Annotated in this window: 63 protein-coding genes and 1 pseudogene (1 of these 64 cut by a window edge); 62 read left to right on the top strand and 2 right to left on the bottom strand. The window is 43.3% G+C overall.

The window, feature by feature from the left end; translation table 11 throughout:
* Nucleotides 1–181 precede the first annotated feature (181 nt).
* From JOC33_RS08410 to JOC33_RS08370, 9 genes are all read left to right on the top strand, one after another.
* Complete coding sequence (locus JOC33_RS08410; RefSeq protein ID WP_205092046.1) at nt 182–1006, top strand: M55 family metallopeptidase; 825 nt, start codon at nt 182–184, stop codon at nt 1004–1006.
* Nucleotides 1007–1018: 12 nt separating this feature from the next.
* Entirely contained in the window at nt 1019–1951 is a 933-nt protein-coding gene (locus JOC33_RS08405; RefSeq protein ID WP_205092045.1) for an ABC transporter permease, read from the top strand.
* 2 nt (nt 1952–1953) lie between these two features.
* Nucleotides 1954–2919, top strand: coding sequence for an ABC transporter permease (locus tag JOC33_RS08400; RefSeq protein ID WP_205092044.1), 966 nt, complete (start codon nt 1954–1956; stop codon nt 2917–2919).
* A gap of 6 nt (nt 2920–2925) precedes the next feature.
* Entirely contained in the window at nt 2926–3918 is a 993-nt protein-coding gene (locus JOC33_RS08395; RefSeq protein ID WP_205092043.1) for an ABC transporter ATP-binding protein, read from the top strand.
* Between the two features lie 44 nt (nt 3919–3962).
* Complete coding sequence (locus tag JOC33_RS08390) at nt 3963–5564, top strand: peptide ABC transporter substrate-binding protein (RefSeq protein WP_205092042.1); 1602 nt, start codon at nt 3963–3965, stop codon at nt 5562–5564.
* Between the two features lie 110 nt (nt 5565–5674).
* Nucleotides 5675–6595 (top strand): S66 peptidase family protein, encoded by a 921-nt coding sequence (locus JOC33_RS08385; protein WP_205092041.1) that lies wholly within the window; start codon nt 5675–5677, stop codon nt 6593–6595.
* Between the two features lie 34 nt (nt 6596–6629).
* Entirely contained in the window at nt 6630–7733 is a 1104-nt protein-coding gene (locus JOC33_RS08380) for a dipeptide epimerase (protein WP_205092470.1), read from the top strand.
* Between the two features lie 23 nt (nt 7734–7756).
* The gene (locus JOC33_RS08375; protein WP_205092040.1) at nt 7757–8686 is read left to right on the top strand and encodes a C40 family peptidase; all 930 of its coding nucleotides are present in this window, start codon (nt 7757–7759) and stop codon (nt 8684–8686) included.
* Nucleotides 8683–9696, top strand: coding sequence for an ABC transporter ATP-binding protein (locus JOC33_RS08370; RefSeq protein ID WP_205092039.1), 1014 nt, complete (start codon nt 8683–8685; stop codon nt 9694–9696). Before JOC33_RS08375 ends, JOC33_RS08370 begins: the two co-directional genes overlap by 4 nt.
* Before the next feature lie 232 nt (nt 9697–9928).
* Here JOC33_RS08370 and JOC33_RS20760 read toward each other — a convergent pair.
* Nucleotides 9929–10096 (bottom strand): annotated as a pseudogene (locus JOC33_RS20760) (IS5/IS1182 family transposase); the annotation flags it as partial.
* A gap of 538 nt (nt 10097–10634) precedes the next feature.
* Between JOC33_RS20760 and fapR the strand changes: the two are divergent.
* The 6 genes from fapR (at nt 10635) to rnc (ending at nt 15020) form a co-directional block, all read left to right on the top strand.
* Nucleotides 10635–11213, top strand: coding sequence for a transcription factor FapR (fapR, locus tag JOC33_RS08360; RefSeq protein ID WP_205092037.1), 579 nt, complete (start codon nt 10635–10637; stop codon nt 11211–11213).
* A complete protein-coding gene (plsX, locus tag JOC33_RS08355) occupies nt 11213–12220 on the top strand; it encodes a phosphate acyltransferase PlsX (protein WP_205092036.1) in 1008 nt (335 codons plus the stop codon). The genes fapR and plsX overlap by 1 nt, the downstream gene beginning before the upstream one ends.
* On the top strand, nt 12217–13158 hold the full coding sequence (fabD, locus tag JOC33_RS08350) for an ACP S-malonyltransferase (RefSeq protein ID WP_205092035.1): 942 nt from the start codon (nt 12217–12219) through the stop codon (nt 13156–13158). Before plsX ends, fabD begins: the two co-directional genes overlap by 4 nt.
* Complete coding sequence (fabG, locus tag JOC33_RS08345) at nt 13158–13898, top strand: 3-oxoacyl-[acyl-carrier-protein] reductase (protein ID WP_205092034.1); 741 nt, start codon at nt 13158–13160, stop codon at nt 13896–13898. The genes fabD and fabG overlap by 1 nt, the downstream gene beginning before the upstream one ends.
* A gap of 117 nt (nt 13899–14015) precedes the next feature.
* Complete coding sequence (acpP, locus tag JOC33_RS08340; protein WP_062445806.1) at nt 14016–14249, top strand: acyl carrier protein; 234 nt, start codon at nt 14016–14018, stop codon at nt 14247–14249.
* 78 nt (nt 14250–14327) lie between these two features.
* Entirely contained in the window at nt 14328–15020 is a 693-nt protein-coding gene (gene rnc / locus JOC33_RS08335; RefSeq protein ID WP_205092469.1) for a ribonuclease III, read from the top strand.
* Nucleotides 15021–15367: 347 nt separating this feature from the next.
* Here rnc and JOC33_RS08330 read toward each other — a convergent pair whose 3' ends face one another.
* The gene (locus JOC33_RS08330; RefSeq protein ID WP_205092033.1) at nt 15368–15589 is read right to left on the bottom strand and encodes a DUF1128 domain-containing protein; all 222 of its coding nucleotides are present in this window, start codon (nt 15587–15589) and stop codon (nt 15368–15370) included.
* A 150-nt stretch (nt 15590–15739) separates the two neighbouring features.
* Between JOC33_RS08330 and smc the strand changes: the two genes are divergently transcribed.
* The 47 genes from smc to flhB form a co-directional block, all read left to right on the top strand.
* Entirely contained in the window at nt 15740–19309 is a 3570-nt protein-coding gene (gene smc / locus JOC33_RS08325) for a chromosome segregation protein SMC (protein ID WP_205092032.1), read from the top strand.
* Between the two features lie 45 nt (nt 19310–19354).
* On the top strand, nt 19355–20611 hold the full coding sequence (ftsY, locus tag JOC33_RS08320; protein ID WP_205092031.1) for a signal recognition particle-docking protein FtsY: 1257 nt from the start codon (nt 19355–19357) through the stop codon (nt 20609–20611).
* 76 nt (nt 20612–20687) lie between these two features.
* Entirely contained in the window at nt 20688–21008 is a 321-nt protein-coding gene (locus JOC33_RS08315) for a putative DNA-binding protein (protein ID WP_205092030.1), read from the top strand.
* A gap of 13 nt (nt 21009–21021) precedes the next feature.
* On the top strand, nt 21022–22365 hold the full coding sequence (ffh, locus tag JOC33_RS08310; protein WP_205092029.1) for a signal recognition particle protein: 1344 nt from the start codon (nt 21022–21024) through the stop codon (nt 22363–22365).
* Nucleotides 22366–22447: 82 nt separating this feature from the next.
* Nucleotides 22448–22720: a 30S ribosomal protein S16 gene (rpsP, locus tag JOC33_RS08305; RefSeq protein WP_205092028.1), complete on the top strand. Its 273-nt coding sequence runs from the start codon at nt 22448–22450 to the stop codon at nt 22718–22720.
* Between the two features lie 15 nt (nt 22721–22735).
* Entirely contained in the window at nt 22736–22963 is a 228-nt protein-coding gene (locus JOC33_RS08300) for a KH domain-containing protein (RefSeq protein WP_205092027.1), read from the top strand.
* A 186-nt stretch (nt 22964–23149) separates the two neighbouring features.
* Nucleotides 23150–23536, top strand: coding sequence for a YlqD family protein (locus tag JOC33_RS08295; protein WP_205092026.1), 387 nt, complete (start codon nt 23150–23152; stop codon nt 23534–23536).
* 9 nt (nt 23537–23545) lie between these two features.
* On the top strand, nt 23546–24061 hold the full coding sequence (rimM, locus tag JOC33_RS08290; RefSeq protein WP_205092025.1) for a ribosome maturation factor RimM: 516 nt from the start codon (nt 23546–23548) through the stop codon (nt 24059–24061).
* Nucleotides 24061–24792, top strand: coding sequence for a tRNA (guanosine(37)-N1)-methyltransferase TrmD (trmD, locus tag JOC33_RS08285; RefSeq protein WP_205092468.1), 732 nt, complete (start codon nt 24061–24063; stop codon nt 24790–24792). Before rimM ends, trmD begins: the two co-directional genes overlap by 1 nt.
* Before the next feature lie 128 nt (nt 24793–24920).
* On the top strand, nt 24921–25265 hold the full coding sequence (gene rplS, locus JOC33_RS08280; RefSeq protein ID WP_205092024.1) for a 50S ribosomal protein L19: 345 nt from the start codon (nt 24921–24923) through the stop codon (nt 25263–25265).
* 83 nt (nt 25266–25348) lie between these two features.
* Nucleotides 25349–25903, top strand: coding sequence for a signal peptidase I (gene lepB, locus JOC33_RS08275; protein ID WP_420825705.1), 555 nt, complete (start codon nt 25349–25351; stop codon nt 25901–25903).
* 9 nt (nt 25904–25912) lie between these two features.
* Entirely contained in the window at nt 25913–26761 is an 849-nt protein-coding gene (gene ylqF / locus JOC33_RS08270; protein ID WP_205092022.1) for a ribosome biogenesis GTPase YlqF, read from the top strand.
* 310 nt (nt 26762–27071) lie between these two features.
* Nucleotides 27072–27848, top strand: a complete 777-nt coding sequence (locus JOC33_RS08265; RefSeq protein ID WP_205092021.1) for a ribonuclease HII — start codon at nt 27072–27074, stop codon at nt 27846–27848.
* A 14-nt stretch (nt 27849–27862) separates the two neighbouring features.
* Nucleotides 27863–29797, top strand: coding sequence for a hypothetical protein (locus JOC33_RS08260; RefSeq protein ID WP_205092020.1), 1935 nt, complete (start codon nt 27863–27865; stop codon nt 29795–29797).
* Entirely contained in the window at nt 29794–30066 is a 273-nt protein-coding gene (locus JOC33_RS08255; RefSeq protein WP_205092019.1) for an EscU/YscU/HrcU family type III secretion system export apparatus switch protein, read from the top strand. Before JOC33_RS08260 ends, JOC33_RS08255 begins: the two co-directional genes overlap by 4 nt.
* A gap of 156 nt (nt 30067–30222) precedes the next feature.
* On the top strand, nt 30223–31383 hold the full coding sequence (gene sucC / locus JOC33_RS08250; RefSeq protein WP_205092018.1) for an ADP-forming succinate--CoA ligase subunit beta: 1161 nt from the start codon (nt 30223–30225) through the stop codon (nt 31381–31383).
* A 17-nt stretch (nt 31384–31400) separates the two neighbouring features.
* The gene (gene sucD, locus JOC33_RS08245) at nt 31401–32303 is read left to right on the top strand and encodes a succinate--CoA ligase subunit alpha (protein WP_205092017.1); all 903 of its coding nucleotides are present in this window, start codon (nt 31401–31403) and stop codon (nt 32301–32303) included.
* 233 nt (nt 32304–32536) lie between these two features.
* Nucleotides 32537–33406 (top strand): DNA-processing protein DprA, encoded by an 870-nt coding sequence (dprA, locus tag JOC33_RS08240; RefSeq protein ID WP_205092016.1) that lies wholly within the window; start codon nt 32537–32539, stop codon nt 33404–33406.
* A 165-nt stretch (nt 33407–33571) separates the two neighbouring features.
* Nucleotides 33572–35647 (top strand): type I DNA topoisomerase, encoded by a 2076-nt coding sequence (gene topA, locus JOC33_RS08235; protein WP_205092015.1) that lies wholly within the window; start codon nt 33572–33574, stop codon nt 35645–35647.
* 163 nt (nt 35648–35810) lie between these two features.
* Nucleotides 35811–37115, top strand: a complete 1305-nt coding sequence (gene trmFO / locus JOC33_RS08230; RefSeq protein WP_205092014.1) for an FADH(2)-oxidizing methylenetetrahydrofolate--tRNA-(uracil(54)-C(5))-methyltransferase TrmFO — start codon at nt 35811–35813, stop codon at nt 37113–37115.
* Nucleotides 37116–37179: 64 nt separating this feature from the next.
* On the top strand, nt 37180–38088 hold the full coding sequence (xerC, locus tag JOC33_RS08225) for a tyrosine recombinase XerC (RefSeq protein ID WP_205092013.1): 909 nt from the start codon (nt 37180–37182) through the stop codon (nt 38086–38088).
* Between the two features lie 12 nt (nt 38089–38100).
* Nucleotides 38101–38646, top strand: coding sequence for an ATP-dependent protease subunit HslV (hslV, locus tag JOC33_RS08220; RefSeq protein WP_205092012.1), 546 nt, complete (start codon nt 38101–38103; stop codon nt 38644–38646).
* 15 nt (nt 38647–38661) lie between these two features.
* Nucleotides 38662–40056 carry an HslU--HslV peptidase ATPase subunit gene (gene hslU / locus JOC33_RS08215; protein ID WP_205092011.1) on the top strand — a complete coding sequence of 465 codons (1395 nt, stop codon included), beginning with the start codon at nt 38662–38664 and terminating at the stop codon, nt 40054–40056.
* Between the two features lie 25 nt (nt 40057–40081).
* The gene (codY, locus tag JOC33_RS08210) at nt 40082–40861 is read left to right on the top strand and encodes a GTP-sensing pleiotropic transcriptional regulator CodY (RefSeq protein WP_205092010.1); all 780 of its coding nucleotides are present in this window, start codon (nt 40082–40084) and stop codon (nt 40859–40861) included.
* A gap of 625 nt (nt 40862–41486) precedes the next feature.
* On the top strand, nt 41487–41882 hold the full coding sequence (gene flgB / locus JOC33_RS08205) for a flagellar basal body rod protein FlgB (RefSeq protein WP_205092009.1): 396 nt from the start codon (nt 41487–41489) through the stop codon (nt 41880–41882).
* Between the two features lies 1 nt (nt 41883).
* A complete protein-coding gene (flgC, locus tag JOC33_RS08200) occupies nt 41884–42339 on the top strand; it encodes a flagellar basal body rod protein FlgC (RefSeq protein WP_205092008.1) in 456 nt (151 codons plus the stop codon).
* Nucleotides 42340–42357: 18 nt separating this feature from the next.
* Nucleotides 42358–42663: a flagellar hook-basal body complex protein FliE gene (gene fliE / locus JOC33_RS08195; RefSeq protein ID WP_205092007.1), complete on the top strand. Its 306-nt coding sequence runs from the start codon at nt 42358–42360 to the stop codon at nt 42661–42663.
* Between the two features lie 67 nt (nt 42664–42730).
* Nucleotides 42731–44332 carry a flagellar basal-body MS-ring/collar protein FliF gene (gene fliF, locus JOC33_RS08190; RefSeq protein ID WP_205092006.1) on the top strand — a complete coding sequence of 534 codons (1602 nt, stop codon included), beginning with the start codon at nt 42731–42733 and terminating at the stop codon, nt 44330–44332.
* Nucleotides 44333–44344: 12 nt separating this feature from the next.
* Nucleotides 44345–45355: a flagellar motor switch protein FliG gene (gene fliG, locus JOC33_RS08185; protein ID WP_205092005.1), complete on the top strand. Its 1011-nt coding sequence runs from the start codon at nt 44345–44347 to the stop codon at nt 45353–45355.
* Nucleotides 45327–46115 (top strand): flagellar assembly protein FliH, encoded by a 789-nt coding sequence (gene fliH, locus JOC33_RS08180; RefSeq protein WP_338054502.1) that lies wholly within the window; start codon nt 45327–45329, stop codon nt 46113–46115. Before fliG ends, fliH begins: the two co-directional genes overlap by 29 nt.
* Complete coding sequence (gene fliI / locus JOC33_RS08175; RefSeq protein WP_205092003.1) at nt 46108–47427, top strand: flagellar protein export ATPase FliI; 1320 nt, start codon at nt 46108–46110, stop codon at nt 47425–47427. The genes fliH and fliI overlap by 8 nt, the downstream gene beginning before the upstream one ends.
* Nucleotides 47427–47876 (top strand): flagellar export protein FliJ, encoded by a 450-nt coding sequence (gene fliJ / locus JOC33_RS08170; RefSeq protein WP_205092002.1) that lies wholly within the window; start codon nt 47427–47429, stop codon nt 47874–47876. Before fliI ends, fliJ begins: the two co-directional genes overlap by 1 nt.
* Nucleotides 47877–47880: 4 nt before the next feature.
* Nucleotides 47881–48459, top strand: a complete 579-nt coding sequence (locus tag JOC33_RS08165; RefSeq protein WP_205092001.1) for a MotE family protein — start codon at nt 47881–47883, stop codon at nt 48457–48459.
* A 29-nt stretch (nt 48460–48488) separates the two neighbouring features.
* Nucleotides 48489–49841 carry a flagellar hook-length control protein FliK gene (locus JOC33_RS08160; protein ID WP_205092000.1) on the top strand — a complete coding sequence of 451 codons (1353 nt, stop codon included), beginning with the start codon at nt 48489–48491 and terminating at the stop codon, nt 49839–49841.
* A 9-nt stretch (nt 49842–49850) separates the two neighbouring features.
* The gene (flgD, locus tag JOC33_RS08155) at nt 49851–50288 is read left to right on the top strand and encodes a flagellar hook assembly protein FlgD (protein WP_205091999.1); all 438 of its coding nucleotides are present in this window, start codon (nt 49851–49853) and stop codon (nt 50286–50288) included.
* A gap of 27 nt (nt 50289–50315) precedes the next feature.
* A complete protein-coding gene (locus tag JOC33_RS08150; RefSeq protein ID WP_205091998.1) occupies nt 50316–50684 on the top strand; it encodes a TIGR02530 family flagellar biosynthesis protein in 369 nt (122 codons plus the stop codon).
* An 87-nt stretch (nt 50685–50771) separates the two neighbouring features.
* Nucleotides 50772–51614, top strand: a complete 843-nt coding sequence (gene flgG, locus JOC33_RS08145) for a flagellar basal body rod protein FlgG (protein WP_205091997.1) — start codon at nt 50772–50774, stop codon at nt 51612–51614.
* Nucleotides 51615–51698: 84 nt separating this feature from the next.
* A complete protein-coding gene (locus tag JOC33_RS08140) occupies nt 51699–51914 on the top strand; it encodes a flagellar FlbD family protein (protein WP_205091996.1) in 216 nt (71 codons plus the stop codon).
* A complete protein-coding gene (gene fliL / locus JOC33_RS08135; protein WP_205091995.1) occupies nt 51911–52333 on the top strand; it encodes a flagellar basal body-associated protein FliL in 423 nt (140 codons plus the stop codon). The genes JOC33_RS08140 and fliL overlap by 4 nt, the downstream gene beginning before the upstream one ends.
* Nucleotides 52334–52376: 43 nt before the next feature.
* Nucleotides 52377–53375: a flagellar motor switch protein FliM gene (gene fliM / locus JOC33_RS08130; protein ID WP_205091994.1), complete on the top strand. Its 999-nt coding sequence runs from the start codon at nt 52377–52379 to the stop codon at nt 53373–53375.
* Entirely contained in the window at nt 53372–54589 is a 1218-nt protein-coding gene (gene fliY / locus JOC33_RS08125; RefSeq protein ID WP_205091993.1) for a flagellar motor switch phosphatase FliY, read from the top strand. Before fliM ends, fliY begins: the two co-directional genes overlap by 4 nt.
* A 25-nt stretch (nt 54590–54614) precedes the next feature.
* Nucleotides 54615–54977 carry a response regulator gene (locus JOC33_RS08120; RefSeq protein WP_205091992.1) on the top strand — a complete coding sequence of 121 codons (363 nt, stop codon included), beginning with the start codon at nt 54615–54617 and terminating at the stop codon, nt 54975–54977.
* A gap of 16 nt (nt 54978–54993) precedes the next feature.
* Nucleotides 54994–55638, top strand: a complete 645-nt coding sequence (locus tag JOC33_RS08115) for a flagellar biosynthetic protein FliO (protein WP_205091991.1) — start codon at nt 54994–54996, stop codon at nt 55636–55638.
* On the top strand, nt 55631–56299 hold the full coding sequence (gene fliP / locus JOC33_RS08110) for a flagellar type III secretion system pore protein FliP (RefSeq protein ID WP_205091990.1): 669 nt from the start codon (nt 55631–55633) through the stop codon (nt 56297–56299). Before JOC33_RS08115 ends, fliP begins: the two co-directional genes overlap by 8 nt.
* A gap of 18 nt (nt 56300–56317) precedes the next feature.
* A complete protein-coding gene (fliQ, locus tag JOC33_RS08105) occupies nt 56318–56587 on the top strand; it encodes a flagellar biosynthesis protein FliQ (RefSeq protein WP_205091989.1) in 270 nt (89 codons plus the stop codon).
* Nucleotides 56588–56590: 3 nt separating this feature from the next.
* On the top strand, nt 56591–57370 hold the full coding sequence (gene fliR / locus JOC33_RS08100; protein ID WP_205091988.1) for a flagellar biosynthetic protein FliR: 780 nt from the start codon (nt 56591–56593) through the stop codon (nt 57368–57370).
* Between the two features lies 1 nt (nt 57371).
* Nucleotides 57372–57671, top strand: partial view of a flagellar biosynthesis protein FlhB gene (flhB, locus tag JOC33_RS08095; RefSeq protein WP_205091987.1) — the beginning only. The gene runs 789 nt beyond the window's last position; the window shows 300 of its 1089 coding nt (coding positions 1–300); the start codon lies at nt 57372–57374; the stop codon falls past the right edge of the window.

Raw genomic sequence — 57671 nt, 5'->3', positions numbered from 1 at the left:
GTAAAGAGAGATCATTTACTCAAGGGGAAGTAATACTTCACATATCAAAATCTTAATAAAAAAAGGATAGATAGCCCGGGATAATAGTCATTATTGCTAATTAAGGGAAAATTTGATAGAATTTTATGAAAATTCATGAAAATAATACCATATATTACAAATAGAAAGGGCGTTCAGCCAAATGAAGCTATTTATTTCGGTGGATATGGAAGGTATTACAGGCTTGCCAGATCATACATATGTAGAATCGTCCAAGCATAATTATGAGCGTGCGAGAAGAATAATGACGGAGGAAACCAACCATGTCATTGAAGCCGCCCTTGAGAATGGCTGCACGGAAGTACTCGTAAATGATAGTCATTCGAAAATGAATAACATATTGATTGACTGCCTTCATCCTGATGCTGTTTTGATTACTGGAGGAGTTAAGCCGATGTCAATGGTCCAGCATCTGGATGGAAGCTATGCGGGAGCAGTTTTCCTCGGCTATCATGCCAGGGCAGGTCAGCCAGGTGTGATGTCCCATTCGATGTCATTTGGGGTAAGAAATTTTTTCATAAACGACAAGCCGGTAGGAGAGCTTGGTTTTAATGCCTATGTGGCAGGTTATTACCGTGTGCCGGTCCTGATGGTTGCAGGAGATGATTGTGCTGCAAGGGAAGCGGAACAATTGCTCCCAAGTGTGACGACTGCAGCTGTAAAAGAAACAATTTCCAGATCCTCTGTGAAAAGTCTTACCCCGGCAGCATCCGGAAGACTGCTTCGGAATAAAGTCAGAGAGGCAATGTCCCGGGCGGGAAGTGCAGAACCGCTAATACCGCCGGAAAGGCCAGTGCTCCGCATCGAATTTACTAATTTTGGACAGGCAGAGTGGGCAAACCTCATACCAGGAACCGAATTGGAAGAGGGAACGACGATAGTGACATATAAAGCGAAAAATATCATAGACGCTTACCGGGCAATGATTGTGATGACTGAACTCGCATCACGGACGTCTTTTTGTTAAGGGGTGACGGAAATGGCCAGTTACATCATTAAAAGGTTTTTAATTATGATTATGACCGTCCTGGTGATAGCTACATTGACTTTTTTCTTGATGCACGCTATTCCCGGATCACCGTTTAATGAAGAGAGAGGAACAAATGATGTTGTCCAGGCTAATCTTGAAGCACATTACCATTTGAATGAACCGATTTATATTCAATATTTCATTTATTTGAAATCGATCGCAACTCTCGACTTTGGCCCTTCGATCAAACATCCGACAGAGTCTGTCAATGAATTGCTTGGAAGAGGATTCCCGATTTCTTTTGAATTAGGGATGGTCACTATAATCGTGGCAGTATTATCCGGGATTGTGTTAGGAGTGCTTGCTGCACTTAAACACAATGGATTTATTGATTACTTGGCCATGGCATGCGCCGTACTGGGAATTTCTATTCCCAACTTTGTCCTCGCTACATTGTTAATTCAAAAGATGGCTGTCGATTGGGAATTGCTCCCGCCAGCGACATGGTCGAGCCCGATGCATATGATTCTGCCGACGATGGCGTTAGCTACAGGTCCGATGGCGATAATCGCGAGACTCACAAGGTCAAGCATGCTGGAAGTATTGACACAGGACTATATCAAAACAGCGAAAGCAAAAGGGCTCAAGCCTTATAAAATCGTCATCAAACATGCATTGAAAAACGCGTTGATGCCGGTTGTTACGATTCTGGGAACATTGCTAGCCGGAATTTTGACAGGGACTTTCGTAATCGAGAAAATTTTCGCGATTCCCGGTATGGGCAGGTATTTTATTGAAGCGATCAATCAGCGTGATTATCCATTGATAATGGGGACGACCGTGTTTTACAGCTTTTTTCTCGTATTTATGCTTTTCCTTGTCGATATTGCTTATGGTGTCCTCGACCCTCGTATCAAATTACATAAAAAGGAGAGTGATTGACGATGGAACACTTGCAAGAGAAAACAAAAACAGATCATTCTCCAGATACCAGGAATATTCCAGACGAGTGGTTCAGGCCAAAGGCAAAGGATATAAAATCTGCTGAGCAGGTTGTCAGGCCATCCCTCTCTTATTGGCAGGATGCGTGGCAGCGATTGTCTAAGAACAAACTTGCAATGGGAGGACTGCTTTTCCTGATTTTTCTTAGTATTATGGCGATATTTGGTCCAGTATTGTCCCCGTATACAGTACAGGATGGACCTCTTGCGACTCAAAACCAGCCCCCTTCCCTCAACCACTGGTTTGGTACGGACCATCTTGGACGAGACGTATTCACACGAACATGGTACGGGGCAAGAATTTCTTTATTTGTCGGGTTGATGGCTGCGCTTATCGATTTCTTCATTGGTGTCATTTATGGTGGTATCGCAGGTTATCGTGGCGGCAAAGTAGACAATGTTATGATGCGGGTCATCGAAATTCTATATGGACTTCCTTATCTTTTGGTAGTCATCCTGCTGTTAGTTGTGATGGGACCGAGTCTTTTGACGATTATCATTGCCCTCACAGTCACCGGTTGGGTTGGTATGGCTAGGATAGTGAGAGGCCAGGTCCTCCAGATCAAAAATTATGAATTTGTCCTGGCCTCGAAATCATTTGGCACGAAACCATTCCGGATCATTCGAAAGAACCTTTTACCCAATACGATGGGACCGATTATCGTCCAAATGACATTGACTGTTCCTACTGCAATTTTTGCCGAAGCATTCCTGAGTTTTCTCGGACTGGGTATCCAGTCCCCTTATGCCAGCTGGGGAGTTATGGCTGATGAGTCACTTGGAACTATTTTATCCGGTCATTGGTGGAGGCTGTTTTTCCCGGCATTTTTTATTTCGGCTACGATGTTTGCGTTCAATGTGTTAGGAGACGGGCTGCAGGATGCCCTGGATCCGAAGCTGAGGAGGTGATTGACTTTGGAAAAATTATTACAAGTGAAAGACCTGCACGTTTCTTTTGTGACGTATGGAGGGGAAGTACAAGCGGTAAGAGGAGTGAGCTTCGATTTACATAAAGGAGAAACGCTTGCCATCGTCGGAGAGTCTGGCTGTGGAAAAAGTGTCACCGCAAACAGCATTATGAAGCTTATTCCGTCACCGCCAGGAAAAATCACCGCAGGTAAGATTATCTATAATGGACAGGAACTGGTGACAAAGGAAGAAAAGGAAATGCGTCATATCCGGGGCGTTGATATTTCGATGATTTTCCAGGATCCCATGACCGCTTTAAATCCTACGCTAACCATCGGAGAACAATTGACAGAAGGTCTTAGACAGCATCAGCAGATATCAAGGCAGGCAGCAAACCAACAGGCTATGGATATTTTGGACCTAGTAGGAATTCCGAACCCGAAAGAACGCCTGCGCCAATATCCTCATCAATTCAGTGGAGGTATGCGCCAAAGAATCGTAATCGCCATGGCATTGATTTGCGAGCCGGAACTATTGATTGCTGATGAACCAACTACAGCTCTGGATGTAACTATTCAGGCCCAAATACTGGAATTATTTGAAAAAATACAGAAGGAAACTGGCATAGCTATCATTTTAATCACTCATGACCTTGGTGTTGTTGCAAAAATAGCTGACCGGATTGCTGTCATGTACGCTGGGAAGATCATTGAAGTTGGCGATAAAAGGGAAATTTTTTATCACGCCAGCCATCCATATACTAAAGGTCTCTTGCTGTCAGTTCCCCGGCTTGATCGGCCTGAAGAGAAGCTTATTCCGATCGATGGTACACCTCCTGATTTGTTTTCACCTCCTGTCGGGTGCCCGTTTACTGCAAGGTGCCCACAGGCGATGGAAGTATGCGAAAAAGTCTATCCATACCAAACCGCTTTAAGTGACACACATCAGGTGGAGTGCTGGCTCCAAGATGAAAAGGCACGTAAACCAGCTGTATTGTAGTTAAGTTATTAATTAAATACATATATATGGAAGGAGCAAACGAAATGAAAAAGTGGTTGCCTGTATTTGCAGCTGTCTGTATGGTCATCGTACTTACTGCCTGTACCACTAGCGGAAATACAACACAGGGGGAAAGCGAAGAGAAAGTTCTGAAGCTGAATAATGGCAGTGAACCTACTTCTTTGGACCCTCCGATCGGATTTGATTCCTACTCCTGGAATATTCTAAACAACCTGATGGAAGGGCTGACTCGCCTCGATCAGTCTCATGAACCTAAGGCCGCTGCAGCGGAAAAATGGGAGATTTCAGATAATGGAAAAGTTTATACTTTCCATCTCCGCGACGATGCTAAATGGTCGAATGGCGATCCGGTAACAGCTGGTGACTTTGAATTTGCCTGGAAAAGGTTACTGGATCCGGAAACTGCCTCACCGGCCGCATTTCTTGGTTATTTCATTGAAGGAGGAGAAGCTTTTAACACAGGTAAAGGCTCTGCAGATGATGTGATGGTAGAGGCGGTCGACGACAAAACGTTGAAAGTGACATTGAAAGCTCCGACAGGATACTTTCTTAATATCATTTCCAACCCTGCATTCTTCCCTGTCAACAAAGAGGTTGCGAAAGAAAATCCTGAGTGGTTTGCAGATGCAGAAACATTTGTCGGTAATGGACCGTTCCAATTGGCAGAATGGAAGCATGACAGCAAGCTTGTCATGGAGAAGAATGATCAGTACTGGGATGCTGAAACAGTGAGCCTGGACCGGGTCGAATGGTCGATGGTCAATGATACCAATACAGAGTATCAGATGTTTCAAAGTGGTGATTTAGACACTTCCGGAATCCCGAGTGAAATGGCTGAAGAGTTGATGGATAATGAAAACGTGGTGATTGAAGCTCAGGCAGGAACCTATTTCTATCGCTTTAATGTCAATGAAGAACCTTTCCAGAATGAAAAAATCCGCAAAGCCTTTTCCATGGCAGTCAATCAGGAAGATATTGTTGAATATGTCACTAAAAATGGAGAAAAAGCGGCACACGGATTTGTCTCCTACGGGTTCACAGACCCCTCCGGTAATGATTTCCGTGAAAAAAATGGAGCATTGGTTGAGTTTAATCCTGATAAAGCAAAGCAGCTTCTGGAAGAAGGTATGAAAGAAGAGGGATACGATAAACTTCCCCCAGTAACGTTGACTTATAATACGAGTGACGACCATAAGGCTATCGCAGAAACGATTCAGAGAATGTATAAGGAAAATCTGGGCGTTGAAATTGAGTTGGAAAATACAGAATGGAACGTATTCCTGCAAGATCAGAAGGATTTGAAACATCAATTATCCCGCAGTTCATTCCTGGCCGATTACGCTGATCCGATCAACTTCCTGGAAAGCTTCACTACTGGCTCATCTATGAACCGTACTGGCTGGTCCAATGGAAAGTACGATGATCTGATTAAAAAAGCAAAAAATGAATCGGATGAAAAGAAACGCTGGGAGTATATGTATCAAGCTGAAAAAGTATTATTTGAGGAGATGCCGATATTCCCTGTTCACTTCTATAACCAGGTGGTACTGCAGCAGGAGGACGTCAAAAACATTGTTCGGCACCCAGTCGGTTATCTTGAGTTGAAATGGGCGGATAAAAAATAAACAGACAATCTTTGAGGTGCAGTGGGTATAGATACAGGGATAGGCGGTGGAAACCCGCCTTCTGTCCCCATCGCCCGCTGTAGCTTTTTTATTGTCAGAAGGGGAAAAAGATGGTTATACCGAATAGGTTATTACCGGGTGATACCGTTGGGGTTATCGCTCCGGCTAGTCCACCTGACCTTAAAAACCTGCAACAGGCAATTATTTTCCTTGAAGAATTAGGGTTACGGGTGAAAGTCGGGGAAAGTGTTGATTTGGTTCACGGCTATCTAGCTGGAAAAGATACGGATAGGTTAGACGATATCCATCAGATGTTTTCCGATCAGGACATCAAAGCAGTCATCTGTGCAGGAGGAGGATATGGGACAGCGAGAATTGCTGGGTTGATAGATTATGAGGTGATCCGGAAAAATCCGAAAATCTTTTGGGGATATAGCGATATCACTTATTTACATACTGCAATCAGGCAGGAGACAGGGCTTGTGACCTTCCATGGGCCGATGCTTAGCTCTGATATCGGAAAGGAAAGCTGTCATGCCCTATCTAAACAGTCTTTTCTACAGTTATTCTATCCCAAAGATCTACACTATTCGTCAAGGTTATCTGAATTGGCAGTCATCTCGGAAGGGGTCGCTTCCGGTGAACTTGTCGGCGGTAACCTTTCCTTACTGATCAGTTCCCTGGGCACACCTTTTGAATTAAAAACGAAAGGAAAACTGCTTCTCTTGGAAGACATTGATGAAGCACCTTACCGCATCGATTCCATGCTCAATCAGCTGAAAGCCGCCGGGAAGCTTGAGGAGGCCGCGGGGGTGGTGGTTGGTGATTTCCATAATGCTGTCCCTGCAAATAACAAGCCTTCCCTGGAATTGTCTGAGGTGCTGGATCATTATTTAAAGGGAGTGAATAAGCCTGTCATAAAAGGATTTAAAATTGGCCACTGTCAGCCGCATTTCGCTGTTCCTCTTGGTGTGCATGCGAAGCTTTCGACAACTGCAATGGCCCTGACGATTCAGTCTGGTGTGAATTGATATCACCTAAAATGCAGGATGGAAGGTGACTATATTGAACATAACCGATATAAAAACTTATCTTGTGGAAGTACCTTTGCATACACCTTTCAAGACAGCATTACGGACTGTCACTACCGCAACTTCCATTTTTGTTGAAATCCATTGCGGAAAAGATATTAGAGGATGGGGAGAAGCACCGCCGACCCACGTCATCACCGGGGAAACGTTAGAAAGCATATCTTATTCTATTGAGAAAGTAATCAAACCACTGCTTCTTGGTCAATCTTTATACGATCGGAATGCTTTGTTCGAGATGGTAGAAAAGGCGTTAGTAAGAAATACAAGTGCTAAGGCAGCGGTTGATATGGCTATCCATGACTGTCTTGCTCAATATTGCAGCATGCCGCTTTTTCAATTTCTTGGAGGATACCGACACGTAATGGAAACCGATTATACGGTTGGTGTCAATTCTCCTGAAGAAATGGCAGCGGATGCAATCAGATATAAGGACGCAGGTTTTGATACTTTAAAGATAAAAGTTGGTAACGCTGATATCCAAACTGATTTCAAGCGTGTGCAGGCTGTAAGGACAGCCGTTGGGGACAAAATTCTGCTGCGGCTTGATGCTAATCAGGGTTGGAAACCAAAAGAAGCGGTTTCCGTCATCAGAAGAATGGAAGAATCGGATTTTAATATAGAACTGGTCGAACAACCAGTTGCAGCGCACGATCTCTCAGGTCTCAAATTTGTCACGGAACATGTGGATACACTGATTATGGCAGATGAAAGTGTTTTTTCTGTACATGATGCGAGAAAAGTTTTGGAAACGAACAGTGCAGATCTGATTAATATTAAACTCATGAAAACAGGCGGTATCCACCATGCCAGGAAATTGTGCCATCTTGCTGAAAGCTATGGGGTCGAATGCATGGTCGGAAGTATGATCGAAACCAAGCTTGGACTGACAGCAGCCGCCCATTTTGCTGCCAGTGAAAAAAATGTGACCCGCATCGATTTTGATGCACCACTGATGCTTCAGGAAGATGTCCTTACAGGCGGAATTCATTATCAGGGTAAAAAGATCACTTTTTCAGATGCGCCAGGACTTGGTATAAATAAAGTGAAGGAGAAATTCTTCGCCAGAACAGCCAGGTAGACAGTAGGGGGGAAGGAAATTATATGCCGAAAGAATATATCGTCAATGTCAGTGTAGCCACCGTTTGGACATCGCCAGGACCAAAGAGGGTATTGGACGAACCAAGCCTTAAAAACCCGGTGAATATAGAAAAATGGCTCAAAGGAATGACCACCTCGGAGCGCAGTTCCTTATGTGATGACAATTTAATACAGACACAAGTCCTTTATGGGGAAAGAGTAGTGGTAATAAATACATCCGGAGAGTGGGCAGAGGTTGTGATACCCTCTCAGCCATCAAGTAAAAACAAAGAGGGTTATCCAGGTTGGATTCCATCCTGTCAGCTTCAGCAGATTGACACAGAAATGTGGAACAAAGACAAAACAGCCGTGGTAACCAGCAAAATCACACATCTGTTGAATGAAAAAGGAACGAAAATAACTGATTTAAGTTATTTGACTGAACTGCCTGTTCAGGGTAAGGACGACACGCATATCCATGTGTTATCACCTCACGGGACTGCGTATCTCCCATGGGAGGATGCAGACGTACATCCCGTTTCTCTTGGCAGACCGAAGGAAAATGGAGAAAATATCATCAAAATCGGAAAAGGGTTTGTGGGACTTCCCTATCTTTGGGGAGGATTGAGTGCCTTCGGGTATGACTGTTCGGGTTTCAGCTATAGCATGCATAAAGCTGCAGGTTACCAGATTCCCCGTGATGCAGGCGATCAGGCTAAACAGGGACAGGAGATACCTTTCGACCTCCTTATGCCTGGGGATCTGCTTTTCTTTGCTTATGAAGAAGGAAAAGGAAAACTACACCATGTTGGTATCTATTACGGCCAAGGAAAAATGCTGCACTCTCCTCATACTGGGAAAAACATAGAAATTCTTACTCTGGACGGTACGGTATATGAAAAAGAATTATGTAATGCCAGGAGGTATTGGCATGATACGGAGGAGCCAGCATGAGCGAACGAGTCTTGTTGCAAATCAAAGATCTGAAAAAACATTTCGACCTTGGAAAAAATAAAAGTCTAAAAGCAGTTAATGGTGTTACCTTTACCATTTTTAAGGGAGAGACATTTGGACTGGTCGGAGAATCCGGCTGCGGTAAATCCACCATCGGAAGAACAATTATGGGGTTGTATAACCGGACGGATGGTAAAGTCATTTATCAAGGAAAGGATGTCCATAAACTTGATGAAAAGGGCAGGTTTTCTCTGTACAGTCAAATCCAGATGATTTTTCAGGATCCTTACGCTTCCCTCAATCCGAGGTCGACGGTTAGTGAAATCATTTCTGAGCCCATGATTGTCCATGGGTTATATAAAAATAAACGAGAACGGCTGGAAAAAGTCTACCACCTTCTTGAGGAAGTTGGCCTGAACAGAGACCATGCCAACAGGTATCCACACGAATTCAGCGGTGGACAGCGGCAGAGGATTGGTATTGCAAGAGCGCTTGCTCTTGATCCGGAGTTTATCATTGCGGATGAGCCGATTTCTGCGCTTGATGTGTCTGTTCAGGCACAGGTAGTGAATTTACTGGATATGCTTCAGGAGGAGAAGGGACTGACTTATTTATTCATTGCACACGACTTATCGATGGTGCAGCATATCTCAGACCGGATCGGTGTGATGTATTTGGGACACATGGTCGAGTTGACCAGCAGTCCAGAGTTGTACAGCAACCCGAAGCATCCATATACCAAAGCGTTGCTATCTGCGATCCCAATTCCTGACCCAGATATAGAGGAGAAACGTGAACGAACAATCCTCACAGGTGAGCTTCCAAGTCCAATAAATCCGCCAAGCGGCTGTGTATTTCGGACCAGGTGTCCAGCTGCAATGGACGTCTGTGCAGAGAAAACGCCAGCCTGGCAGGAAATTGAAGAGAATCATTATGTAGCTTGTCATCTGTTTGAGGAAAAGCGGCAAGATAGCCCATCCTTAAAAATTAAAGAAAAACAGCATTATTAATTATTACACGCGGAAGAATGATTCTTCCGCAGCTTGTGGAGAAGCCCTTGTTCTTTCCGCAAGTTTTTTTCTTAACGCCAGGAGCGAAGGACCCTTCCCTTTCCGCGGACGAGCGCCCGAGCTTCCTCGCGAAACCCACGCTCGGCGATCTCGCCTCCCTCGTTCTTCCGCAGGAGTGGAAGGGTCCTCGCTCCTTGAATTTTCTTTAAAACAGAAAAAGACTCCCCTTCACCTAACTCACCCTAGCTAGATGGAGGGCAATCTTTTTCATGTACTGGCAGACAGCCGTCATCAGCGCCTGTTCCTTCACTTTCTCTTTTCTCATGCGGTAGATCCACTTTCCTTCATTGAAAAGCCGGCTCAAGCGAACCTGTTCTTTGTCGTCCTCCCAGACATGGCGCTTGATGGTTTTTTAATGCTTTTGATTTTGCGTGCACGGAGCGAGCAGAAGACATTCCATACACCAGGCGGGATATGATGTGTAATGACGGTACCCCTCACGACCCGAGGTGACATACAGCCCTTTCCTTGATTGAAACAAACAAATCACCGCTTCTATAGGTTTTCTGTCTCAGGAATAACAAACAAAGACACAGGGATTTGGGGAAAACACCCAAAAAAATCAGGTTGTCGAGACTTTCTCGACAACCTGTTCCGTTTTTTTGTTTGTATGGAAACGGCGAGGCTTGTCTTAAGCTTGTCGGGGGTGAACAAGACGCTTCCGCTTTTGTCTCATCCAGCTGCAGCGCCTACCCCCTCGAGGTCTTAAGACAATCCTCTCTGTGACAAAGCCCGTCACGGCGAGGCTTGTCTTAAGCTTGTCGGGGGTGAACAAGGCGCTTCCGCTTTTGTCTCATCCCAGCTGTTGCTTGCATTGACCATAGTGGTATTATATATTACTATTAGTACCTAGTCATAATTCGGACGGTGGAATAGATATGAAGCGGAATAAAGTGACCAGACAAAAAGAATTGAAGGAAACGATCGAAGCTGCACCTTTTATTACTGATGAAGAACTGGCGAAACGTTTTGGTGTCAGTATACAGACCATCCGTCTTGACCGGATGGAGCTATCTATCCCGGAACTGAGAGAGCGTATCAAATCGGTCGCAAGAAATGAATGGAATGAGACTGTAAAGGCCCTTCCGATAGAAGAAGTAATTGGGGAAGTCGTAGATCTGGAACTGGATAGACGAGCAATATCGATCATGGATATTGGTATGGAGCATGTATTTTCCCGTAATGCAATTGCTCGTGGTCACCATTTATTCGCACAGGCTAACTCACTAGCCGTGGCAGTAATCAATGATGAGCTTGCCTTGACTGCAAAAGCCGAAATCCATTTCACCAGGCAAGTTGTCAAAGGAGAGAGAGTTGTTGCCAAAGCAAGGGTGACGGGTAATGACAACAAAGGACGCACAGTCGTCGAAGTAATCAGTTATGTCGGAATGGAACAAGTATTTTCCGGAAGCTTTGAAATGTACCGTTCGAACGAAGAAAAGGAGCTGGAGCGCTGATGAGGATAGCCATTGACGCTATGGGCGGCGATCATGCCCCAGAAGAAATTGTCAAAGGAGCAGTCGAGGCTGTAACCAGTAGTAAAGAACTGGAAATCACCCTAATTGGTGATGAAAAACAGATAAAACCGCTCATCAATGATAGTGAAAATATAACGATTATACATACAACTGAAAAGATTACCAGTGAAGACGAACCGGTCAGGGCAGTGAGGCGAAAAAAGGAAGCCTCTATGGTGCTGATGGCGAAAGAAGTAAAAGAAGGCAGGGCGGATGCCTGTATATCTGCCGGTAACACCGGCGCCCTGATGAGTGCAGGGTTGTTTATTGTCGGCCGTATCCCAGGCATTGAACGTCCGGCGCTAAGTCCAACCCTTCCTACTATTGACGGGAAAGGCTTCCTTTTACTGGATGTAGGAGCCAACGTGGATGCCAAAGCTGCACACCTTCTTCAATATGCGATTATGGGTTCTGTCTATGTGGAACAGGTAAGAGGAGTGAGCCGGCCGCGAGTAGGACTTCTGAATGTAGGAACAGAAGATGGAAAGGGCAGTGAATTATCCAAAAAAGCGTTTCAGGAGTTACAGAATGCGCCGATAGAATTCATCGGTAATGTAGAAGCAAGGGATTTACTCGAGGGGGTTGCGGATGTCGTAGTGACTGACGGATTCAGCGGTAATATTGCGCTGAAGTCGATTGAAGGAACAGCTATGACCATGTTTTCTATGATTAAAGAAACCTTCTTATCAAGCTTCAAATCAAAGCTTGCAGCAAGTCTTGTCAAAAATGATATGAGGCAGCTCAAAGATAAACTTGATTATTCGGAATATGGAGGGGCAGGATTATTCGGTCTGGCTGCTCCTGTCATTAAAGCCCATGGTTCATCCAATGCCAGGGCAATCTACAATGCTATCAATCAAGCAACACATATGGTTGAAGAAAATGTTACAGGTAAAATAGCAGAAACTATCAAAGGAATGAAGGTTGCAGAGGAGGAGAAGTCATGAAACGAATCGCATTTATTTTTCCCGGACAAGGGTCCCAGGAAGCGGGAATGGGAAAAGCTTTATATGAAGAATACCCAGAGGTAAAAGATCTTTTGGACAGAGCGGATGCTGAATTAGGTATCTCCTTGACCGGACTTATGTTTGAAGGCCCTCAAGAAGAGCTGACGAAAACGGAGAACGCCCAGCCGGCATTATTGGTCAACAGCGCGAGCATTCTTGAGGTGCTTAAAAAGGAAGACATCAGACCCGTAATGACAGCAGGACATAGCCTTGGGGAATACAGCGCCTTGGTTGCTTCCGGTGCTCTTGAACCATTGACTGCTGCCCGACTGGTACAAAAGCGCGGCCAGTTGATGGAACACGCTTTCCCGACAGGTCTAGGGGCGATGGCTGCCGTTCTCGGCCTGGATAAAGAACAAATCTCAACTGTACTTGATGATATGGATGAAAAAGAAGTGGTCGATATTGCTAATATCAATTGCCCTGGTCAGATTGTGATATCAGGCAGAAAGGAAGGTGTGGAAAAAGCATCTGAACTGTTGAAGGAAGCAGGAGCAAAACGCGTACTTCCATTGAATGTGAGCGGACCATTTCATTCGTCTCTTATGAGACCGGCTAGTGAAGAATTTGCGGTTGCGTTAAATGAAGCCGACTTGAAAGATGCGGAAGTTCCAGTTTATGCTAACGTGACCGCAGAGCCTGTTCAGGACCAGGATAAAATCAAAGAGCTGCTTGTGGAACAATTGTATTCCCCGGTGCGTTTCCAGGAAATTTTAGAAAAGTTTGTGGAAGAAGATCTGGACGCCATTGTAGAGGTTGGTGAGGGGAAAGTCTTAAGTGGGCTGGTCAGAAAAGTGAAGCGCCGCATGAAAACTTTCAATATACAAGATCCTGAATCGCTTCAGACATTTATCGAATGGTACAAGGAGGAGTCATAATGCTTACAGAAAAAGTAGCACTCGTAACTGGTGCTTCACGAGGAATTGGCAGGGCAATCGCTTTGGAGCTTGCTGATAAAGGAGCTGCTGTCGCCGTAAACTATGCCGGAAGTGAATCAAAAGCACAGGAAGTCGTCGACGAAATCCTGAGCAATGGCGGCAGAGCGTTCAAAATCCAGGCAGATGTTTCTAATGATGCCCAGGTCAAAGATATGATCAAAGCGACGATAGAAGAGTTCGGTCGTCTTGATATCCTCGTGAACAATGCCGGTATTACGAAAGATAATTTATTGATGCGTATGAAGGAAGAAGAATTTGATAGTGTGATTGATACTAACTTAAAAGGGGTTTTCCTCACGACTAAAGCTGTCACACGGCAAATGATGAAGCAGAAGAGTGGTCGCATCATCAACATTGCTTCCATTGTAGGGGTCACAGGAAACCCGGGACAGGCAAACTATGTTGCAGCCAAAGCAGGGGTGATTGGTCTGACGAAATCGAATGCAAAAGAACTTGCAGCCCGTAATATTCTTGTCAATGCAGTCGCACCAGGTTTTATCACTACGGATATGACCGACCAGCTTACTGAGGAACAACGGGAAGAAATGCTGAAAATGATTCCATTGAACCGTCTGGGCGAAGCACAAGATGTAGCCCGGGTCGTGAGATTTTTGGCCTCTGAAGACGGCAATTACATGACCGGTCAGACATTACATGTCGACGGCGGTATGGTAATGTGAAAATAGGTTCTTCTCGTCTGTTTGATGATTGATTTGCAACAGGACGGTTAGAATATAGAAATCATCTAGTTTTTCACGTCAATATCTAATATAATAGCTGAAGGGAGGTGAAGTCTTATGGCAGATACTTTTGATCGCGTCAAACAAATCATTGTTGATCGTCTAGATGTAGATGAATCCAAAGTGACAATGGAGGCTTCCTTCAAAGATGATCTAGAAGCCGATTCATTGGATGTTGTTGAGCTTGTAATGGAGCTTGAAGATGAATTCGACACTGAGATCGCTGATGAAGAAGCAGAAAAAATCAATACTGTTGGTGACGCTGTGAATTACATAAACAGCATCCAATAATGCAGGGTAAGGAGCTGTCCATGTGATGGACAGCCCTTGCTGTATTACTATTACCATTTGGAAAGGTATGGGTGAATGATGGAAGACTTTTCTACCTTTCAAGAAAAAGTTGATATCCATTTTAAAAATGTGGAATTATTGAAGCAGGCATTTACCCATTCATCTTATGTGAATGAGCATCGCAAGACAGACCGGGAAGATAATGAACGTCTGGAATTCCTTGGTGACGCTGTGCTTGAGCTCGGAGTTTCCCAATACCTTTACCGTCAATTCCCTGAAATGAGTGAAGGGGAGCTGACCAAGTTCAGGGCATCAATCGTATGTGAAATTTCACTGGTCCGCTTTTCGGATGAGTTGAATTTCAGCGAATTGATCCAGCTCGGCAAAGGGGAAGAAATGACCGGCGGCAGAAACCGACCAGCCCTACTTGCGGATGTTTTTGAAGCTTTTATCGGGGCATTATACCTCGATCAGGGCTTTGATGCAGTCATTACTTTTTTGGAAAAGTATGTCTATCCAAAAATTAAAAAAGGTGCTTTTTCTCATGCGATGGATTATAAAAGCCAGCTTCAAGAAGTTGTCCAGCGGGAGAAAAACAGGCTCATTGAATATGAAATCGTGGAAGAGATCGGCCCCGCACATAACCGCGAGTTTGTTGCCCATGTACGAATACAGGGGGAAACAACTGGCATAGGGATTGGCAGGACAAAAAAAGAGTCCGAGCAACGAGCTGCTGAAGAGGCATTAAAAAAAATAGGTGCCATTGATTAAAGGACTTAATAGCTTGAAATTACATTCAAGGAGAGCCAGCAATAATATTTAATTTTATTGCCGACATGCAAAAGCCGCGCTGCAAATGCCAGCACGGCTTTTTTCACTGTATTTTAGATTATGAAAATGCAGGTCTTAAGCCGATCCTCTCTGTGACAAAGCCCGTCACAACGAGGCTTGGCTTAAGCTGGTCGGGGGTGAGCAAGGCGCTTTTAGCTTTTGTTTCATCCAGCTCAAGCGCCTACCCCCTCGAGGTCTTAAGCCGATCCTCTCTGTGACAAAGCCCGTCACGACGTGGCTTGGCTTAAGCTGGTCGGGGGTAAGCAAGGCGCTTTTAGCTTTTGTATTTATTTTCGGTATGCGCCAAGCTCTTGGACAAAGGCCTGGGTTTCCGAAACGCTGAGCTGTCCTTTCGTTTTCACCATATCGTGCAGGGATTTTATCTCATCATAATTTTTCAAATCATAATCTTTGGGATCCATGATGGAACGGTTTACTACCTGCAGACGGTCTGCCATATCATTGATGATAGTTTCTAAATTTTCTTGGGTTGGTTCATTCAGACTCAAAGCGATGATACCTCCTTAAAACAATGGGATGAGTGGCTCTTCTTCTATTGCCTTATTCTATGATAAAATAAAACAGTTGAAATGCAAAATATTCTCACGATAAAATTCAAAAGCATTGATAGATTTCGTCAGATACATAGGAGGATGGAGATGTTCCTCAAACAATTAGATACCGTAGGATTCAAGTCATTCGCTGAGCGGGTGACAGTAGATTTTGTACCTGGTGTGACTTCCGTAGTCGGCCCCAATGGTAGTGGTAAAAGCAATATCACCGATGCCATCCGCTGGGTGCTCGGGGAGCAGTCTGCACGTTCACTCAGAGGAACCAAGATGGAAGATATAATTTTTGCAGGGAGTGACACGAGAAGTGCACTGAACATGGCTGAAGTGACACTTACTTTAGATAATGAAGACGAGGCACTTCCGATAGATTACCAGGAAGTCAGCGTCACACGGCGTGTTTTTCGTTCTGGTGAAAGTGCTTTTTATATCAATAAGCAGCCTTGCCGGCTGAAGGATATTATCGACCTGTTCATGGACTCTGGTCTTGGAAGGGAAGCATTTTCCATAATCAGTCAAGGAAAGGTCGAAGAAATCCTCAGTTCCAAGGCAGAAGAAAGACGTTCTATTTTTGAAGAAGCAGCAGGTGTATTGAAATATAAACAAAGGAAGAAAAAAGCAGAGCATAAATTAGCGGAAACGCAGGAGAATCTTTACCGTGTTGAAGATATTATCCATGAAATCGAAGGGCAGCTTGAGCCATTAAAAGAACAGGCGGCAATTGCCAAAGACTATCTTGATAAGAAAGAAGAGCTGAAGCTGGTTGAGATTTCTCTGCTTGTCTCTCAGATTGAACAATTGAATGTAGAGTGGCAGGAGCTTCTTAAGCATCTGGACACAATGAAGAAGAAGGAACATGAACTAAAGGCCGCCATCCAGGAAAAAGAAGCAATTGTGGAAGAAGAACGCGACCAGATTGCTGCCTTGGATGAATCGATCGAAGACCTTCAGGAAACACTGCTTGTTTTAACACAGGAACTCGAGAATCTTGAAGGTCGGAAAGAGCTGATGAAAGAACGTCACAAGCATTTCGAAGAGAACAGGGATAAGCTTGAACAGGAGTATTCCCAGCTTACCGATCGTCTCAAACAGACTGAAACGCTTTGCAGTAAGCAAAAAGACCAGTTAAAAGAATGGAAAACCAAACGCAACAAGACAAAGGCGGAACTGAAAAAAACTTCCGGGCTTCTCGAAACAGCAAGTCAGGATATTGAAGAGCGGGTAGAAGAACTCAAAAGTGATTATATTGAGTGCCTTAATGAGCAGGCTGCCAAACGTAATGAAAAACAATCAATATTGCGTCAGCTGGAGCAGCTGGAAACAAAATCGGACACCCAGAACGATAAGTTCGAAGGGATGCGTAAGGAACGCGAGCAACTTCACTTGCAAAAAGAAGAAGCCGAGAAAGAAGCAGCATTGATTCATGACAAAAGGGTACAAATAGAAAAGGAATTTGACGAGCAAGAAAAAAGTCTTCGCAAAAATCAGCAGTATTATCAAGAGCTGCAGAACAATTTGTACAAGGGTTATCAATATGTGGAAAAGGTGAATTCCAAAAAAGAAATGCTGGAGGAAATGAAAGAGGATTTTTCCGGTTATTTTCAGGGAGTAAAAGAAATATTGAAAGCCAGGGAACAAGGAACCCTTACTGGAATAGAAGGGGCGGTACTGGAAGTAGCAGATATCCCAAGGGATTATCTGACAGCGATCGAGACAGCCCTTGGTGCCCAGGCACAGCATGTCATTGTAAAGAATGAACAGGCAGCACGTCAGGCGATCCACTGGCTAAAGCAGCATAACAAGGGACGGGCAACCTTACTGCCATTAGAGACCATTCAGCCGCGGTTCATTCCGAATGAAGTGATTTCCCGTGTGAAAGATATGGATGGCTTTGTCGGTATAGCAGCTGACCTCGTTTCATTTGATCCCATTTATCAAAAAGCGCTGAAACACCTTTTGGGACACATAGCTATTGTAGATAACTTAAAATCTGCTAATGAAGTGGCAAGGGTCTTAAAGCGAAGATACCGGATCGTCACTCTTGAGGGAGATGTTGTCAACCCTGGGGGAGCCATGTCCGGCGGAGCCAGGAAGAATACCAATCAGTCACTGTTTACGAGAGAAAAAGAATTGCAGGAGCTTACGGATAAGCTAGCGGACTATGAACAGAAGACACTGGAGGTAGAAGGTAAGCTTGCCAAGCTCAAAAAAGATATGGAGGAACAGGAGCATACCTTAAAGCAAACTCGGAAAGAGCTGGAACAATGGAAGGATGAGGAACAGGAAAAGCGAACTTCCCTTAGAGAGTGGGAGGTAAAGCTGCAAAATCTCAATGACCATCTGCAGCTCTATGATCAGGATCAAGCCCAATATGATAGAGACCGGGACCAGCTGGAAAAACGGCATGCCGAACTGCAAAAGAAACTTGACAGCCTTGATGAACAAGCTTCTGCCACCCAAAAGCAGATAGACGAATTGACAAAACTCCAAAAAGAACAGAAAGAAAATGCAGAAACGCTGAAGTCCAGTCATTATGAATTACAAGTAAAGCTTGCAGAACAAGATTCAGAAGTGAAAAGCCTTCAGGAGAAGATTAACGGTTATGAAGTGCAAAAAGAGGAATTGGAAGCTTCCATCTCAGAAAATCGTCAGAGATTCCAAGAATTAATGGATGTCGTTACAACGAAGCAGACCGAAGAAGAGCTGGCCGAGGAGATCAGCACTAAAAAAGCTACAAAGAATAAGACCAGCGAATTGATCCAGGAGCGGCGACACGAGCGGGCCGAACGAGCGGATTTGATCCAGGAGCAAGAGCGACAGCTGAAGGAACAAAACCGTAACCACCATCACTTCGTCCAGGAAATTCAGGACAAAGAAGTCAAAGTGAATCGATTGGATGTAGAACTGGAAAACATTCTTGACTATCTCCAGAAGGAATATTTCTTAACATTTGAACGAGCTAAGCAGGAATACCCTCCGACTGAAGATATTCAGTCCAGTAAAACACGCGTCAAGCTTATCAAGCGGGCTATTGATGAGCTGGGCACGGTCAACCTTGGAGCTATTGATGAATATGACCGGATTCAGGAAAGGTATGAGTTCCTTTCTGATCAGCAGGATGACTTGAATGAAGCAAAAGAAACACTATATTCGGTTATTTCGGAAATGGACGGGGAAATGCATCGTCGTTTTGAGGAGACTTTCACACAAATCAAAAATGAATTCGGAGAAGTATTTAAAGAACTTTTCGGAGGCGGTAAAGCAGATTTATGCCTTACCGATCCGGAAAATCTTTTGGAGACAGGCGTGGACATTGTGGCTCAGCCTCCTGGAAAAAAACTTCAGAACCTTGGGCTTCTATCAGGCGGGGAAAGGGCGCTTACTGCAATTGCTTTATTGTTCTCCATTTTAAGAGTTCGTCCTGTGCCATTCTGTGTACTTGATGAAGTAGAAGCGGCATTGGATGAAGCGAATGTCGAACGGTTTGCCCGTTATCTGAAAATTTTCAGTGAAAAGACGCAGTTTATCGTCATCACCCATAGAAAAGGGACGATGGAGGAGTCAGACGTATTATACGGTGTGACCATGCAAGAGTCAGGCGTATCAAAACTTGTTTCTGTCCGACTGGAAGAATCAGCTGATCTGGTAGGACTAAAATAGACTTTAGTATTAATGGAAAAAGGAAACCGACGAGAGGTGGATGACATGAGTTTTTTTAAGAAACTGAAGGAGAAATTCATAACAGATCCGTTTGAGCAGGATCTGGAAGAATACAAAAAAGAACAGGAAGCATCGCTTGAAGAAGATGAAACATTTTTCGATGAAGCGCAGGAAAAGAGTAGTGATGATGCATTCCAGGCGGAGGAAGACACCTCTTCCCAGGAACCCGCAGAAGACACTAGTGCGATTCTGGAAGAAGATGATCTTGAAGTCGAAGAAGAAGAAGAAGAGACTTTACAGCCAGAATCAGTTGACACTTTACCTAAGGAAGAACCAGAAGAGGGTACGATCGCTTCCAAATTTAAACTGGGACTTACAAAAACCAGGGACTCCTTTTCTGGAAAAATCAATGATCTTGTTGCGCGTTACCGGACGGTAGATGAAGACTTTTTCGAAGACCTGGAGGAAATATTGATTTCAGCGGATGTCGGTGTTACAACTGTAATGGATATGATCGATGAGTTGAAAATGGAAGTAAAACGAAGGAACATCAAAGATACGAGAAAGGTTAGGGAAGTCATCTCTGAGAAACTGGTCGAAATCTATTATGGTGATGATGACAGCGCAGAAATCCAGGGCCTTAACATCAATCATGATGGTTTGTCTGTCATATTATTCGTTGGTGTTAACGGAGTAGGTAAGACAACCACTATCGGAAAGCTTGCTTACCAATTAAAACAAGAAGGTAAAAATGTTCTCTTGGCAGCTGGTGACACTTTCCGTGCAGGTGCGATTGAGCAACTTGATGCATGGGGAGAACGTGTAGGAGTGAATGTCGTCAAACATAGTGCCGGAAGTGATCCTGCGGCAGTTATTTTTGATGCTATCCAGGCTGCAAAATCACGGAATGCAGATGTGCTGTTGTGTGATACAGCAGGCCGCCTACAGAACAAAGTCAATCTGATGAATGAACTTTCAAAAGTAAAACGCGTCATCTCAAGGGAAATCCCTACCGCCCCACATGAAGTCCTGCTTGTTCTCGATGCGACCACAGGACAAAATGCGATGAGTCAGGCGAAAACTTTTTCAGAAGCTACCGATGTGTCGGGTATCGTCCTGACAAAACTGGATGGTACGGCAAAAGGCGGTATCGTCCTAGCTATTCGTAATGAGTTGGAAATCCCTGTGAAAATGGTCGGCCTGGGAGAAAAAATGACCGATCTCCAGGAATTCGATGCCCATGCCTTCGTTTACGGACTTTTTGCCGACATGGTGGAAGCTTATGAAGAGGATGAGGAATAAAAACTTGACAGTGGTACGGATAATTCGTTAGTATTCATATATGTAAAGGCATTTCACTTAACAAGGAGTGGTTGCCATGCTTGAAAAAACCACACGTGTCAATTATTTGTTTGACTTTTACCAGATGCTCTTGACGCCGAAGCAGCGCAATTATATGGATCTGTATTATCTCGAGGACTACTCCTTAGGAGAAATATCTGAGACATTTGAGGTTTCACGGCAGGCTGTTTATGATAATATCAGGCGCACAGAAGCCATGCTGGAAGATTATGAGAGTAAATTACGCTTATACGAACGGTTTCAGGAAAGGCAGCAATTGATTGCCCAGCTGCATGACAGCCTTACAGATCACGAACAGGCTCTGAAGCTGCTCGAAAGATTAAAAGAATTGGATTAGGAGGGCTCCTTCTATGGCATTTGAAGGTTTAGCCGACCGTTTACAGGGGACGATTCAAAGAATCAAAGGTAAAGGGAAGGTAACCGAACAAGATGTAAAAGAAATGACCCGCGAAGTACGTCTTGCCCTCCTTGAGGCAGACGTCAACTTCAAGGTTGTCAAAGACTTTGTCAAGCGCGTGAAAGAGCGTGCAATCGGCCAGGAAGTGATGGAAAGCTTGACACCCGGTCAGCAGGTCATCAAAGTCGTTAAAGAAGAATTGACGGATTTGATGGGCGGGGATGAAAGCAAAATTGCTGTCGCCCAGCGCCCGCCAACCGTCATTATGATGGTCGGTCTTCAAGGTGCCGGTAAAACCACCACCACTGGTAAGCTTGCCAATCATCTAAGAAAGAAAAACAATCGTAAGCCGATGCTTGTAGCTGCTGACGTCTATCGTCCTGCTGCAATCAATCAACTTGAAACATTAGGGAAACAGCTCGATCTCCCTGTTTTTTCCAAGGGGACGGATGCAAGCCCGGTGGATATTGCTGATGAAGCTATCGCTAAGGCAAAAGAAGATCATCACGATTACGTCATTATTGATACAGCAGGACGTCTTCACGTTGATGGTGAGCTGATGGACGAGCTTAAGCAGATTAAAGAAAATGTAAAGCCCGATGAAATCTTTCTTGTCGTCGATGCGATGACAGGGCAGGATGCCGTCAATGTGGCAGAGAGCTTCAATGAACAGCTGGAGATCAGCGGAGTAGTCTTGACCAAGCTGGATGGTGACACTCGTGGTGGTGCTGCATTATCCATCAAAGCTGTAACCGACAAACCAATTAAGTTTGCCGGTATGGGAGAAAAACTTGACCAGCTCGAGCCTTTCCATCCGGAACGAATGGCTTCTCGTATTCTTGGAATGGGTGATGTGCTTACATTGATTGAGAAAGCTCAGGAAAATGTGGATGAAAAGCGGGCGAAAGAACTGGAAGAAAAAATGCGCTCAGCCTCCTTCACATTTGATGACTTTCTGGAACAAATGGGGCAGGTGCGAAACATGGGGCCGCTTGATGAGCTTCTCGATATGATTCCAGGCGCAAACAAGATGAAGGGTCTGAAAAACGCCCAGATTGACGAGAAGCAAATTTCCCATGTGGAAGCTATCATCCAGTCAATGACAAAAAGAGAACGTCAGGATCCATCCCTGATGAACGCCAGCCGTAAACGACGGATTGCAAAAGGTTCCGGTACCAACGTTTCTGAAGTGAACCGCTTATTGAAACAGTTTGAAGAAATGAAGAAAATGATGAAGCAAATGAGCAACATGCAAAAAGGGAAAAAAGGCAAAGGAATGAAATTTCCCTTTATGTAATGGAAAAATCCTTTACACACAGGAAAACATCTGCTAAAATCTAAACTTGTGCGAAACATTATTAATTTGGAGGTGCTTAAACATGGCAGTTAAAATTCGCCTAAAGCGCATGGGATCAAAACGTAACCCATTCTACCGTGTAGTTGTAGCTGATTCACGTTCTCCTCGTGACGGACGTTTTATTGAACAGATTGGCACATATAATCCAGTCGCTAACCCAGTTGAGGTTGACATCGATGAAGAAAAAGCAATGACTTGGATGACTAACGGCGCAAAGCCAAGTGACACGGTCCGTAACCTATTCTCAAAAGAAGGCATCATGAAGAAATTCCACGATTCTAAAAATCAAAAATAAAGTAGTGGTGATACCATGAAAGCCTTGATTGAAACAATTGTTACTCCGTTGGTCGATCATCCGGAAGATATCGAGATTTCAGCCAAAGAAGAGGAACGCAAGGTTGTTTACCATTTGACTGTGAATCAGGAAGATGTCGGAAAGGTAATCGGAAAAAACGGAAGGATTGCGAAAGCCATCCGGACAGTCGTTTATGCGGCTGGCTCAGATTCGAAGAAAAGAATTTATCTGGATATCATGTAAGAAGGGAGAGGGCCAATGTACCTTTCCCTTTTTTACACTTTAAGAAAATTTAACTTTGTTAAAGGATTAAAGTATAAATGAAACTAAGACTTTCGCCATAGGACTTGGCGACAACGACAAGTTTTTCTGACACGGAAAAGTGAAAATCGCAGAAGTCAGCGGCTTCTTGGCAAAGGGGCAGGAACCATGAAGATAATCAAAAAAATTCCTGTAAAACAAGTTTTAACAAAAGACAGCAAACAAGAGCTGGCCAAGCAATTCCAGAAACGCCACCAGCGATATGAACGCGAAATTCAACAGCTTCGTTTTGAACAGCGTAAGCTCGAGAAAAAAAGCGATATTTCCCAAAGTGAAATTGATAAACGCTTCACTCATGAAATAAATTTAAGGAAAGAACAAATTAACTGGGTGGAATATAAGCTGCAGCAATTGGATATCCTTCCTGAAGGCAGCGAGTTGTTCATTGAGGAAGTAGAAGCGATTGTAGATGTTCATGAAGGTGCAGTATGGAATGAGATTTATGAAGACCAGACCATCGTTATCAAAGATGGAATCGTCATTCAAGCGAGGTAATGGTAAAGTATGGAGCAAAAAATGTTTAATGTAGGTAAAATTGTAAATACACATGGAATCAGGGGAGAAGTGAAAGTGCTGAGAATCACCGATTTTGATGAGCGCTTTGAGCCTGGAGAGCCCTTGTATTGGGTCAGCGGAGAAGGGAAACCGGAAAAGCTGATTATCGCCAGTCACAGACAACATAAAGGCTTTGACCTGATCAGCTTTGAAGGTCTTCCTTCCATCAATGAAGTCGAACATCTAAAAGGCGGTATCCTGCAAATCAGGGAAGAGCAGCTGACAGAACTCGAGGAAGATGAATATTACTTCCATGAGATCATTGGCTGTGATGTCGTTTTGGACAATGGAGCGAAAATCGGAAGAGTGAAAGAAATCCTTACCCCGGGCGCTAATGATGTCTGGGTGATTGACAGAGAAGGTAAATCTGATGTCCTGATTCCGTATATCGATGATGTTGTTGTCAGTGTGGATATTGGAAAACAAAGGATCATCATCGATCCAATAGAGGGGCTGCTCGATTGATGCGTATTGATATACTTACACTTTTTCCGGAAATGTTCCGTGGGGTGTTCGATTCCTCCATTCTGAAAAAAGCATATGACCGTAAAGCTTTTGATTACCACTTTACCAACTTCCGGGATTTTTCATCTAATAAGCATAATAAGGTCGATGATTATCCATATGGTGGAGGTGCCGGAATGGTCTTATCCCCGCAGCCGATTTTCGATGCAGTAACCTCCCTTACAGAAGATACCGACACGAAGCCAAGAGTTGTCATGCTTTGTCCTCAAGGGGAAGTCCATTCTCAGGAAAAAGCAGAGGAATTGGCTGAAGAGGACCACCTCATTTTCTTATGCGGTCACTATGAAGGGTATGATGAACGTGTCAGGCAGCATCTGGTTACGGATGAAATTTCCATCGGGGATTATGTACTGACAGGCGGAGAGCTCGGTGCAATGGTTGTCATCGATTCTGTCGTCCGGCTGCTTCCCGGTGTGCTTGGAAATGAGGAGTCCGCACCTGCAGATTCCTTTTCCAATGGATTGCTTGAGCATCCCCATTACACACGGCCTGCTGATTTCCGAGGAATGAAAGTGCCGGATGTATTGCTTTCCGGGAACCATGCCAATATTGAAGAATGGCGGCATAAACAGTCATTATATCGCACCTGGGAACGTCGACCTGATTTGCTTAAGGTAAAAGAGCTGACTGACAAAGAAAAATCATGGCTGAATGAATGGGAAAATAGCTGACAGCTTGTTGATATCCCTATATTTTTATGGTATATTTAATTTTGTGCTTAAACAACGGTTTAGGCGGAAAACGATGTTCCGCTGTCTCATAGAAGGCAAGAGCATTAGTTTGGAAGGAGTGAACTAGGATGCAAGAACTTATCAGAGAAATCACGAAAGATCAACTTCGTACAGACCATCCTGATTTCCGTCCTGGTGACACGGTTAAAGTCCACGTAAAAGTTGTGGAAGGTACCCGTGAGCGTATCCAGGTATTCGAAGGCGTTATCATCAAACGCCAAAACGGCGGAATCAGTGAAACTTTCACTGTTCGTAAAATTTCTTACGGCGTTGGAGTTGAGCGTACATTCCCGCTACATTCTCCTCGTATCGAGAAAATTGAGCGTACTCGTCGTGGTAAAGTACGCCGTGCCAAGCTTTATTATCTACGCAATCTGCGTGGTAAAGCAGCGCGTATCAAAGAAATCATCTAAACTAGAGCTAAAAAAGGAGCTTGCACCTGTCAAGCTCCTTTTTCTAGTAATCAAACCTATAATGGAAACTGGTTAAGAAAGGGATGGCCTTCATGAAGAAAGCATGGTTGGAATGGGGAAAAGCCTTCGTCATCGCGGCAGTATTAGCGATTATTGTACGAATGGTATTATTTGCTCCGGTTGTGGTTGAAGGGCCATCAATGCTTCCGACATTAAAAGACTCAGACCATATGATTGTCAGTAAGATCAATTATACAATCGGGAATCCCGAACGGTTTGACATCATTGTTTTTCATGCCACTGAGAAAAAAGACTATGTGAAGCGGGTGATCGGTCTGCCAGGCGATACGGTCGCCGTTAAAGATGACCAGTTGTATATTAATGGTAAAAAAGTGGAAGAACCTTATTTAGAGGAACGGAAGGAAAGCATGCCTGATGGCCAAAAGCTTACTCAGGATTTTACCCTTGAAGGGGTTACTGGCCAAAAGACTGTTCCAGAGGGGCATGTTTTTGTGCTTGGTGATAACCGCAACAATTCAACGGACAGTCGGATCCTCGGTTTCATTCCATATGAAGCTATCGTAGGAGAAGCTGTGCTCATCTACTGGCCGATTGACCGAATCCGAATCGTAGAATAAGGTGATGTTATGACAATACAATGGTTCCCTGGCCATATGGCTAAAGCGAAAAGGGAAGTAGGAGAAAAATTAAAGCTTGTCGATTTTGTGATTGAGCTGGTGGACGCAAGAGCCCCTGAATCTTCCCAGAATCCAATGCTGCGTCAAATGCTTCAGGATAAACCCCGACTGGTTGTTTTGATGAAAAAAGACCTTGCTGATCCGAAAATAACTGATCAATGGATGGAATTCTTTAAACGGCAGGGTTCTCCTGCCATTGCCTTAAATGCGCAGGATAAGAAGGATATCCAATCGTTAATCCAGCAGGCGAAGGAAATGGCCCAGCATAAAATGGAAAAGCTAAAAGCCAAAGGTGTCAGACCCAGGCCTGCACGTGCTATGATCCTGGGAATACCGAATGTCGGAAAGTCCACACTCATCAACCGGCTTGCCAATAAAAAAATTGCAAAAACCGGAGATCGGCCCGGGGTTACTACAAGTCAGCAATGGATAAAAGTTAAGAAAGACTTTGAATTACTCGATACACCAGGAATCCTCTGGCCGAAATTCGAAGATGAAGAAGTAGGTTACCGTCTTGCTTCTATCGGCACCATTAAAGACCAAATCCTGCCGACGGAAGATGTCGCTGCCTATATCCTGGATTATATGAAAAATTTCTATCCGGAACTCCTGGAGCAACGCTTCGGCTTCTCAGGATTCAATGATATGATAGAAGCATTTGAAAAAATTGGTCAGAAGAGAGGCTGTCTGGAAAGTGGTGGCCGAATCAATTATGAAAAAACTGCCGATGTCATCATTCAGGACTTAAGAGGTGGTAAAATCGGCAGGATAAGCCTGGAAGTTCCGCAGGATATCTGATCACACCGGCGCATTTTGGAAATCTCCGAAATGCGTTTTTTTACACTTTAAAAAAGTGTAACTTCGTTAAAGGATTAAAGTATAAGTAAAACTAAGGCTTTCACCATGATCACTTGGTCAAAAGCCATTTTTTTCTAACATAGAATTTATATTTTAAATAAACCAGATACGGCAAATTCAATTGATTACAAACACTCATACACATACCTTTCATACCTATTGACACTCAGGGGAGTAGAATTTTCCAAGAGTCAGGTTAAGAATCAAACAGTTTAGCCGATAAAAATAGTGATAGCGGAGGCACAAATGAATGGTTAATAAGATTACGATCGCAAAAGTAAAAGAGCTTCTGGATGCAGGAGAAATAACAGAAAGTTTCCTCATGGAACTGCAGCAGGACGAGAGAAAAGGAATTCAAAAGCTGCTCAAAACTTATAATCGTAACAGACAGAGATTAATAGATGAAGAACATAATTACCGTGAAATGATGGCGTTTGAACAGTTGCAGTATAAAAAAGGCCATACACTCGTAGCTGGTATTGATGAAGCCGGTCGCGGACCACTGGCAGGTCCTGTGGTTGCTGCCTGTGTCATATTACATAAAGACTATTACCTTCCTGGCTTGAATGATTCAAAACAGCTTTCAAAAGATAAACGGGAATTATTTTACGAGCAAATCTGTCAGGATGCCTTTGCCTATGGCATTGGTATGGCGTCAAGTAATGAAATTGATCACTATAATATCTATCAGGCTACAAAGCTTGCGATGAGGAGATCGGTGGAGTGTCTTGGTTTGATCCCTGATCACATCCTTATAGACGCCATGACGCTGGATGGTTTACCCTGCTCTCAGCAATCGTTGATAAAAGGGGACCAGCGAAGCGTGTCCATCGCAGCAGCCAGCATTCTGGCAAAGGTTAAACGGGATGAACTCATGAGAGAAGTACATGAAGCTTATCCAATGTATGCCTTCCGTTCCAATCAAGGATACGCTACTGCTGCTCATCGAAAGGCACTGGAGGAATATGGACCCTCTCCCTATCATCGTAAAAGCTTTGCCCCTGTTCAAGAATGGATGAATGTATAAGAGGAGGCGTATGGATGAAATCGGAAGCATTACAACTATTTGCAAAACTCCATCGTTTATCAGCTGCAGATACACGTTCTCCTTTAAAGGAAGGGCAGATGGTTACTGGTAAAATTGAAAAGCTGCTTCCGGATAACCGAGCTATTGTACGACTTGGCACCAGACAGCTTCATGCCCAGCTGGAAGCTTCCCTTACAACAGGAAAAAGTTATTGGTTCAGAGTCCATACAGCTGGTGATACCTTGCGTTTAAAGATGCTTTCGGAGAATGCTTTTCACCACACCAGACAGGGACTTGAAGAAACTCTGGAAAATTTAGGAACCAAAAAGACTAGTGGAAATCTTGCTTTATTCCAGTCATTAATACATAGGAAAATCCCTTTTCATAAACAAGCACTTAAACAGGCTATGACACTCTTCACCCAGTTCGGAGAAAGCAATATCGCTCGTGAGGTTTTGGAGGAAATGCTTCATAAACAGTTACCGATAAAAGAATCTGTTTTCCAGTCACTGCTTACCCGTAGGGAAAGTAGTTTGACAATCCTTATTGGGCAGATGGAACAGTATTTTTCGGGGAAAGACAGTTTGTCCCGAACCGATGAGGATGTGATTGCAAGCCTTTCAAGGTTGAAGGGGAACGGCAGCGCACCATCTTTTCTTCAAACACTTGTTTCTTCCCTATTAAAACAAGTGGTGCACGGAGAAAAAACGGGCTTTCATCTGCTGCAGACAGCCGGGATTGTAAATAAGGAGGTACCATTTTCAGAGTTTCAACGGGTATGGCTGCAATGGGGAAAAAATCAAGGACTCACTCCTGAAAGCACTAAAATACCTGCAGCTCAAACAGACAGAAATAATCCGCTGTCACACGCCAAACCTCTTCCATATGGGCTGAATTCCGGAAAAATCATCAATGACTTCATTCATCTGTTCCAAGATCAGTTGCCAAAAAAAGCAGTATCCCATATGAAAGTCTGGCTCAATGAGGCCGAACTATATAAAAATGAACCAAGTGTTGTTAACGGCCAACGTCTCCTGGATACTCACAACCAGCTGAAAAAGCACAATATGCACCATCTTATAAAGCAGACAATCCATGCATCAGTCAAAGATGAGTGGGTCAATTTTGTTAACTCTCTCTCAGGTAATATTGATAGTAAACAAGTTTTGTCTCCTGCTCAGAAGCAAGCTTTCGACCGCATCAGAGCTTCACTGGAAGAAGTCCTCGCTAAACAAGTGACAGATCAGTCAGGTAAGTTCCTCGTAAACCTGCTGCTTGATGCTCCAGTTGGAAAACACGCAAAATCTCCCCTGCCTTTAAATAAGGAGCTTTTACTCTCCTTGAAATCCATGCTTCTTTTCTCAGGGATCGATTCGGAAGCGAATATGAAGGCTGATATAAAATCAGGAGATGTGCAGTCACAGGGCAGTCTCAAGACAATGCTTCTTCACCTACTGCAAAGGGATAGTGACACTCCAGTAAAACCAGAGCCTGCCATGAAACTGCTGCAGTTTCTTAATGGCCTGCAATTGACTGCTATTCAGGAAACGAACCACTCCCTTCAAATGAATATGGTTTTCCCTGGGTCGATTTTAAAGAGCGCAGAAGATGTCCAGATGGATTTCGAAGGGAGAAAAAATGAAGCGGGTGAAGTTGATCCGGCTTTTTGCCATGTCTTATTTTACCTCAATTTAGAAAATCTCCAAGAAACGGTCGTAGATATGTCGATAAATGACCGGAGAGTCCAGTTGACCGTTTTTAATGAGAATCCCCATAAAATTATTAAAATAACGGAAAACTATCAATCCATGCTTGCCGACGGACTTGACAAATTAGGGTACGAATTACTGTCTGTAAAGCTTCGAGGGCTGAATGACAGGCAACTAGAAAAGAAAGCAGGTACTCCATTTGACCAGCTTTCTGACAAAGGAGTAGACGTGCGAATATGAAAAAGGAAAGCCGCAGGGAGGCTATGGCGCTAGGTTACGATTCCGAAACAGACAGAGCTCCACAGCTCCTGGCTAAAGGCAAGGGGATCATTGCAGATAATATCATCGAAAAAGCGAAGGAAAATGGGGTTCCGGTACAGGAAGATACCTCGCTCGTCGAAATCTTATCCCATTTAAATGTTAATGACCAGATTCCCGAAGAATTGTACCAGGTGGTTGCGGAAGTGTTTGCGTTCATTTATCGGACCGATCAGGAAGCCAGTAAATAATAAATAAGTCTTTCACATTTATTGTTTACATAACAGAATGGAAGTCTACTTGTTTTCATGCGCATTTTTTCGACAAGATGACAGGGCTTACTGTGGACAATTCCCAGCGTTTTTTTATACAATGGTAATGCAGTTAAAATGATGGGAGGATGGAACATGAACATTCACGAGTATCAAGGGAAAGAAATTTTACGCGACTTTGGCGTTTCCGTGCCAAATGGACTTGTGGCATATACCGTAAATGAAGCTGTCGAAGCAGCGGAGAAATTAGGTTCTGATGTCACAGTTGTAAAAGCCCAAATCCATGCCGGAGGACGAGGCAAAGCCGGCGGGGTTAAAATAGCTAAAAATCTTGATGATGTGCGTACATATGCCAATGAAATCCTGGGCAAAACGCTTGTCACACATCAGACCGGACCAGAAGGGAAGGAGGTAAAGCGCTTACTGATCGAGGAAGGATGCGACATCAAGAGCGAATACTATGTCGGTCTTGTACTGGATCGCGCTACCAGCCGCGTAACCATGATGGCTTCTGAAGAAGGTGGAACGGAAATAGAAGAGGTGGCAGAAAAAACACCTGAAAAAATCTTCAAGGAAGTGATCGACCCGGTTGTCGGACTGACACCTTTCCAGGCCCGTCGTCTTGCTTTTAATATCAACATCCCTAAGGAATCTGTCGGAAAAGCAGCTAAATTCATGCTTGGACTTTACAAGGTTTTCGTAGAAAAAGATTGCTCCATCGCAGAAATCAACCCGCTTGTCACTACAGGCGATGGCGGAGTAATGGCACTTGATGCGAAATTGAATTTCGATGATAACGCCATGTATCGTCAAAAGGATGTTATGGAATTACGTGATTTAGATGAAGAGGATCCAAAAGAGGTTGAGGCTTCTAAATATGATCTTAGCTATATTGCATTAGATGGAAACATCGGCTGCATGGTAAATGGTGCAGGACTTGCCATGGCAACAATGGATACTATCAAGCACTACGGTGGAGACCCGGCTAACTTCCTTGATGTAGGTGGCGGGGCAACTACTGAAAAAGTAACTGAAGCATTCAAAATTATCCTTTCCGACGAACAAGTTAAAGGTATTTTTGTAAATATTTTCGGTGGAATCATGAAATGCGATGTTATCGCTGAAGGTGTAGTGGAAGCTACGAAACAGATTGGTCTGACTCTTCCGCTAGTCGTACGTTTAGAAGGAACAAATGTGGAAAAAGGGAAGCAAATCCTGGATGAGTCCGGACTGAATATTACATCTGCCGATTCCATGGCTGATGGTGCACAAAAAATCGTAGAACTAGTGAAGTAGAAAGGCGGGGAAAATAGATGAGTGTATATATCAATCAAGATACGAAAGTAATCGTTCAGGGTATAACTGGGTCTACAGCCCTTTTCCATACAAAACAAATGCTGGATTACGGAACGAAGATTGTCGGTGGTGTCACACCAGGTAAAGGCGGAACAGAAGTAGAAGGCGTTCCGGTATTCAATACTGTGGAAGACGCTGTGAAAGAAACTGGTGCCAATGCCTCTGTCATCTATGTGCCTGCTCCATTCGCAGCAGATGCGATCATGGAAGCGACCGACGCAGAACTTGATCTAGCTATCTGCATCACAGAACATATCCCGGTCATTGATATGGTCAAAGTGAAAAGATATATGGAAGGCAAAAAGACGCGCCTGGTCGGACCGAACTGTCCTGGTGTGATCACTCCTGAACAATGTAAAATCGGAATTATGCCTGGTTATATCCATAAAAAAGGTCATGTAGGTGTAGTTTCCCGTTCTGGTACATTGACATATGAAGCAGTTCATCAATTATCAGAATCCGGCATCGGTCAGTCTACAGCTGTCGGAATCGGCGGTGACCCTGTCAACGGGACAGATTTCATCGACGTTCTGGATGCATTCAATCAGGACGATGACACAGAAGCTGTCATCATGATTGGTGAAATCGGTGGTACAGCCGAGGAAGAAGCTGCAGAGTGGGTAAAAGCTAACATGAAAAAGCCTGTCGTAGGCTTCATTGGCGGACGTACGGCTCCTCCTGGAAAACGCATGGGACATGCAGGTGCCATCATTTCCGGTGGAAAAGGCACAGCTGATGAGAAAATCCGTGTCATGAATGAGTGCGGTATTAAAGTTGCTGAAACACCATCCGTAATGGGTGAAACATTAATCGAAGTATTAAAAGATAATAATCTTTTCGACAAATGTAAAACTCATTAAGGAGAAAAAATTCGTGCATGGGAGCAAGCCCATGCACGTTTTTTTAAACAATATTAATCCCTGCTCCTCTTGTACTTCTGTTCCACCCCTTAATTGCCCCTTCTGCAATTATAATGATAGGAAAAGAAACTAGAAGAACAGCCCCCGATGAATGCTGGAAATTTAACTGCCCCGTAAAGTTGTAGTTATCGAATCCCCTTTCTCACATACCTTAAAAAGGAAGTGTATCCTATATGTATAATAGAAGAAGTTTGCTGCTCCACTTACATGCCAGTCCCCACATGACAAGGGGCTTGCTCCGAAAAATCCTGAAGTTTGATTCCTCTTTAGCTTCAATCATGAAACTTTCCCCTTCTGATATCACCTCTATTTTTCACATCCCAATGCCTCGTGCTATCTCATTGGCGGAACACTTGCGTTCCATTGCTTATAAAAATGACAATTTAATGAAAGAATATGCTACAGTCACTATCTTCGATGAAGAATACCCGGAAATATACAAAACGATTCCCGATCCCCCGCTGGTACTTTATGCGGCCGGTGATATTTCTTTATTGAAAAAGGTGCCTGCCTTAAGTGTGGTGGGAACGAGAAAGCCTTCAGTCAATGCTTATTCATGTATGGAAAGCCTGCTGACTCCGCTTATCACGGCAGGTTTTACGATTGTGAGCGGGCTTGCTGTCGGTATTGATCGGTTTGCACATGAAATTGCTTTACGCTATCATGGTACAACAATTGGCATTCTAGGTTCCGGATTCCATCATATTTATCCAAAAGCTAACATATCTTTATTTCAACAAATGCTGCAAAAAAATTTAGTGATAACAGAATATCATCCGGATACGCGGCCACAAAAGTTTCATTTCCCCGAAAGAAACAGATTGATCAGTGGTCTGACTGATGCCACATTGGTCATTGAGGCAAAAGCAAGGAGCGGTTCGCTGATTACGGTAGAACAAGCCCTAGAACAAGGAAAAGAGGTATTCGCTGTCCCGGGATCGATATTAAACCCGAATAGTGAGGGGTGTCATCAAATCATCCAGGAGGGTGCAAAATTGGTGCGGAATACCCAGGATATCCTTAGAAATTGGCCTGAATATTGATGGGAAATAATGGTTATTATAGCTATTTTGCAATTAAAATTACTATAAATTGAAAAAAATTCTGACCATTTACGTTTGACAAACCAATTGGAAGTATTTAATAATAGGGAAGATTTATCATTGAAATATGCATAAGGTGCACACACCTCTATGGGAGGAACAGTTATGGCAGATTATCTGGTAATAGTAGAATCACCAGCAAAAGCAAAAACAATTGAAAAATATCTAGGGAAAAAATATAAAGTAAAGGCTTCAGTAGGTCATATCAGGGACTTGCCTAAAAGTCAGATGGGCGTGGATGTCGATAATGGATTTGAACCGAAATATATAACCATCCGCGGAAAAGGGCCTGTGCTGAAGGAACTTAAATCAGCAGCTAAAAAGGCCAAACGTGTATTTCTGGCTGCCGACCCCGACAGAGAAGGGGAAGCGATTGCCTGGCATTTAGCCCACAGTCTCGATATAGATGAGAAATCGGACTGCCGGGTTGTCTTCAACGAGATTACGAAGGATGCTGTGAAAGAATCATTCAAGAATCCTCGCACCATTGATATGGACAGAGTTGATGCCCAACAGGCGAGACGTATTTTGGACCGGTTAGTCGGTTATAATATCAGCCCTATATTATGGAAGAAAGTGAAAAAAGGGTTGAGCGCAGGACGAGTACAATCAGTAGCGGTAAAGCTGATCATTGACCGTGAAGAAGAAATCAATAATTTCAAGCCAGAAGAATACTGGTCTATTGAGGCAGACTTTTTGAAAGATAAGGAAAAATTCCAGGGGTCCTTTTATGGAATCGATGGAAAAAAACAAGACTTAAAGAACAAAGAAGATGTCGATAAAGTTCTTTCAGCGCTGAAAGGGAAGAATTTTAACGTAGATAAAGTGAATAAACGCGAACGCCGCCGAAATCCGTCCGTTCCTTTTACCACGTCCTCCCTTCAACAGGAAGCAGCACGGAAATTGAATTTCCGCGCGAAGAAAACAATGATGATCGCACAGCAGCTTTATGAAGGTATCGATCTTGGTAAGAAGGAAGGAACTGTCGGGCTAATTACTTATATGCGTACTGACTCGACCCGGCTTTCCAATACAGCACAGGCAGAGGCACAGGATTATATCACCGATCAATTCGGAAAAGAATATCTGGGTGGAAACAAAAAAAAGAAACAGAAAGAAGGCGCCCAGGATGCCCATGAAGCAATCAGGCCCACTTCTGCAATGCGAGATCCGAAAGCGATGAAGAGCATTCTTTCCCGTGATCAATACCGTCTGTATAAACTGATCTGGGATCGTTTTATAGCGAGCCAGATGGCGCCGGCTGTACTTGACACAATGACGGTGCATATGTCTAACCAGGGTGTCGAATTTCGTTCTACTGGATCTAAGGTCAAGTTCAAAGGTTTCATGAAAGTCTATATTGAGGGAAGAGATGACAACAAAAAAGAAGAGGACAAAATGCTCCCGGATCTGCAAGAAGGAATGACCGTGAAAGCGGAAGCAATCGATCCGAACCAGCATTTTACCCAGCCGCCACCACGGTATACGGAAGCAAGGCTTGTCAAAACTCTGGAAGAATTAGGAATTGGCCGTCCATCTACCTATGCACCGACATTGGATACAATCCAACGCCGCGGTTATGTAGCTCTTGATAATAAACGATTTGTTCCAACTGAGTTAGGGCAAATCGTACTCGAACTCGTGAAAGAGTACTTTCCGGAAATCATAAATGTTGATTTCACTGCACAACTGGAACATGACCTTGATGCCATTGAAGAAGGAAAGATCGAATGGGTCACGCTCATTAAAGATTTTTATCAAGGATTTGAACCACGGTTGGAAAAAGCAGAAAAAGAAATGGAAAAAGTCGAAATAAAAGATGAACCAGCAGGGATTGACTGTGAAAACTGCGGTCATGAAATGGTGTATAAGATGGGACGTTATGGCAAATTTCTGGCATGCTCCAATTTTCCGGACTGCCGAAATACGAAACCTATATTGAAAAAAATCGGAGTTACTTGCCCTAAATGTAAAAAAGGGGAAGTAGTGGAACGTAAAAGTAAAAAACGGCGTGTTTTTTATGGATGTGACCAGTATCCGGACTGCGACTTCATTTCCTGGGATAAACCGGTCAGCAGACCATGCCCGAAATGTGATTCTCTTCTGGTAGAGAAGAAATCGAAAAAGGGTGTACAGATACAATGTACCAGCTGTGATTATAAAGAAGAAGCACAAAAGTGAGCGCATATGTGCGCTCACTTTTTTTGCTATTTTCTATTCCATCCTCCACAATGGAGAAAGAAGTCGAAAAATCTTTCATAACGATTGACACGCAGAAAGAGTACGGTTATAATTACCGGATGGTAAGGGGATTTACTTGACAGTGAATGAAAGGAGTTATCCTATGAATACACAAGTTGTTACTGTGATAGGAGCAGGTCTAGCAGGTAGTGAAGCAGCATGGCAGCTGGCGAAACGAGGCCTACACGTCCACTTATATGAAATGAGGCCGACGAAACAAACGCCAGCTCACCACACGGATAAATTTGCAGAGCTGGTTTGCAGCAATTCCTTAAGGGCGAATGCCCTTACGAATGCAGTCGGAGTCATTAAGGAAGAAATGCGGACACTTGATTCCATCATTATCAAGGCAGCAGATCAGTGCCAGGTTCCTGCAGGGGGAGCACTTGCTGTTGACAGGCATGAGTTTGCAGGATATGTGACGGAACATGTGAAAGACCACCCTAACGTAACAGTATTTAATGAAGAGATTGAAAAGATTCCGGATGGACCGGTTATTGTAGCTACCGGACCGTTGACCTCAGAGTCTTTGTCAAATCAGTTAAGAGATATGACCGGGGAGGAGTATCTGTATTTCTACGATGCGGCAGCCCCGATTATTGAAAAAGACTCGATCGATATGGATAAGGTATACCTGAAATCCCGTTATGATAAAGGAGAAGCAGCTTACCTTAACTGTCCGATGTCTGAAGAAGAATTTGAACGTTTTTATCAAGCACTGACGGCTGCAGAAACAGTCCCGCTCAAGGAGTTTGAAAAGGAAATTTTCTTTGAAGGCTGTATGCCGATCGAAATGATGGCAGAACGAGGCAAAAAGACAATGTTGTTCGGTCCATTGAAGCCGGTAGGTTTAGAAGATCCGAAAACAGGAAAGACTCCTTATGCAGTGGTACAACTTCGACAGGATGATTCAGCGGGAACACTTTACAATATGGTAGGCTTTCAGACACATTTGAAATGGGGGCCGCAAAAAGAAGTATTCCGTCTGATACCAGGCCTTGAAAATGCTGAAATAGTCCGTTATGGTGTGATGCACAGGAATACATTCATCAATTCTCCCAACCTGTTAAAGCCGACATACCAGTATAAAGACAGGGAAGACTTGTTTTTCGCAGGTCAAATGACTGGAGTAGAAGGTTATGTCGAATCAGCTGCTGCAGGATTGATCGCTGGAATCAATGCTGCACGACTAGTACAAGGACAGGAACTGCTGGTCATGCCTCATGAGACAATGATGGGAAGTATGGCCCGATATATCACTACAACCAATCCAAAACATTTCCAACCGATGAATGCAAACTTCGGGCTTATCAAGCCGCTTGATGAAAAAATCAAAAATAAAAAAGAACGAAATGAAGCTTATGCTCATCGAGCGTTGGAAACTATTCAGAATTTTGTTACAATTTAGTTAAAACGATTGCTAAAGCTGATTGAATTGTGATAAAATTTAAACGCCTTGAAAGAGGTGGGCTATGGATATTTTACAAGATGCTAAAAATCAATTTCTGGAATATATGCAAATCGAAAAAAATGCATCTTCATTAACGATTCATTGTTATGAAAAAGATGTAGAGGCATTTTTTCTTTTTATGCAATCAGAAGGAAACACAAGGATAGAGGATGTCGATTATCCTCTCATTCGTATTTATTTGACTCGTCTGTATGAACAGAAACTGTCCCGAAGAAGCGTTTCCCGTAAGCTTTCCTGCCTGAGGTCTTTTTACCGATTTCTTGAAAGAGAGGAAAAGGTGAAACAAAACCCTTTTCTGAACGTATCATTACCGAAGGATGGAAAACCGATCCCTGAGTTTTTCTATCAGGAAGAACTGGATAAATTGTTTTCTGTGAACGATTTAACAACCCCTCTTGGGCAGAGAGATCAGGCGTTACTTGAACTTATGTATGCCACGGGAATACGTGTAGCCGAGTGTGTCGGTGTGCAAGTGGAAGATGTTGATTTCCAGATCGGAACCCTCCTTGTTACCGGGAAAGGCCGGAAGGAAAGATATGTTCCATTCGGCCAGTTCGCCGAGACAGCATTAAAGCGCTATCTTTCTGATGGAAGGAACCATTTGATCGGAAAAAAAGGGACAGAAACATGTAAATTGTTTTTGAATGCAAAAGGCGGCCCTCTTACAGATCGGGGAATTCGCCTCATCCTGAATAAAATGGTGGATAAAGCTGCACTGACAGTCAGGATCCATCCCCACAAGCTACGGCACAGTTTTGCAACTCACATGCTGAATCAGGGAGCTGATCTCCGGGCTGTCCAGGAGCTGCTTGGCCATGAACATCTTTCATCAACCCAGATTTATACACATGTGACAAAGGATCATTTACGTAACATATACAATAACAGTCATCCACGAGCAAATAAGTAGAGGTGATGGGAAATGAGTCAACAATTTCATGCAACAACCATTTTTGCTATCCAGCATCAAGGTAAATGTGCTATGACCGGTGATGGCCAAGTAACGCTGGGCAACCAAGTTGTCATGAAACATAAGGCAACGAAGGTCAGGCGGTTATTCAAAGGCCAGGTCGTTGCAGGGTTCGCAGGCTCTGTGGCAGATGCCTTTACCCTGTTTGAAAAATTTGAAGCGAAGCTGGAAACCTATAATGGTAATCTCGCAAGAGCAGCTGTTGAACTCGCCAAGGAGTGGCGGAGCGACCGTGTACTTAGAAAATTAGAGGCAATGCTGATCGTCATGAATAAAGAAGAAATGTTCCTTGTATCAGGAACCGGTGAAGTGATTGAACCGGATGACGGTATTCTGGCGATTGGATCAGGGGGTAATTATGCTCTCAGTGCCGGAAGGGCTCTGAAACGTTATTCTCCTGATAAAAGTGCAAAAGAAATTGCTGAAGCCGCCTTGCAAATTGCAGGTGAAATATGTGTCTTTACCAATGATCAAGTAACCCTTGAGGTTATTGAATGAGGAGGGCGCTAACAGATGTCATTTGAATTGACTCCAAGACAGATTGTCACCAAGCTCGACCAGTATATCATAGGTCAACGTGACGCCAAGAAGGCTGTGGCGGTTGCATTGCGAAACCGGTACCGTCGCATGCAGCTGGATGACCAGCTTCGTGAGGAGATTGTTCCGAAAAATATATTGATGATTGGCCCCACAGGGGTTGGTAAAACAGAAATCGCCCGTCGCCTGGCTAGATTGGTCGGTGCACCGTTTGTTAAAGTAGAAGCTACCAAGTTCACAGAAGTCGGCTATGTGGGCAGAGATGTCGAGTCCATGGTACGTGATCTTGTGGAAACAGCCGTACGAATGGTGAAGGAAGAGAAAATGGAAGAAGTGCAGGAAAAAGCCAAAGAGCAGGCAAATAAGCGACTTGTGAAACTTTTGGTTCCATCGAAAAAGAAACAGAATAATTTTAAGAACCCTTTGGAAATGCTTTTCAACCAGCAACCGGAACAAAATACCGATGATAATGGGCGGCAGGAAGAAGCAGAAATAGAAAGTAAACGCAGCCGTATCTCCAAACAGCTGGCATTAGGTGAACTCGAAGACCATATGGTTACCATTGAAGTTGAAGAACAACAGCCTTCGATGTTTGACATGCTGCAAGGTTCAGGAATGGAACAAATGGGTATGAACATGCAGGATGCCATGAACCAGTTCATGCCTAAGAAAAAGAAAAAGCGCCGCCTTCCTGTTTCAGAAGCACGGAAAGTCCTGACTCAGGAAGAAGCCCAGAAGTTGATTGATATGGATGAAGTGACACACCAGGCTGTTCATAAAGTTGAACAGTCGGGGATCATTTTCATAGATGAAATCGATAAAGTGGCAGCAAAAAGTGATAATCAGGCTAATGTATCAAGAGAAGGGGTACAGCGGGACATTCTGCCGATCGTGGAAGGCTCAACCGTTGTGACAAAACATGGCCCAATCAAAACCGATCATATACTTTTTGTTGCTGCCGGTGCGTTCCATATGGCAAAACCTTCTGATTTGATACCAGAACTGCAAGGAAGATTTCCGATCCGGGTAGAACTGGAAAAGCTGACCGTCGATGATTTCCGTAATATTTTGACAGAGCCATCTAATGCATTATTGAAACAATATACAGCTTTATTAGAAACAGAAGGTATAAAGGTTGAATTTTCTGACGATGCTGTTACAAAGCTCGCGGAAATTGCTTTTGAGGTAAATCAGGAAACAGATAATATTGGAGCCAGAAGATTGCATACGATTCTTGAGAAATTACTTGAAGATCTATCATTCGAAGCTCCGGATGTAACGATGGAGACAATACAAATCACACCTCAATATGTAGAAGAGAAGCTGAGCAGTATTGTTAAGAATAGAGATTTAAGCCGATATATTCTTTAAGAGGCAAAGTTAGGAGGAAAACATCATGCAATTATTAGAGCGTGCAAGAAAAATCAATTCGATGTTGCAAAAAACGACAGGAAAGTCTGTCAACTTCAATGATATGTCTGCAACCTTAAGAGACGTCATTGGAGCAAATATTTTCATTTTAAGCCGGAGGGGTAAGCTTTTAGGTTTCGCTATTAAACAGGAAATTGAAAATGAGCGAATGAAAGCGATGTTGTCTGAACGTCAATTCCCGGAAGCGTACACACAAAATCTTTTCACTATCCAGGAAACGACGGCAAATATTGATATCAACAGTGAATTTACTGCATTTCCTGTTGAAAACAGGGACCTGTTTGAGAATGGTTTAACAACCATTGTACCAATCATTGGCGGAGGAGAACGTTTAGGAACATTAATCTTAAGCAGAATCAGCGACAGCTTTGAAGAAGATGATCTTCTCCTTGCAGAATACGGGGCGACAGTTGTAGGTATGGAAATCTTACATGAAAAAACGGAAGAGATCGAGCAGGAAGCCCGCAGCAAAGCGGTAGTCCAGATGGCGATAAGTTCCTTGTCTTATAGTGAGCTCGAAGCAATCGAGCATATATTTGAGGAATTAGAGGGTAACGAAGGATTACTAGTTGCCAGTAAAATCGCTGACAGAGTAGGGATAACAAGGTCAGTGATCGTAAATGCCCTGCGTAAATTAGAAAGTGCTGGAGTCATTGAATCTCGTTCCCTTGGCATGAAGGGTACTTATATAAAAGTACTGAACAACAACTTTCTATTAGAATTACAAAAATTACGCACCAATTGATTTGTAAAAAGCGACCTTGTGAAAGATGCTTAAGGCTGACGAGAGAATCTCTCGTCAGCCTTTTTTTGTCGTTTTCCTGAAGTTCAAAGTGTAAGTCCCGTGTCTTTTTCTGTTTTAAGGAAATTCCAAAGAGCGAGAGCACTTCCACTCCTGCGGAAGAACGAGGGAGGCGAGATCGCCGAGCGTGGGTTTCGCGAGGAAGCTAGGGCGCTCGTCCGCCGAAAAGGAATGGTCCTTCGCTCCTGGGCGGGAAGAAAAAAGCTTGCGGAAAAGCAGAGGTTTCTCCACAAGCTGAAAAGATCTGTCCATTAGTTATGGACAGATCTTTTTACCTATACAAAAATGATAATTTTCAGAATCATTTCAAAAAGCCATTTCCTTTGGAATATTTGTATGTAATAATAGAAGCGAGCAATTCATTTTTCGACATAAACCAACATAAATACCAAAATTAAGATAAAATAGTAATATTATGTAACAAAATAAGACATATATGACCATTACGAAAGTCCTTTTTTGTAAGGTTTTCTAAAATTATCACGAATTCACATAGACACTTTCATTTGATTTACTTACAATGTTTTTGTAGTAAGGAAAATATTGTCGAAAATAGGGGTGATTAACCATGAACTTATTTGGGGGAACAATTCAGACGCTCGGTAATTCCTTAGATTATGCCACTCAAAAGAATAAAGTCATAGCGAATAATATCGCAAATGTCGACACACCTGGTTATAAAGCAAAACAAGCTGTTTTTAAAGATATATTACATAATGAACTGTCGGGTTCCTTCCAGGCAAAACGGACTCATCCCAGGCACATAGAATTTGATTCTTCTGGCAGAAGTCCATTTCGTGTGGTAACAGATAGAAATGCAACTTATAATCATAATGGCAACAGCGTTGATATCGATAAAGAAATGAGTGAACTTGCTAAAAATCAATTGTATTACCAGGCTGTTGTGGATCGAATGAATGGTAAACTACGTGGGTTAGAAACAGTGATTAAAGGAGGCAGATAGGATGACGATTTTCCACTCCATGAATGTCAGTGCAAGTGCTCTGACTGCTCAGCGAATGAGAATGGACACGATTTCCTCTAATATTGCCAATGCTGAAACGACGAGGGCAACTATTGGAGCGGACGGGGAATGGCTTCCTTACCGAAGGAAATCTGTAGTGTTCGAACCTCGCGGCAGCAGCTTCCACTCCTATCTTCAGCAGGCAAGAGGGAACTCCGCTTCTCCTGATAAAGGCGTCAGAGTGACGGAAATTCGAGAGGATGATGCACCATTCAGAATGGAATATAATCCCAACCATCCAGATGCGGATGAGAACGGATATGTTGCCATGCCGAATGTTGACCCATTGCGTGAAATGGTCGACCTAATGAGTGCAACTCGGTCATATGAAGCAAATGTAACTGCAATGAACGCTACAAAATCCATATTGTTAAAAGCATTAGAAATCGGCAAATAACCTGAGAGGTGATCGAATATGAACAACATTTTTCAAATCAATCAACCTTCTTCCCTGTTACAGCAGGTGCAAAATAATAACAACGTGACACCCGGAGAAGCACATGAACAATTTGCATCCAGTCTTAAAAATGCCATTGACAAGGTTAACCAGGCCCAAGTAGCGTCCGATCAAAAAACAGAGGCGCTGGCAAGGGGAGAAATCACTGATTTGCATGACGTGATGGTGACGGCTAAAAAAGCAAGCATCACCATGCAGCTTTCGGTAGAAATGCAAAACAAGGCAATAGAAGCATATCGGGAAATTATGCGTATGCAAGTATAAAACAATACTCCAATCATCTTCGTCATTATATGTATTCTTGTGAAGCGCGTTTTTTATGGGGGCAATTATGAGAAAAAAAATAATGAATTTTAAAGAAAAAACATTTGATTTCTGGAAGAGTAGAAGCATTGTCCAGAAAGGTGTCATGATCGGGGGGGTTATAGGGATCACGGCACTTCTAGTCTTGGTCAGCGTTTTCTCGGCTGGAAGCAATATGGTCCCTTTATACAGAGACCTGAGTTTGCAGGAGATCGGACAGATCAAAGCTGAGCTGGATTCAAGAGCGGTCCCTTATGAACTTTCTGATGGAGGCACAACGTTAATGGTGCCTGAAACAGAGGTGGAGAGTCTGCTGGTTGATTTAGCTGCATTAGGTCTTCCGGACAGTGGCAACATAGATTATTCCTTTTTCAGTGAAAATGCTTCATGGGGGATGACAGATAACGAGTTTAATATGATAAAACTCGATACCATGCAGACAGAACTGGCTAATATGATGATGAGAATCGAGGGAATAAAAGATGCGAAGGTGATGATAAACAAACCACCGGAGCCGGTATTTATCGGGGATGAAAAGCAGGAAGCCACAGCTTCGATCGTAGTGAACACCGAACCGGGATATCAATTTGAGGGGAAGCAGATCCAGGCTCTCTACCATCTTGTCTCTAAATCTGTACCGAACCTTCCTACTGAGAATATCGTCATCATGAATCAGAATTTTGAGTATTTTGATCAAATAAATAATGATACATTAGCAGGCAGCGATACATATACCCAACAGCAAAAGATAAAAGAGGACATTGAACGTGATATCCAGAGAAGAGTCCAACAGCTCTTAGGGGCAATGGTAGGGATGGAAAATGTTATAGCTTCTGTTACAACGGATATTGATTTCACGAAAGAGAACCGTGTCGAAGAGCTCATCGAACCTGCTGACCCTGAAACCATGGAAGGACTTCCAGTCAGTGTCGAGCGGATAACAGAAACCTACAGCGGAAACCCTCCAGTCGGAGGTGAGCCTGCCGGAGAAGGTGACATTCCTGGATATGAGGGCCAGGCAGAAGGCGATGGCGGAAATTATGAAATGGTAAAAGAAACAATCAACAATGAATTTAACCGAATAACCAGAGACATTGTCGAAAGTCCTTATAAAATTAGAGATATTGGAATTCAGGTAGCGATTGATAATTCGAAAGGCATCAATGAAGCAGGGGAAGTACAGTATTTGTCAGAAGCTGAGCAGGCTACTGTTCAGGAGAGTGTTCAGTCGATTCTTGACTCGATCATCACCACATCAATTGCCAAGCCGTATGGGGATGTGGAGTCAGCTGAAAAGGTATCCATCGTCTTCCAGGAATTCGCGAATCAAGGAAATGAACAAGCCCCTTCCAGTCCTGGCATTCCAATGTGGGTCTATATCGCAGGAGGTCTGGTTCTGTTCATCGTTCTGCTGCTGGCTTGGATGCTGTTCAGAAAGAAAGATAGATATGAAGACGAGGAAATTTTTGAGGAAGTCTATCATCAGGAGAAGCCTCCTATGGATATCCCGGAATTAGAGGATAACAAAGAGACAGAAGAAACTGTCAGGAGGAAGCAGTTAGAACGAATGGCAAAAGATAAGCCCGAGGACTTTGCCAAACTGTTAAGGTCCTGGATTGCCGAGGATTAAGGAGGTATATGGATGGCAAAAAAACATAAATTGACCGGAAGACAAAAAGCTGCCATTCTACTTATTTCTATGGGGCCGGATGTATCCGCTCAAATTTATAAGCACCTGACAGAAGAGGAAATTGAGAAGCTTACCCTTGAAATATCCTCTGTACAAAAAGTAGATTCCAGACAGAAGGAAGCTATCCTGGAGCAATTTCATCAAATTGCATTGGCGCAGGATTATATCACCCAGGGAGGTATCGGCTATGCCAAAACGGTCCTGGAAAAGGCCCTTGGTGAAAATGAAGCAGCCCATATCATTAACAGACTGACTAACTCTCTCCAGGTTAGACCGTTTGATTTCGCCCGAAAGGCAGATCCTGGGCAGATACTTAATTTCATCCAGAATGAACACCCACAGACGATTGCACTGGTGCTTACTTACCTGGATTCTGCTCAATCAGCGCAAATCTTATCAGAGCTTCCCCAGGAGATGCAGGCAGACATTGCCAAAAGAATTGCAGTGATGGATTCAACCTCACCTGAAATCATTAATCAGGTTGAACAAATACTTGAACGGCAGCTTTCAGCTACAGTTACACAGGACTACACCCAAACTGGAGGAATTCCTGCTGTAGTGGAAGTACTGAACGGTGTAGATAGGAGCACGGAGCGCACCATTCTTGATGCACTTGAAATTCAAGATCCAGACCTCGCAGAAGAAATCAAAAAGCGGATGTTCGTATTTGAGGACATTGTCACACTGGACAATCGCGCTATCCAGCGTGTGATTCGCGAAGTAGAAAATGATGATTTACGCCTTGCCCTTAAAGTTGCAAGCGAAGAAGTTAAAGATATTGTCTTTAATAACATGTCGCAGCGTATGGCAGATACATTCAAAGAAGAAATGGAATTCATGGGTCCTGTCCGATTGAAGGACGTAGAGGAAGCACAAACGAGAATCGTGTCTGTCATCCGCAGACTGGAGGATGTAGGAGAGATAGTCATTGCGCGTGGTGGAGGAGATGATATCATTGTCTGATTCCAGTGAATTTCATGGTCCAAATACACGAGTAATCAAGCTTCGCCCGGTGGCATTTCGAAACAATCAATCACCGGAGAAGGAACAGGAAGACTATACAAATACTCACCAGCGTGCAAATCAAAAATTAATAGATGCGGAGAAGCAACTGGATTGGGCGCATAAAGAGGCTGACCGCATCATTCAACATGCGAAAAGAGAAATTCAAAAGGAAAAAGAAACCTGGGAATCTGAAAAAAAAGCATTAGTGAGACAAGCTGAGGAAACAGGATTCTCTGAAGGTCTGAAAAATGGTCAAAAGCAAGGTTTTGAGGAGTATAGGGAAAATATAAGCAAATCCAGAACCATCATTGATAAAGCAAAAGAGGATTATAGACAAATAGTGGCTTCGAGTGAAGAAATGATATTGGATTTGAGTATAGAGGCCGCCAGAAAAATTCTGAAGCACTACATAAATGAAAAAAAAGAGAATTTCCTTTTCCTGGTTAAAGCTGTACTTAAAGAAGTCCAACAGCAGCCTGAAATAATGATATATGTTCATCCAGATAAGTACGATCTGCTGTTAACACAAAAAGAAGAGCTTGAAAATTGTATTACAGCCAAATCAGAGCTTTTAATCTATGCGAAGGATGATGTCGACCCTCTACATTGTATGATTGAAACACCATTTGGAAGTATGAATGCTTCCGTTGATGAACAGCTCCTCGAGATTCGCAGGAAATTATTTGAGCTATATCAGGAAGGCGATGGAAATGAATAAACAGCTTTACCAGAATGCAATAGCTCAAACGGATACATATAAACGCTTTGGAAAAATTCATCGTGTGGTCGGATTAATGATTGAATCAAAAGGGCCGGAAGTATCCATAGGGGATGTATGCCTCATCCATACTCCTTCTCAGAATGGAAAAACCATTAAGGCAGAGGTAGTAGGTTTCAATAACGAAAATGTCATCCTCATGCCATTTAAAGAAGTGAGGGAGATCAGTCCCGGGAGTCTGGTAGAAGCAACTGGAACATCCTTGAAGGTGAAAGTAGGTATGGGCTTGATTGGCAAAGTTCTTGATGCAATGGGATCCCCACTGGATAACCAGCCATTACCTAAAGGTCTGAAAAGCTATCCAACCGATCAACAGCCGCCGAATCCGATGTCACGCCCGACAATAAAAGAACCTTTGCAAGTCGGTGTTAAGGCGATAGACTCCCTTCTAACTATGGGAAAAGGGCAGCGGGTTGGTATCTTTGCCGGAAGTGGTGTTGGTAAAAGTACGCTGATGGGGATGATTGCCAGAAATAGCTCAGCCAGCATCAATGTCATAGCTCTGATAGGTGAAAGGGGCAGAGAGGTACGCGAGTTTATTGAAAACGATCTTGGTGAGGAAGGACTCAGAAAGTCAGTAGTAATAGTCGCTACTTCTGACCAGCCTGCGTTGATGCGTATTAAAGGAGCTTATACAGCAACTGCAATCAGTGAGTATTTTCGGGATATGGGCTTCCAGGTAAACCTGATGATGGATTCCGTCACCAGAGTAGCTATGGCACAGCGTGAAATCGGACTTGCTGTAGGAGAGCCTCCTACTACTAAGGGGTACACACCTTCCGTTTTTGCTATCTTGCCCAAGCTTCTGGAACGGACCGGAACCAGTAAATTCGGTACAGTAACGGCATTTTACACCGTCCTTGTTGATGGAGATGATATGAACGAGCCGATAGCTGATACGGTAAGAGGGATTCTGGATGGACACTTTGTACTTGATCGGAAATTAGCTGAGCAGAATCAATTTCCAGCAATAAACGTCCTGCGCTCCATCAGCAGGGTAATGAACCAGGTGGTTGATTCCAGACACAGAGAAGCCGCAGACAATGTCCGCTCTTTACTGGCAACCTACGAGGAAAACCGCGAGTTGATCCAGATAGGTGCCTATAAAAAAGGGACAGACAGCAATATTGATGCTTCTATTCGAGCAAATCCAGCCATCGTCCAATTTTTGAAACAAGGTATGTATGAACAGTCAACGTATGAGGAGTCCATCAAACGCTTGGCAGGACTTAATAATGGGAGTGACCGCTAGTGGCAACTTTACAGACGTTCCATAAAATCCTGGATATTCATGAGCGGGATAAAAAAGCAGCACAAAAGCAATATCAGCAATCTGTAGAAACATTCGAGCAGATTGCAACCAAACTATATGAAACTTTGAAAAAGAAAGAAAATGCAGAAGCATTTCTGGAACAAAAGTTGAGGATTGGGAGTTTACCTGCCCAATATATCGCTCACTACCGTGATTTTCTGAATCGTTTGGATTTAGAGGTCAAGACTCTTCAGCCCAAGGTGCAACAGGCACGAAGTGATATGACATGGCAACATTCATTATTGTCTGAAGCACACATTGAAGTAAAAAAATATGAGAATTTAATTGATAGGAAAGTAAAGCGGTGGGAAGAACAACAGCGTTTGGAAGAAAACAAGGAAATGGATGCTCTTTCCATCAGGCAATTTTCAGCACAAGGAAACAGGTGATTGTATGGCCAAGTCGAGCTACGAAGATACGAAATCTACAAACAAGCTGCTTTGGTTCACTTTTGCAGTTATCATACCCGTGGCATTTGCTATTCTGCTGGCGATTATCGTCATGACCATAGCCGGCATAAATGTTGGTGATCAAGTCAGTAAATATACGAAAAATATACCGGGTATTTCCTCGATATTTTCTGAGGAAGAGAAACCGGCTATCGAACAATCCACGGGAAAAAGTCGTGAACTTGAACAAAAAGAGCAGGTGATTATGCAGCTTGAGGAAACACTTTCTGGAAAAACAGCCATGGTTGAAGATTTAGAGCAGCAGGTCAAAGATCTTGAAGCAAAGCTCGAGGCTGCAAAAAATACCGAAGAAGAAAACAAGGAAGAATCCCTTCAGATGATTTCTTCCTCCTTTAAGGATATTGACCCAGAGGAGGCTGCACCGATCTTTGCAAAGCTCGATAAGCAGATAGCAGTAAAGGTGCTTGGGAATATGCCTCCTGGAGAACGGGGAGCGGTGTTTGCAGCGATGGAGCCGGAACTTGCAGCTGAGCTGACCAGCCTGATTATCGAAAAGAATTAAGATAGAACACTTTGAAAGGAGGTGAATCAATGGTTAACGGAACATTAACGGGAGTTTCTTCGGGACAAATCAGCGGTATTCCAATGAAAACTGCTGCCAAAGACGCCAGTCCATCCACAGAGGAATTTAGACAGTTGATGTTAAAGCTTGGTTACGGAGACAATCCGTTTTCTGGAACAATTCCATCTGAATGGAAAGCCCGAGCAAACAATGTAAAGCAGCTGATCTCCAAATTGGAAGATGGAAACACCGATATTTGGAAATTGATTAAGGATGACCCCGTACTTGTGAAACTGTATGAAAAATTGCCATCCCCATTACGGAACTGGATCGAAGAAGCTCATACAACGGAACTAAATAATATCTTAGCTAGCCTTTCCAGTAAAGAAATTGCAAGCGCTGATAATCTTTTGCAGAAAATTTATAACATGTCCAACGAAACTGCAACGGAAATGATTCCTTTGCAAGTTGAATGGATCAGAGCGGAAGAACCCGGTGATCGGCAGGAGGCTTTCAATCCTGCAGGGGTGCTTACGGCAATACAAGTCTTGCTGAAAGAAGCTGGAAAATTACCTGCGCAGTCTGCTGCTGATGGCAACATGAAAAAAATAGCTCGACAGCTGCTTGGACACCTGAACGACCTCGTTCAGGGAGGAAAAGTGAATCCTCAACGGATACTTGCTGAAATGGAAGGGATGAGTGGAAAAAAAGATTTTGCTGTTTTTAAAGAACTATTTGCTCTATACACAGGCAGATCGCAAATATCTCAAACAATGAAAGGCTACAGTACACAGACGTCCATCACCAGCAAGGATATGGCCAGATGGCTTAACCAAGCGTTGACTAACCAAAAAGTTGAGAATAACACTTACCAGGCAGGTAATATGCTGCAAGCTGGTACAGCTCTTTCAAAAGTGGAACAGTTTGTCATTCATGTGAATACGAATCATTCCCAGGAAGCTACACAGAAACAGCTGCTGACTGAAATGGAAAAAGTGATTAAAACAAGCAATTTCCAGCTTCAAAAAAATGGAACAATGGAAATACAAATGAAGCTGAAACCGGCGCATTTAGGTGAGATGCTTGTAAAAATGACAAGCGTAAACGGCGAAATGGCTGTAAAAATAATAGTTACTGCCCAGGCATCCAAAGAAATGTTGGAAGGGAATTTACATCAGCTGCGACACATGTTTTCACCACAGCAGGTGTTGATCGAAAAGGTGGATCCGCTAATGCAGCAGCTAACCACCCGAAACTTCCTCGAGGATTCACCAGATAATCGGGAGGAACAACAACCGCCTCATAAAAATGATGATTCTGGAACTGATGAGGAAGAAAAAGAACTAAGCTTCCACGACATGTTAATGAACGAGAAAGTGTAGGTGATGGCCATGCCAAAAATCGATTCAACATTATATTTGAATAACAGCCAGACAAGAGGGTCCGTTGACTCTAAGCTGGACAAAAATGACTTCCTGAAAATCTTGATGACTCAATTGCAAAACCAGGATCCAATGAATCCAATGCAGGATAAAGAATTCATCTCTCAGATGACCAGCTTTTCCAGTCTGGAGCAAATGATGAATGTTGCAGAAGCAATGGACAAACTTAGTCAGTCACAATCGTTTGCCCCTATGGTTAAATACAGCTCCTTGATCGGTAAGGAAGTGACATATCAAATAACAGATGCAGAAACCGGTGAAATACAGGAAGAAGCTTCCGCAGAAGTGAAAGCTGTAAGCCAAAAAGAAGGGCAAGTACAAATGGAGCTCCATAATGGTGAAACAATTAATGTCAATGCCATTATCAAAGTGAGTGAGCAACTATAATACTAATCATAGAAGGAAGGGGATGTCATGGATCCGAGAATTCATCAGCTTCATCAGGCCATGCCCTTACCCAGGTCTACTGCCAAACAACTGACGAGTACGGATATATCGTTCAAAAATGTTCTAGATGGCATCCAGGGGCTTAAGGTAAGCAAGCATGCAAACCAGCGTTTGTCAGAGCGGAACATCGCTATTGATGAAGTACAGTGGAATAACATACAGACAAAAATGACCGAAGCACGACAAAAGGGAATCACGGATTCACTTGTTGTACTGAAGGATGCGGCACTGGTAGTCAGCACTAAAAATAATACTGTGGTGACCGCAATGGACAGGAAAGAGGCAACAGACCACATTTTCACAAACATAAATGGAACGATATTGTTAGAAGATTAGGCTGGACCCAGATAGGGAGGCCTTGAACTTGAGCCGATTGACAGAGGCTTAACAAAATAAACAGGAACAGAAAGGAATGTCAGCTGTATGCTACGTTCAATGTATGCCGGAATTTCAGGAATGAAAGGTTTTCAGACTAAATTAGATACAATTGCCAATAACATCGCAAACGTCAACACATACGGTTATAAAAAAGGACGAACTACTTTTCAGGATATGATGAGCCAGACTATTTCAGGTGCACAAGGACCGACTCAATTCTTAGGAGGAAAAAACGCCTCGCAGGTCGGCCTGGGAGCACAGCTTGGCTCCATAGATACGATCCATACACAAGGAAACCGCCAGACGACGAACCGTCCGCTTGATTTAGCGATTGAAGGAGACGGAATGTTTGTACTTGCAGAGGACATTGGCGCTGGCAATGTTTTGGATTCCACTCTAAGTTTTACAAGGGCAGGAAACTTCTATTTAGATAATAATGGCTACATCGTAAACAGTAACGGCCAGTACCTTGTCGGGGCAGACTCTACAGGTGCCGCTAACAGGATTGCTATTCCACCGGAGGCTCAAAGCTTCAGTATCCAGAGCAATGGAACAGTCACCTATGTGGATGATAACAATAATGCCATAAATGCAGGGCAGATCCGTCTGGCGAGATTTTCAAACCCGGGTGGGTTGGAGAAAATTGGAGGAAACATGTTCCGTGCTACCAATAACTCTGGCGGCAACTTCACTGATATCAACAACCTTATGCCGCCAGGACAGGGAGGAACTGGACAGACAGTAGCAGGTGCTTTAGAAATGTCCAACGTTGATCTGGCAGAAGAATTCACGGAGATGATCACTGCCCAGCGCGGTTTTCAGGCTAACACTAGAATTATCACAACTTCCGATGAAATATTACAAGAACTAGTAAACTTGAAACGATAAAGCAAGGGAGGTAGAAGCTGTGCGGAAGGGCTTTGCTCATATCTTGTATGCAGGCATAGCCCTTCAAGGACAAGCTTCCTGATAATGATCCAATTGACTAGGTTGACAGGAGAAACCTTTCATCTGAATGCTTTGTATATTGAACAAGTACAATCTTTTCCTGATTGTACGATTACTACTACAACCGGGAGGAAAATTGTCGTTAAGGAAACCGAGCGAGAAATAATTGGTAAAATCACAGGGTTCTATAAAGAAATTGGCCTGCTCGGCAATAAGCCCGAGGCAGGTGAAAAGGAATGACGCCGAAGTTAATCAAGACAATGGTCATTTCCTTTATCAGCTTATGTGTATTAGGAGCAGCCGCAGTCATATTCGTATTGAATATAGGTGGAAAAGAAAAAGCATCAGGAAAAAGAAGTATCGATGAGATTCTGGAGGCATCTTTTCGTACGGAGGAAATTACAACCGATTTGAAAGATGACCATTTTGTACGCGTGCAATTCCATATTGTTTCAGACAGTGTTGAAGCGAATGAGGAATTACAGAAAAGAGATTTTCAGCTGAAAAACGTCCTCATTAAGGAACTCGCACAAATGGATGCTGAAATGTTTAAGCAAGATTTAAGTAAACTGGAAGCTGCCATTAAGGAAAAGCTGAACGAAACGATGACTGAAGGCAAGATCACAAAAGTATATACAACAAGCAAGATATTACAATGATTCTAATCTATTAATATATAGACACCAGGACGGAGGTGGCGTTTTGCCGGAAGAAGTTCTCTCACAAAATGAAATTGATGCACTTTTATCAGCGTTGTCAACTGGTGAGATGGATGCTAATGAGCTAAAAAAGGAAGAAAAAGAAAAGAAGGTCAGGGTATATGATTTCAAACGCGCCCTCCGTTTTTCCAAAGATCAGATCAGAAGTCTGGCAAGGATACACGAAAATTTTGCAAGGCTTTTGACAACGTATTTTTCAGCAAAGCTTCGTACATATGTACATATATCGGTTGCGACAGTGGACCAGGTACCTTATGAAGAATTTATCCGGTCTATACCAAAAATGACAATATTGAACATATATAGTTTAGAGCCATTACAAGGTCGCATTCTTTTTGAAATAAACCCTAATATCGCCTATGCGATGATGGATCGTGTTCTTGGGGGCAGAGGGACAAGTTTCAATAAGGTTGAAAACTTAACAGAAATTGAAACGACCATTATGTCCCAGTTATTTGAACAAGCGGTGGAAAACCTACGCGATGCCTGGACCTCTATTGAAGATATTGACCCAATACTGGAGGAATTCGAAGTAAATCCTCAGTTTTTGCAAATGGTTTCCCCGAATGAAACAGTTGTCGTCATTTCTCTAAATACGACAATCGGGGAATCAAGCGGCATGATAAATATCTGTATTCCACATGTTGTTTTAGAGCCTGTAATTCCGAAGCTGTCTGTCCACTACTGGATGCAGACCCAGCAAACAAAAGAGAGCAAGCCAGAGGAATATGAAGCTCTGAATGAATCCATCCAGAAAGCATCTGTGGAAGCAAAAGCATTACTTGGTGATTCTAGTATTTCAATCGAAGAATTCCTGCAATTAGCGCAGGGTGACGTAATACAGCTTAACCAGCCAATTGGAGAGCCACTGCGTCTATGCATCGATGAGGAACCAAAGTTCTTGGTACAGGCAGGCAAAAAGGGTAAAAAAATGGCTGTACAGGTCCTCGATGAAATCCAAGGGGGGGAAACAAAACGATGATGAATGACGATATGTTGTCACAAGAAGAAATTGACGCCTTGCTTAGAGGCAGTGACGACGAGATTGATAGTAGTAATGATGACGAACTGCAAGCGGGTAGTGAAAAAAATGACAGAAATATCGATGATTATCTGCTTCCACTGGAAAAGGATGCGCTTGGGGAAATCGGCAACATTTCTTTTGGCAGCTCGGCAACAGCTTTATCGTCTCTATTGAATCAAAAGGTGGACATTACGACTCCAACGACCTCTTTGATAGAACGAGAGAAGCTTACCGAAGAATTCCCACAGCCTCATGTAGCAGTAAAAGTGACTTATACGGAAGGTTTTTCAGGGGAAAACATTCTGGTGATCCGATCGAAGGATGCAGCAATTATCGCAGACTTGATGCTTGGCGGGGATGGCACCTCTCCTGCAGAAGAGTTGAATGAAATACATTTGAGCGCCGTCCAGGAAGCAATGAATCAAATGATGGGATCAGCAGCGACCAGTATGTCAGCTGTATTCAATAAGCGGGTGGATATCTCCCCGCCAAATATTGATGTGATGGATCCGGAAGAGAATAATGGGAGCGAGCAGATACCAGATGAAGATATACTTATTAAAGTTTCTTTTAATCTAAAGGTTGGGGAGTTAATTGATTCAAATATCATGCAGCTGCTTCCCTGCCATTTCGCGAAAGAATTGGTTGACCAGCTATTGAACCCGCCTGGTCAGGAAGAAGAACATACCGCCAATGAGGAAGATTCACTACCTTCTGACCCAGAGCCCTCTGTTCAACGGAAAAGTAACTCCCACAACACTGCCGGCAGTGAGGGACAGTTACACACTTCTAACCAGGATTCCAGCCCCCCCCAATATATTGGGAGTATGTCTCAGCACGGGCAAGCAAAACCAAACGTGGAAACAGCACAGTTTTCAAGCTTTGGAGGAGCTGCACCTGTTTCCAAGGAACAAAGAAATCTCGACATGCTTCTTGATATTCCACTAAAGGTTACGGTGGAGCTGGGCAGGACGCAAAGAACCATTAAGGACATATTGGAATTATCATCCGGTTCTGTCGTCGAATTAGATAAACTTGCAGGCGAACCTGTGGATATACATGTAAACAATAAGCTGATTGCACAGGGTGAAGTAGTTGTTATTGATGAAAATTTCGGAGTACGGGTCACCGATATTCTTAGCCCGAAAGACCGGCTGAGAAAAATAAAATAAATGGCAGAGAAGAGGAGTTTTTATTATGGCTAATAAGGTTTTGATTGTAGATGATGCAGCTTTCATGCGAATGATGATTAAGGATATTCTTACAAAAAATGGTTTTGAAGTCGTAGGAGAAGCCCAGGATGGTCAACAGGCAATAGAAAAATTTGAGGAGACTAATCCTGATTTAGTGACCATGGATATAACGATGCCGGAAATGGATGGTATTTCTGCCTTAAAAGAAATTAAAAAGTCTCACCCTGATGCCAAAATCATTATGTGTTCTGCGATGGGTCAGCAGGCTATGGTTATCGACGCCATCCAGGCAGGTGCCAAAGATTTTATCGTCAAACCCTTCCAGGCAGACCGGGTAATTGAAGCTATCCAAAAAGCTTTAAGTTGATTGGCTGATTTTATAAATGAGAAAAAAATTAGTCTTGTTTTTACTCATGTTAATAACCGTTTCTATTTGGCAGACTGGATTTTCCGTATATGCCAGTCCTTCTGTCAGCGACTGTTCAGATAATCCTGGCCTGGAAGGATGCGGGGATAAAGGCCCTGCTGAAAAACAGAAGGAACTTGTTCAGAATGATGATTCCCTCTTGCTCAATTTAGTTCAGCTGTTTTTTGCCCTGTTACTTGTACTTGGTTTGATTTATGGCTTGCTCAAATTTTTTAACCGTAAAAATAAAATGTTTGGCAAGACCCAGAAGCTTGAGAATCTTGGTGGTTTGTCTTTAGGTCCGAACAGATCTCTGCAGCTTGTCAAGGTGGCTGATCGTGTGATGGTGATCGGCGTCGGCGAAAATGTCGAAATGGTAACTGAAATAACCGATGAAGCGACTAAAAAAGCTTTGGTGGATAATGGGGAAGAAGAATTCCTTGAGAGGCAGTTCCTGTCTGACTTGTTCAAAAAAAAGGAAAAGAAGCAGAATTTCGAAGGACACAGCGGCCAGTCAAAAGTACAGTTCCAGCATCTTTTCGAGAAAGAACTTGCCAGTCTGAAGGAGAAAAGAGAAAAATTACATAAAACAGGGCAGCGGGAGGACAAGCGTGATGAATGAATTCGTAGAAATGTTCTCCAGTACTGATCCAGAAAACATATCGACATCCGTAAAGCTGCTTCTACTGTTAACAGTATTGTCTCTGGCTCCGAGCATTCTTATTTTAATGACTTGTTTTACCAGGATATTGATTGTTTTGTCCTTTGTACGGACTTCTCTTGCAACCCAACAGATGCCTCCAAATCAGGTCTTAATCGGGATTGCCTTGTTCTTAACCTTTTTTATCATGGCGCCAACTCTCCAGGAAGTGAATGAGCAAGCTTTACAGCCGTTGTTCAATGAAGAAATTTCCCTGGAAGAAGCTTATGAGGAAGCTGCAAATCCAATGAAAGAATTCATGGCGAAGCATACAAGACAGAAAGATCTTGCCTTGTTCATGAATTACGCGAAAATGGAACGGCCGGAAAGTGTGCAGGACATACCACTGACTACGCTCGTTCCTGCATTTGCTATCAGTGAATTGAAAACCGCTTTCCAGATGGGATTCATGATATTCGTTCCTTTCTTGGTTATTGATATGGCGGTCGCCAGTGTCCTGATGTCGATGGGTATGATGATGTTACCACCCGTTATGATTTCACTCCCATTCAAGATTTTATTGTTTGTCCTTGTAGATGGATGGTATATGATTGCACATTCTTTGCTTGAAGGTTTTCAATGAGGATGGGAGGTAAAATAGATGAACAGTGAAATGGTCATATCACTTGCTGAAAGAGGCATTTATACAACTTTGTTAATCAGTGGACCGTTATTGATACTTGCTTTAGTCATCGGTCTTGTAGTCAGTATTTTTCAGGCCACGACACAGATACAGGAACAGACGCTTGCGTTTATCCCCAAAATTGTCGCCGTACTGCTTGGTCTGGTCTTCTTCGGTCCGTGGATGCTGTCGCAAATGGTTCAGTTTGCTGCAGATATCTTCAATAATTTGAATGTAATGGTAGGGTAAAACATGTTAGAAACAATCAACCTGGCAAGTATACCGGCATTTATACTCATCATGATACGAGTCACTGCATTTTTTGTGACCTTGCCGCTCTTTTCCTACCGTAACGTCCCGACACAACATAAAATCGGATTCAGTTTTTTTATTGCTTTGTTTATGTACTTTACGATTGATGTACCATTTATATTGCCAAATGGAACATTTGTTCTGCTGCTACTCAAAGAAGCTGCTGTCGGTCTTGCCATTGGTTTGATCGCCTACATCATCCTCGCAGCTATCCAGATTGCGGGGGGCTTTATCGATTTCCAGATGGGATTTGCGATAGCCAATGTAATCGACCCGCAGACGGGAGCACAGAGCCCATTAATGGGGCAGTACCTATATACATTCGCATTGCTATTTCTGCTTACAGTCAATGGCCACCATCTTATGCTCGACGGGATTTTTTACAGCTATCAGCTCATACCCATGGATGGCTGGATCCCTTTTGGGGAGGATGGCATTGTCGATTATGTCATCCAGACGTTCAATCAGATGTTCATTATCGCCTTTTTGATGGCAGTACCCGTAGTCGGATGTTTATTTCTGGTCGATGTGGCACTCGGTATCGTAGCCAGAACTGTCCCGCAGTTGAATGTGTTTGTTGTCGGACTGCCGCTGAAAATTCTTGTGGCTTTCATCATCTTGGTTTTGTCGATCAGCATTTATATGATGTTGATCAAAAATTTATTCGAAACGATGCTGGAAACGATGAGATCCCTGATGCAGCTTTTTGGAGGGGCTTGAGATGGATAAATTGAAACTGGACCTGCAATTTTTTTCGGGGGAAAAAACGGAAAAGGCTACACCGAAGAAAAAAGAAGATTCCCGGAAAAAAGGTCAGGTAGCTAAGAGTCAGGACGTAAACACTGGAATTTTATTATTATTCATGTTCTCTTTGTTCTTTGTAATGGGTGGTTTCTTAAAAGAAGTATTTACAACAATGTATCAGCATACGTTCCAGGAATATATCCATTGGGAGGTAACGGAAAATACCGTTCATCAGGTTTTCTCGGAAATGACGATTGAGTTAAGTAAAGTGGTTGGG

It is taken from the genome of Thalassobacillus pellis, from assembly GCF_016908295.1.
In the GTDB taxonomy this organism is placed as follows: domain Bacteria; phylum Bacillota; class Bacilli; order Bacillales; family Halobacillaceae; genus Thalassobacillus; species Thalassobacillus pellis.
This window is presented reverse-complemented; position numbering and strand designations above follow the sequence as displayed.

Excerpts from the sequence above, each read along its gene's own strand:
- flgG (WP_205091997.1), top strand. The coding sequence starts at position 50,772 with ATGCTACGTTCAATGTATGCCGGAATTTCAGGAATGAAAGGTTTTCAG.
- fabD (WP_205092035.1), top strand. The coding sequence starts at position 12,217 with ATGAAACGAATCGCATTTATTTTTCCCGGACAAGGGTCCCAGGAAGCG.
- flgB (WP_205092009.1), top strand. The coding sequence starts at position 41,487 with ATGAACTTATTTGGGGGAACAATTCAGACGCTCGGTAATTCCTTAGAT.
- fliF (WP_205092006.1), top strand. The coding sequence starts at position 42,731 with ATGAGAAAAAAAATAATGAATTTTAAAGAAAAAACATTTGATTTCTGG.
- smc (WP_205092032.1), top strand. The coding sequence starts at position 15,740 with ATGTTCCTCAAACAATTAGATACCGTAGGATTCAAGTCATTCGCTGAG.
- lepB (WP_420825705.1), top strand. The coding sequence starts at position 25,349 with ATGGCCTTCATGAAGAAAGCATGGTTGGAATGGGGAAAAGCCTTCGTC.
- JOC33_RS08390 (WP_205092042.1), top strand. The coding sequence starts at position 3,963 with ATGAAAAAGTGGTTGCCTGTATTTGCAGCTGTCTGTATGGTCATCGTA.
- ftsY (WP_205092031.1), top strand. The coding sequence starts at position 19,355 with ATGAGTTTTTTTAAGAAACTGAAGGAGAAATTCATAACAGATCCGTTT.
- JOC33_RS08400 (WP_205092044.1), top strand. The coding sequence starts at position 1,954 with ATGGAACACTTGCAAGAGAAAACAAAAACAGATCATTCTCCAGATACC.
- rplS (WP_205092024.1), top strand. The coding sequence starts at position 24,921 with ATGCAAGAACTTATCAGAGAAATCACGAAAGATCAACTTCGTACAGAC.
- dprA (WP_205092016.1), top strand. The coding sequence starts at position 32,537 with ATGTATAATAGAAGAAGTTTGCTGCTCCACTTACATGCCAGTCCCCAC.
- JOC33_RS08260 (WP_205092020.1), top strand. The coding sequence starts at position 27,863 with ATGAAATCGGAAGCATTACAACTATTTGCAAAACTCCATCGTTTATCA.
- fapR (WP_205092037.1), top strand. The coding sequence starts at position 10,635 with ATGAAGCGGAATAAAGTGACCAGACAAAAAGAATTGAAGGAAACGATC.
- JOC33_RS08255 (WP_205092019.1), top strand. The coding sequence starts at position 29,794 with ATGAAAAAGGAAAGCCGCAGGGAGGCTATGGCGCTAGGTTACGATTCC.
- hslV (WP_205092012.1), top strand. The coding sequence starts at position 38,101 with ATGAGTCAACAATTTCATGCAACAACCATTTTTGCTATCCAGCATCAA.
- JOC33_RS08375 (WP_205092040.1), top strand. The coding sequence starts at position 7,757 with ATGCCGAAAGAATATATCGTCAATGTCAGTGTAGCCACCGTTTGGACA.
- fabG (WP_205092034.1), top strand. The coding sequence starts at position 13,158 with ATGCTTACAGAAAAAGTAGCACTCGTAACTGGTGCTTCACGAGGAATT.
- JOC33_RS08385 (WP_205092041.1), top strand. The coding sequence starts at position 5,675 with ATGGTTATACCGAATAGGTTATTACCGGGTGATACCGTTGGGGTTATC.
- rimM (WP_205092025.1), top strand. The coding sequence starts at position 23,546 with ATGGAGCAAAAAATGTTTAATGTAGGTAAAATTGTAAATACACATGGA.
- xerC (WP_205092013.1), top strand. The coding sequence starts at position 37,180 with ATGGATATTTTACAAGATGCTAAAAATCAATTTCTGGAATATATGCAA.
- rpsP (WP_205092028.1), top strand. The coding sequence starts at position 22,448 with ATGGCAGTTAAAATTCGCCTAAAGCGCATGGGATCAAAACGTAACCCA.
- sucD (WP_205092017.1), top strand. The coding sequence starts at position 31,401 with ATGAGTGTATATATCAATCAAGATACGAAAGTAATCGTTCAGGGTATA.
- fliL (WP_205091995.1), top strand. The coding sequence starts at position 51,911 with ATGACGCCGAAGTTAATCAAGACAATGGTCATTTCCTTTATCAGCTTA.
- JOC33_RS08120 (WP_205091992.1), top strand. The coding sequence starts at position 54,615 with ATGGCTAATAAGGTTTTGATTGTAGATGATGCAGCTTTCATGCGAATG.
- acpP (WP_062445806.1), top strand. The coding sequence starts at position 14,016 with ATGGCAGATACTTTTGATCGCGTCAAACAAATCATTGTTGATCGTCTA.
- flgD (WP_205091999.1), top strand. The coding sequence starts at position 49,851 with ATGCCAAAAATCGATTCAACATTATATTTGAATAACAGCCAGACAAGA.
- JOC33_RS08295 (WP_205092026.1), top strand. The coding sequence starts at position 23,150 with ATGAAGATAATCAAAAAAATTCCTGTAAAACAAGTTTTAACAAAAGAC.
- JOC33_RS08165 (WP_205092001.1), top strand. The coding sequence starts at position 47,881 with ATGGCCAAGTCGAGCTACGAAGATACGAAATCTACAAACAAGCTGCTT.
- hslU (WP_205092011.1), top strand. The coding sequence starts at position 38,662 with ATGTCATTTGAATTGACTCCAAGACAGATTGTCACCAAGCTCGACCAG.
- ylqF (WP_205092022.1), top strand. The coding sequence starts at position 25,913 with ATGACAATACAATGGTTCCCTGGCCATATGGCTAAAGCGAAAAGGGAA.
- flgC (WP_205092008.1), top strand. The coding sequence starts at position 41,884 with ATGACGATTTTCCACTCCATGAATGTCAGTGCAAGTGCTCTGACTGCT.
- trmFO (WP_205092014.1), top strand. The coding sequence starts at position 35,811 with ATGAATACACAAGTTGTTACTGTGATAGGAGCAGGTCTAGCAGGTAGT.
- JOC33_RS08160 (WP_205092000.1), top strand. The coding sequence starts at position 48,489 with ATGGTTAACGGAACATTAACGGGAGTTTCTTCGGGACAAATCAGCGGT.
- fliR (WP_205091988.1), top strand. The coding sequence starts at position 56,591 with ATGTTAGAAACAATCAACCTGGCAAGTATACCGGCATTTATACTCATC.
- fliI (WP_205092003.1), top strand. The coding sequence starts at position 46,108 with ATGAATAAACAGCTTTACCAGAATGCAATAGCTCAAACGGATACATAT.
- plsX (WP_205092036.1), top strand. The coding sequence starts at position 11,213 with ATGAGGATAGCCATTGACGCTATGGGCGGCGATCATGCCCCAGAAGAA.
- fliY (WP_205091993.1), top strand. The coding sequence starts at position 53,372 with ATGATGAATGACGATATGTTGTCACAAGAAGAAATTGACGCCTTGCTT.
- codY (WP_205092010.1), top strand. The coding sequence starts at position 40,082 with ATGCAATTATTAGAGCGTGCAAGAAAAATCAATTCGATGTTGCAAAAA.
- fliP (WP_205091990.1), top strand. The coding sequence starts at position 55,631 with ATGAATGAATTCGTAGAAATGTTCTCCAGTACTGATCCAGAAAACATA.
- fliG (WP_205092005.1), top strand. The coding sequence starts at position 44,345 with ATGGCAAAAAAACATAAATTGACCGGAAGACAAAAAGCTGCCATTCTA.
- JOC33_RS08140 (WP_205091996.1), top strand. The coding sequence starts at position 51,699 with ATGATCCAATTGACTAGGTTGACAGGAGAAACCTTTCATCTGAATGCT.
- JOC33_RS08410 (WP_205092046.1), top strand. The coding sequence starts at position 182 with ATGAAGCTATTTATTTCGGTGGATATGGAAGGTATTACAGGCTTGCCA.
- fliE (WP_205092007.1), top strand. The coding sequence starts at position 42,358 with ATGAACAACATTTTTCAAATCAATCAACCTTCTTCCCTGTTACAGCAG.
- JOC33_RS08405 (WP_205092045.1), top strand. The coding sequence starts at position 1,019 with ATGGCCAGTTACATCATTAAAAGGTTTTTAATTATGATTATGACCGTC.
- ffh (WP_205092029.1), top strand. The coding sequence starts at position 21,022 with ATGGCATTTGAAGGTTTAGCCGACCGTTTACAGGGGACGATTCAAAGA.
- JOC33_RS08370 (WP_205092039.1), top strand. The coding sequence starts at position 8,683 with ATGAGCGAACGAGTCTTGTTGCAAATCAAAGATCTGAAAAAACATTTC.
- JOC33_RS08150 (WP_205091998.1), top strand. The coding sequence starts at position 50,316 with ATGGATCCGAGAATTCATCAGCTTCATCAGGCCATGCCCTTACCCAGG.
- JOC33_RS08265 (WP_205092021.1), top strand. The coding sequence starts at position 27,072 with ATGGTTAATAAGATTACGATCGCAAAAGTAAAAGAGCTTCTGGATGCA.
- sucC (WP_205092018.1), top strand. The coding sequence starts at position 30,223 with ATGAACATTCACGAGTATCAAGGGAAAGAAATTTTACGCGACTTTGGC.
- trmD (WP_205092468.1), top strand. The coding sequence starts at position 24,061 with ATGCGTATTGATATACTTACACTTTTTCCGGAAATGTTCCGTGGGGTG.
- JOC33_RS08115 (WP_205091991.1), top strand. The coding sequence starts at position 54,994 with ATGAGAAAAAAATTAGTCTTGTTTTTACTCATGTTAATAACCGTTTCT.
- JOC33_RS08315 (WP_205092030.1), top strand. The coding sequence starts at position 20,688 with ATGCTTGAAAAAACCACACGTGTCAATTATTTGTTTGACTTTTACCAG.
- JOC33_RS08300 (WP_205092027.1), top strand. The coding sequence starts at position 22,736 with ATGAAAGCCTTGATTGAAACAATTGTTACTCCGTTGGTCGATCATCCG.
- topA (WP_205092015.1), top strand. The coding sequence starts at position 33,572 with ATGGCAGATTATCTGGTAATAGTAGAATCACCAGCAAAAGCAAAAACA.
- rnc (WP_205092469.1), top strand. The coding sequence starts at position 14,328 with ATGGAAGACTTTTCTACCTTTCAAGAAAAAGTTGATATCCATTTTAAA.
- fliQ (WP_205091989.1), top strand. The coding sequence starts at position 56,318 with ATGAACAGTGAAATGGTCATATCACTTGCTGAAAGAGGCATTTATACA.